Raw genomic sequence first — 42,452 nt, 5'->3', positions numbered from 1 at the left:
AATTCACTCAGACAGAATCACGCCCTAGGGCCTTGATTTTTCGGGCATAATGGCGGAGAGGGTGGGATTCGAACCCACGGTAGACTTGCATCTACTTCGGTTTTCGAGACCGACGCGATCGACCACTCTGCCACCTCTCCGCAGGCGGTGGCGCCCTATAATCACCCGAAGGACGGCGCGCAACCCGCCACGCCGTTGACTCTCGGCCCGGCAGCCCGCTATACGCTGCGCCCTCCGGCCACCCAGGTGCCAACAGCCTGGGGATGCTGGCGGTCAGTCATGGCCGAATAACCAACATTGTCCGGGCGAACCCGCCCAGCAGCACCGGACCTCCGAAAGCCCGAGCGCGAACATGACCTATGCAGTGATCCGCACCGGCGGCAAGCAGTACCGCGTCACTCCCGATGCCGTGCTGACCGTCGAGAAGCTCGAGGCCGAGCCCGGCGCCACCATCACCTTCCACGACGTCCTGGCCCTCGGCTCGGATGATGGCCTCACCCTCGGCGCGCCGACCGTGCCGGGTGCGACCGTTACCGCGGTGGTCGAAGGCCAGACGCGCGGCGACAAGGTGATCATCTTCAAGAAGCGCCGCCGGAAGAACAGCCGCCGCAAGAACGGGCATCGCCAGATGCAGACCGTTCTCCGCATCTCCGCGATCGCCGCGGCCTGATCAACTAGCGACAGAAAGGGACCCCCACCATGGCACACAAAAAGGCCGGCGGTTCGTCGCGCAACGGTCGCGACTCGGCTGGCAAGCGGCTTGGCGTCAAGCGCTCGGATGGCCAGTTCGTCCAGGCCGGCAACATCCTCGTCACCCAGCGTGGCACCAAGATGCGCGCCGGCTCGAACGTCCTGGTCGGTCGCACGCATTCCCTGCATGCGCTCGTCACCGGGCACGTGAAGTTCGAGCGCAAGGCCGAGGGCCGCGTTCAGGTCTCCATCACGCCCATGGCCGTCGCGGCCGAATAGGCCGAGACCTCCTGGCGAGCGTTTGGACGGGGGCCTCCAGGCCCCCGTTCGCGTTTCCGGGTATCGGACACACCCTCATGAAATTCCTCGACGAAGCCAAGGTGCATGTGAAGGCGGGTGACGGCGGAGACGGCGTCATCGCCTTCCGGCGTGAGAAGTTCATCGAATACGGCGGCCCCGATGGCGGCAATGGCGGCAAGGGCGGCGATGTGATCATCGAAGCCGTGGACGGCCTGAACACGCTGATCGACTACCGCTATGCGCAGCACTTTAAGTCCCGCAAGGGCGGCAACGGCGCCGGCCAGGACCGTACAGGCGCCGGCTCCGACGACGTCATCATGAAGGTGCCCGTCGGCACGCAGATCCTGGACGATGACAAGGAAACGCTGCTGGCGGACCTGACCGAGGTCGGCCAGCGCGTCGTCATCGCCAAGGGCGGCGACGGCGGGCATGGCAATGCCACCTTCAAGACCTCCACCAACCGCGCCCCGCGCCGCGCCGACAAGGGCTGGCCGGGGGAGGAACGCTCCATCTGGCTGCGGCTGAAGCTGATCGCCGATAGCGGGCTGCTCGGGCTGCCCAATGCCGGGAAGTCCACCTTCCTCGCCGCCGTCTCCGCGGCCCGGCCGAAGGTGGCGGATTATCCCTTCACCACGCTGCACCCGCAGCTCGGTGTGGTGCGGCTGAACCCGGATGGCACGCCGACGCGCGACGGTTCGCTGGAATTCGTGCTCGCCGACATCCCCGGCCTGATCGAGGGGGCGCATGAAGGCGCCGGCCTCGGCACGCGGTTCCTGGGCCATGTCGAACGATGCGCGGTGCTGCTGCACCTGGTGGACGGCACCGCCGCCGACCCGGCCGCCGCCTACCGCACCATCCGCGAGGAACTCGCCGGCTATGGCGGTGGGCTGGCGGACAAGCCAGAGGTGGTGGCGCTGAACAAGTCGGATGCCATGACCCCGCAGGCCACCGCATCCCGCCTCAAGGCGCTGTCCAAGGCCGCGGGGCGCCCGGCGCTTCTGGTCTCGGGCGCCACCGGGGCCGGGGTGAAGCAGGTGCTTTACGCGCTGTACCAGCAGATCCTGGCGGATCGCCAAGGCTGAGACGCGCGTGATGTTGCCCTCCCTCGCCACCGCCCGCCGCATCGTCGTGAAGATCGGCTCCGCCCTTGTCGTGGACAACGCCACCGCCGCGCCGCGTGCCGCCTGGCTGGCGGGCGTGGCGCAGGATGTGGCGGCGCTGCGGGCGCGGGGGGCGGAGGTGATCCTGGTCTCCTCCGGCGCCATCGCGCTGGCCCGCCATGCGCTCGGCCTGACGCGGAAGAAGACGCTGCGGCTGGAGGAGAAGCAGGCTGCCGCCGCCGTCGGCCAGATTCGCCTGGCCGGCGCCTGGGCCGATGCGCTGTCCGCCGTGCAGCTCAACGCCGCCCAACTTCTGCTGACGCTCGAGGATAGCGAGGATCGCCGCCGCTACCTGAACGCGCGGGCCACGCTGAACACGCTGCTGGCGCTCGGCTGCATCCCCGTCATCAATGAGAACGACACCGTCGCCACCGCTGAGATCCGCTTCGGCGACAATGACCGCCTGGCCGCCCGTGTGGCGGAGATGGTGGAGGCGGATGCGCTGGTGCTGCTGTCGGATATCGACGGCCTCTACACCGCCGACCCCCGCCGCGACCCCGCCGCCGCCCATATCCCCATTGTGGAGCATATCACGGGGGAGATCATGGCGATGGGGGGCGAGCCGCCGCCCGGCTATTCCTCCGGCGGCATGCGCACCAAGCTGATCGCCGCGCGCATCGCCACAGGCGCCGGCTGCGCCATGGCGATCGCCCTCGGCGCGCAGGACCGGCCCCTGCAGGCGATGCAGCAGGGCGCGCCCTGCACCTGGTTCCTGCCCGAGCGTGAGGGCCGTTCCGCCCGCAAGCGCTGGATCGCAGGCAGCCTGGCGCCGCTCGGCGCGCTGGTGGTGGATGCGGGCGCGGCGCGGGCCCTGGCGCGCGGATCATCCCTGCTGCCCGCCGGCGTGCGCGCGGTGGAAGGCCGCTTCGAGCGCGGCGACCCAGTCAGCGTGCGGGACGAGTCCGGCCGGGTGCTGGCGCGTGGCCTGGTCGCCTATGATTCCGCCGACGCCACCCGCATCGCCGGCCATCGCAGCGAGGAGTTGGAACAGATCCTCGGCTGGCGTGGGCGGGACGAGATCATCCATCGCGACGACCTGGTGCTGCTCGCGCTGGCGGGCTGACTTGCCGGGTGGGGCGTGCTGCCGCAGCATCGCGCATCAGCAAGGATCTTGCCCATGCGCCGCGTCCTTCCCCTCGCCGCCCTGTTGCTCCTCGCGCAGCCTGCCTTGGCCCAGACCACGCTCCGCATCGGCATCGGCGCCGACCCCGCCGTGCTCGACCCCGCGCAATCCGGCAGCTTCGTCGAACGCGTCGTCTTCGCCGCCATGTGCGACAAGCTGGTCGATGTCGGCCCGGATTTGCAATTCCGGCCGGAACTCGCCACCGCCTGGGAATGGGCGCCGGACGGCCTCGCCCTGACACTCACGCTGCGCGAAGGCGCGCGCTTCCAGGATGGCGCGCCGATCGATGCGGCGGCGGTGAAGGCCAATCTGGACCGCTACCGCACCGCCCGCGAAAGCCGCCGCCGCACCGAATTGCAGCAGGTCTCGGCGGTGGAGACGCCGGATGCGCGCACAGTCCGCCTGGTGCTGTCCGAGCCCTTCGCGCCGCTGCTGTCCGTGCTGTCCGACCGCGCCGGCATGATGCTGTCTCCCGCCGTGCTGCCGATGGCAGAACGGGTGGGCGAGAACCCGGTGTGCTCCGGTCCCTTCCGGCTGACGCGCCGCGTGGCGCAGGACCGCATCGAGATGGAGAAATTCGCCGGCTACTGGAACGCCGCGAACATCCATGCCGACCGCCTGGTCTTCCAACCGATCCCCGACAACAATGTCCGCCTGCTGAACCTGCGCGCCGGGCAGCTCGACCTGATCGAGCGCGTGGCACCGGTGAACCTGCCCTCCGTCGAGCGCGACCAGCGGCTGCGGCTGGTGGCGGGCGATTCCATCGCCTACCAGACGCTCAGCATCAATGTCGGCAACGGCCCGTTGGCGCAGCGCCCGCTCGGCGCCGATCCGCGCGTGCGGGAGGCCTTCGAGCGCAGCATCGACCGCGCCATCATCAACCAGGTGGCGCTGGAGGGCCGCTTCGCCGCCAACAACCAGCCGGAGGCGCCCGGCACCGCCTATCATTTCGCCGACCTCGCCCCGCCGCCACGCGACCCGGCCCGCGCCCGCGCGCTGCTGCGGGCGGCGGGGCATGAGCGGGTGGCCTTCACGCTGAAGGTGCCGAACCAGCCCGTGGAATCGCAGGTGGCGCAGATCATCCAGTCCATGGCGGCGGAAGGCGGCTTCGACATCAGCATCGAGACGCTGGAATCCGGTGCCATGGTCGCGGCAACCCGGCGCGGGGATTATGAGGCCGCCATCGCCATCTGGTCCGGCCGCCCGGACCCGGATGGCAATATCAGCTTCTGGCTGGCCTCCAACGGCTTCCTGAACTGGGGGAAATACGCCAACCCGCGCGTTGATGCGCTGTTCGCCGAGGCCCGCCAGGTGACAGACACGGCTCGCCGCCAGGCACTGTACCGGGAGGCGGCGACCATCTGGCTGGCCGACCGCCCGCATCTGATGCTGTACCATCACCGCTGGTTCTGGGCGATGCGCAGCGGCGTGGAGGGTTTCGTGCCGAGCCCGGATGGCATCATCCGGTTCGCCGGGCTGCGCCTCGGCCGCTGAAACGGCGAAAACCCCCACCCGCGTCAGCGGGTGGGGGCCGGGTCCGGAAAGGCTTTGCGGTTCAGCCGCGGAAGCCGGTATCCGCGCGGCGGGTCGCGTCCGCAGACGGCACCCAGACGGTGCGCTCACTCTCACCGGAGCCGACCGTCACGGCGCGCAGGCCCTCACGGCCCTGCTGCACGAAGCTGCTGTCCGTGTGGCGGATATGAACGCTGCCATTCGGCTCCTCCGTCACCGAGACGGCACCGCCGCCGACGATGTTCCGCGCCGGGCCCGGGCCGTACTCGACCTGGGAATTCTCGCCGGTGCCGACCACGCGGGGGAAGTAGCTGTTCTCCGCGATGGTCTGCGCGAAGGCGGGGCCGGACAGGGCCAGGGCGCCGGCCGCGAAAGCGGCGGCGGCGATGCGATGGATGCGGGTCATGTCGATTATCCTTTTTTCTTTATGTGGCCGGCGGCGCGGGGGCGCCCGCCTGGCCTGAAGGCGTGGCGTGGCGGTTCAGCCGCCGACGGGGCCGAAGCCACCGGCCAAGCCGGTTGCGGTCGCGTCCGCGGTCGGTACCCAGGCCGTGGTAACGTTCTCACCGGACCCGGTGGTCACCGGCACCAGCCCACGCCGCGGCGTTTGGGCAAAGCGCGGCTCGAGGTGGCGGATCTGCACGTCGTTGCCGGTGGCCTCGGAGGTGGTCACGGCGCCGCCGCCGAGAATGTTCCGAGAATCGCGCGGGGCGTATTGCACGGAAGCATTCTCACCAGTCCCGACCACGCGAGGGTAAGTAACGTCGAGCGCCAGGGCAGGCACGGCGAAGCTCAGGGCTCCGGCGGCAAGCAACGCGGTGGCGATGCGATTGAAGGGGTTCATCTGCGTATCCTTGATTCGTCTCTGCCGTACATCCGACTTCGCTGTGGTCGGCCTCGGCGTTACGCAGCAGATGATGCCCGTGGCGGGTTTCCTCCAATCGGCATGACGCATCGTCGCCATAAGTCCGTATGATGACACGCTGGCGTGACACGCCTTGCGCCGGCCCTGGTTACAACCACCTGCGCGCGCAGGCTGTGTGTTGCTTCCCTCCCCGCCAGCCGCGCGCTACCTCTCGGGCGAGGAGACCCCGCCATGACCGTCCTCGCCGACGAGGTTGCCCGCCTGCTCGACACCGCCGCCCGCGCTGCCCGCGACGCGGCGCGGGTGCTGGCCACGGCGCCACGAGCGCAGCGGGATGCGGCCCTGATGCACGCCGCCGCCGCCCTGCGCGCGCGGGCAGATGTGGTGCTGGCCGCCAATGCGGAGGACCTCGCCGCCGCCCCGGATCTCTCCCCCGCCTTCCGCGACCGCCTGGCGCTGACGCCGGCGCGGGTGGAGGCGATGGCCTGCGCGGTGGAGGAAGTGGCGGCGCTGCCCGACCCGGTGGGCCGCGTGCTGAGCGAATGGGCGCGGCCGAACGGCCTGGTGATCCGCCGCGTGGCGCAGCCGCTCGGCGTGATCGGCATGATCTATGAGAGCCGCCCGAATGTCGGCGCCGATGCCGCGGCGCTGTGCCTGAAGGCTGGCAGCGCGGTGATCCTGCGCGGCGGCAAGGAATCCCTGCGCAGTGCGGGGGCGATCCATTCCTGCATGGTGGAAGGCTTGCGTGCGGCCGGGCTGCCGGAGGCCGCGGTGCAGGTGGCCCCCACCGCCGACCGCGCCTTCGTCGCCGCCATGCTGCGCGCCGCCGGGCTGATCGACCTGATCATCCCGCGCGGCGGCAAGGGCCTGGTGCAGCGGGTGCAGGAGGAAGCGCGCGTGCCGGTGCTGGCCCATGCGGAGGGCCTCTGCCACACCTACATCCACGAAGCGGCAGACCCCGCCATGGCGCGCAGCATCCTCGCCAATGCCAAGATGCGCCGCACCGGCGTCTGCGGTGCGACGGAGACGCTGCTGATCGACGCGGCCATCGCCCCCACCCTGCTACCGCTGCTGGTGGCCGATTTGCGGGCGCTGGGCTGCGACTTCCGCGCCAATGACCGCGCACGCGCCATCCTGCCGGAGCTGCCCGCCGCCACGGAGGCCGACTTCGCCACCGAATGGCTGGATGCCGTGCTGTCCGTGAAGGTGGTGGATGGCCCCGATGCCGCGCTGGACCACATCGCCCGCTTCGGCAGCGAGCATACCGAGGCGATCATCACGCAGGATGATGCCGTGGCCGCGGATTTCCTGGCGCGCCTGTCCTCCGCCGTCGGCATCCACAACGCCTCCACCCAATTCTGCGACGGCGGCGAGTTCGGCTTCGGCGCGGAGATCGGCATCGCCACCGGCCGGCTGCATGCGCGCGGCCCGGTCGGGCCGGAACAGCTTTGCACCTTCCGCTACCAGGTAATGGGAAGCGGGCAGACCCGCCCGTGAGGTGAGGGAACCTAGCGCCATGAAAGCCAAAGTCGCCATTGCCGCCGCCGCCCTGGCCGCGCTCGCCACCCCCGCCGCCGCCGCCTGCCCGGAGGTGCCGGAGGTGGCGCGCCTGGCGGCGGCCATCCTGGACCGCCGCGCGGCACCGCCACCGCCGCCCGGCATGTCCCTGGCCGATGCCGTCTGTGCGCGGGATCGGCTGGTGGCGGCGCTGGCGCAGCCCTGGGGCGACCGGGTCGGCTGGAAGGTGGGGCTGACCAATGCGGCGGCGCAGGCCCGCTTCGGCGTGCCGCATCCGGTGGCCGGCGCGATCTTCCACGGCACCATCCGCGCCCGGTCCGGCGCCGAGATCCCGGCCGGCTTCGGCATCGTCCCCGTGGTGGAAAGCGATCTGCTGGTGCGGGTGCGGGATGAGGGGGTGAACGAGGCGGGCGCCGACCCGATCGCGCTGCTGCGCCACCTGGATGTGGTGATCCCCTTCATCGAATTGCCCGATCTGGTGCATGGCGCCGGCACGGCCTGGTCCGGCCCGCTGCTGGTCTCGATCAATGTCGGCGCCAGGCTGGGCGTGCTGGGGGAGGAGATTCCCGTGCAGGCGACAGCGGATTTCGCCGCCCGCCTGGCGTCCATGGAGGTTTCGCTGACCGATGATGGGCGGGAGGTGGCGCGCGCTCCGGGCCGCGCCCTGCTCGGCCACCCGCTGGCGGCACTCGCCTGGCTGGTGGAGGATCTGCGCGCCCAGGGGCGGCGGCTGCGGGCGGGGGAGTATGTCTCGCTCGGCGGCTTCTTCCCGGCGCTGCCAGTGCAGGCGGGGCATGACTATACGGCGACCTATACGGGCCTTCTCCCGGCGCCGGTCTCGGTGACCGTGCGCATCAGATGACGCTGAACGAGCGGGGCGATCGTCGCCTTCGGCGCATCGGCCTGCTCGGCGGCAGCTTCAACCCGGCCCATGCGGGGCATCGCCATGTGGCGGAACAGGTGCGCCGCGCGCTGCGGCTGCATGAGGTCTGGCTGATGGTCTCGCCAGGCAATCCGCTGAAGCCGCGGCGCGGCATGGCTGATTTCGCAACACGGCTGGCCTCGGCGCGCGCCATCGCCGATGGCCGGCGCATCCGCGCCACAGGGATCGAGGCGGCGCTCGGCACACGCTACACCGCGCATACGCTGGCGGCGCTGCGGCAACGTTTTCCGCGGGCGCGCTTCGTGCTGGTGATCGGCGCCGATAATCTGTGGCAGTTGCCGCGCTGGAAATCCTGGGCCGCCCTCGCCGCCGGCACGCCGATCGCGGTGCTGCCGCGCCCGGGCTGGACGCGCCGAGCGCTGGCCGGAAAGGCGGCGCACCGCCTGGCACGGCACCGCCGGCGGCCTGCCGCGTTGCTGTCCGGCGGTGGACTCGCGCATGCGCCCTGGTGCTTCGTGCCGGCGGCGGAGCATGCGGCCTCCGCCACGGCAATCAGGGCCGCGATGCAGGCGGCGTGACGCCGCGCGTTGTGCTACAGCCTTACGCAATGCATTCGTGAAGAGGAGGCGGCCATCGCCCGCAAGCCGAAAACCCCTGAGACGCCGGAACCGGAAGCCGTGACGCCGAAGCCGCGTGCTCTCGCCGCGCGCGCGACCACGGCAACGCGTACGGCCAAGCCGAAGGCCGCTGCCAAGACCGCCGCCAAGCCGAAGGCTGCCGCCAAGACCGCCGCAAAGCCGAAGGCCGTCGCCAAGCCCGCCGCAAAGCCGAAGGCCGCTGCCAAGCCCGCCGCAAAGCCGAAGGCTGCCGCCAAGACCGCCGCGAAGCCGAAGGCCGCTGCCAAGCCCGCCGCAAAGCCGAAGGCCGTTGCCAAGCCCGCCGCAAAGCCGAAGGCTGCCGCCAAGCCCACCGCAAAGCCGAAGGCGGCTGCCAAGCCCGCCGCGAAGCCGAAGGCCGCTGCCAAGCCCGCCGCAAAGCCGAAGGCCGTTGCCAAGCCCGCCGCAAAGCCGAAGGCGGCTGCCAAGCCCACCGCAAAGCCGAAGGCGGCTGCCAAGCCCGCCGCGAAGCCGAAGGCCGCTGCCAAGCCCGCCGCAAAGCCGAAGGCCGTCGCCAAGCCCGCCGCAAAGCCGAAGGCTGCCGCCAAGACCGCCGCGAAGCCGAAGGCCGCTGCCAAGCCCGCCGCAAAACCGAAGGCCGCTGCCAAGCCCACCGCGAAGCCGAAGGCCGCTGCCAAGCCCGCCGCTAAGCCGAAGGCCTCCGCCAAGCACACCGCAGCGCCGAAGGCCGCTGCCAAGCCGCGCGCCAGCCGCAAGGCGGAGCCGTTGGTGCCGATCCCGCCGGAGCCGGCACCCGTGAAGGAACGGCGCGCGCGCAAGCCCGCACCGGCGATCACGCCGGATGCGGCCGAGGCGGCGCCGATGCCGAGCGCGGCCGCACCGCCGGCAAAGCGTCGCGCGACCCGCAAGGCCGAGGTTCCGGCCGAGCCTGCCGTGGATGCCCCGCCCGAGGCGGAGGCAGCACCGCCCGCCAAGCGCCGCGCCACGCGCAAGCCCAAGGCGAATGCGGACGCCCTGCCCGACAGCAAGGCCGAGGCAGTCCTCGCCGAGTCCCGGGGCACCGCGCCGCGTCCGCGCCGTGCCGATCGCCAGAAGGTTGAACCGGCGCTTCTGGACCGGCTTGTCGCCGCCGCGCAGGCCAGCCTGGATGCGGACAAGGCCGAGGACATCATCGTCCTCGATGTCACCGGCCGCGCCGACTATGCGGACTACCTGGTGATCGCAACCGCGCTCGCCGACCGGCAGATGCAGGCCATGGCCTCCCACCTGGAGGACGCCTTCGAGGCGGAGGGGCTCAAGCTGCGCCGCGATGCCACCCAGGCCTCCCCGGACTGGGTGCTGATCGATGCCGGTGACCTGGTGGTGCATCTGTTCAAGCCGGAAGCCCGCACCCTGTACGGGCTGGAGCGGATGTGGGGCCCCGACAGCCCCGCCGCGCGCGCCGAGGAGGAGTCGGAGGACGACCGCACCCCGTTGCCCGATGACGGCTCCGTGCCCGAGCCGGGCATCGAGGATGACGACGACGAGTAGGGGCCCTCGCCTCATCGCCATCGGCCGGATGAAGCCGGGGCCGGAACGCGCGCTGTTCGAACAGCACGCCGCCCGGCTCCGGCCCGCCTTGGCGGTGACCGAGGTGCCGGAGGCGCAAGGCGCCAACCCGGCGGAAATCCGAAGGCGGGAAGGTGCCGCGCTGCTCGCCGCGCTACCCGATGCCGCCTTCGTCGTCGCGCTCGACCTCGGCGGCGCCGCGCCGACGACGGAGGCGCTGGCCGCGCTCGTCACCCGCTGGGACGAGGCCGCCCGCCCGGTCTGCTACCTGATCGGCGGGACTGAGGGGCTGGACCAGGCGGTGCTGGACCGCGCCGATCATCGCCTGTCGCTCGGCAGCCTGACCTGGCCACATTTCCTGGTGCGCGGCCTGCTGGCCGAACAATTGTTCCGCGTTCAGGCGATCCGCACGAACCACCCCTACCATCGGGCGTGGCGCCCTGCTTGAGTGCGCTGTCCATCGCCGGAGTGCCACGCCATGACCCTGCTGATTCTCGCCGCCCTGCTGTGGGTGGGTGTCCATGTCGGCATTTCCGGCACCGCCCTGCGGGGCCGCGTGATCGCGGCTGTGGGGGAGAAGTCCTTCATGATCGGCTTCTCGCTGGCCTCCGTCGTCTCCATCACGCTGCTGGTGCTGGCCTGGCAGAACGCGCCGACGACGCCGCTGTGGTCCGCCGGCCCCGGGCTGCGCTGGGTGCTGGCGGTGCTGATGCTGTCCACGCTGGTGCTGTTCATGACCAGCCACAAGCGCAACCCCACCGCCGTCGGCAACAAGGGGCTGGGGGAGGAACCGCGCGGCATCCAGCGCGTCACGCGCCACCCCATGCTGTGGTCCTTCGCGCTGTGGGCCGGCATTCATATGGTCGGCAATGGCGACACCGCCTCCCTGGTTTTCTTTGGCGCCTTCCTGGTGACGGCGCTGGCCGGCATGCCCTCGATCGACGCCAAGTTGGCGGCGCGGCATACGGCAAGCTGGCCAGCCTTTGCCGCGCGCACCTCCATCATCCCCTTCGCCGCCATTGCCGCCGGGCGGAACCGCCTCGCGCTCCGCGAGATCGGGCTGATGCCGCCGCTGGTGGGGCTGCTGCTGTGGGCGGCGCTGCTGCATTTCCACCGCCACATCTTCGGCGTGCCGGCGATCCTCATGTAACCAATCTGGGGGCTTGAACGCGGCGACGGGAAACGCCATTCCCTGCCGCGCCTCCAGGGAATCTCCGATTGATGCAGGAAGTGATTACACCGGCCGATGCCGGCGATTCGCCGCGCGCGCGCGCCGCCCGGCTGGTCCTCACGCCGCTGTTCCAGCGGGTGGTGATCGGGCTGATCATCCTGAACGCCATCACGCTGGGGCTCGAAACCTCCGCCAGCATCATGGCCGAATGGGGTGGGCTGCTGCATGTGGTGGACCGCACATTGCTGTGGATCTTCACCGCCGAGATCGCCTTCCGCATCTACGCCTTCCGCGGCCGCTTCTTCCGCGACCCCTGGGGGCTGTTCGACATCATCGTGGTCGCCATCGCGTGGATGCCGGCCACCGGCCCGCTGTCCGTGCTGCGCGCCCTGCGGGTGCTGCGCGCGCTGCGGCTGATCTCCGCCGTGCCGTCCATGCGCCATGTGGTGGAGGCGATGCTGGCCGCCCTGCCCGGCATGGGCAGCATCGTGCTGCTGATGGGGCTGATCTTCTACGTCTTCGGCGTGATGGCGACGAAGCTGTATGGCGACATCCTGCCGGAGCGTTTCGGCTCGCTCGGCCTCACGCTCTATACCCTGTTCCAGATGATGACGCTGGAAAGCTGGTCCGAGGCCAATGTGCGGCCGATCCTGGCGGTGCAGCCGCTGGCCTGGATGTTCTTCGTGCCCTTCATCCTGATCGCGACCTTCGTGGTGCTGAACCTGTTCATCGGCGTGATCGTGGACAGCATCCAGACGCTGCGCGCCCAGCGCGAAAGCGCCGATGTCGCCGCCGGCCAGGCGGCGGTGGATGCGGCGCGCAGCGAGGCGCATCTGGACAGCCAGATGCTGCTGGCCGAGATCCGGGCACTGCGGGCGGAGATGGCGGAGCTGCGCGCGCAGCGCTGACCCGCCGGCGGCCAGGGCCGTTCAATTCCCGCCGGGCTTGCTGTAGAGCCTGCGCGACCATCGCACAGGATGCCGCCCGATGCCCGCACCCGCCCACCGCCCCGTCATGCTCGCGATCCTGGATGGCTGGGGCTGGCGTGAGGAGGCGGCGGATAATGCGGTGCTGCAGGCAAGGACGCCGGTCTTCGATGCGCTGTGGCAGGCCGGGCCGCGCGCCTTCCTGCGCACCTCCGGCCGCGATGTCGGGTTGCCGGATGGGCAGATGGGCAATTCGGAGGTCGGCCACCTGAACATCGGCGCCGGCCGCGTGGTGATGCAGGACCTTGTCCGCATCGACGCCGCCTGCGCCGATGGAACGATCTCCACCCTGCCCGCCTTCACCAGCCTGGTGGCGCGCACCAAGGCCGCCGGCGGCGTGCTGCACCTGATGGGGCTGCTCTCCGAAGGCGGCGTGCACAGCCACCAGGACCATGCGCTGGCGCTGGCCCGTGCCGCGGTGGCCGCAGGGCTTCAGGTGCGCGTGCATGGCTGGACCGATGGCCGCGACACCGCCCCCAGCTCCGCCCCCGCCTTCATCGCGAAATTCGAGGCGGCGCTGCCGGATGGCGCGCGCATCGCCACCATCTGTGGCCGCTACTTCGCCATGGACCGCGACAATCGCTGGGACCGCGTGCGCCAGGCGCATGATGTGATGGTGCTGGCCAAGGGCACCCGCTTCGCCACGGCGCAGGAAGCCATCGCCGCCGGCCATGCGGCGGGCAAGACGGATGAGTTCCTGCCGCCCAGCCCGATCGGCGACTATACCTGCATGAATCACGGCGACGGGCTGCTGTGCTTCAACTACCGCGCCGACCGGGTGCGGGAGATCATGGCATCCCTGGTCGAACCCGCCTTCGCCGGCTTCGAGGCCGACCCCACCATCCGCTTTGCCGCCACGGCGAGCATGACGGAATACAGCAGCGTGCTGGCCCCCTTCCTGCCGGCGCTGTTTCCGCCGCAATCAATGGCGGACATCCTCGGCGCCGTCGTCTCCTCAGCCGGGCTCACCCAGTTGCACATGGCGGAGACGGAAAAGTATCCGCATGTCACCTACTTCCTGAATGGCGGGGAGGAGACGCCTTATCCCAGGGAGGACCGCATCATGGTCGCCTCCCCCAAGGTCGCGACCTATGACCTTCAGCCGGAGATGTCGGCGCCGGAATTGACGGACAAATGCGTCGCCGCCATCGAATCCGGCCAATACGATTTGATCGTGCTGAACTTCGCCAATGCCGACATGGTCGGCCATAGCGGCAAGCTGGCCGCCGCCATCCAGGCGTGCGAGGCGGTGGATGCCGGCCTCGGTCGCATCGCGCAGGCCATCCGCGCCGCCGGCGGCCGCCTGCTGGTCACCGCGGACCATGGCAATGCGGAGCTGATGCGGGACCCGGTGACGGGCGGGCCGCATACGGCACACACCACCAATCCGGTGCCGGTGCTGCTGCTGAACGCGCCGGCGGGGGCGACGCTGGCGGATGGCAGGCTGGCGGATATCGCGCCGACGCTGCTGGCCCTGCTCGGCGTGGCCCAGCCGGCGGCAATGACGGGGCAGTCGCTGCTGCGGTAGCGGGGGTCGGGGGCCCCCGCGCCCGACCCTCTCCCCCGTTGGGGCGAGAGGGCTTTTCGGGGCGGCTAGGCGGCGCCGATCTGGCGGCGCAGGGCGTAGATCTGGTCCAGCAGGGACAGCACCAGGGCCAGCGCCTCCTCCTCCAGCGCCAGGGTTTCGCGCAGTTCCAGGATGAGAGCGACGCGCGCCACGTCGATCTCCTGGAACACCAGCGCCTCACCTTCCGGATCGGCGCGGACGTAGCCGGCGGCGACCCAGCCGCGCAGATCCTCCGGCGCCAGGCCCTGGAAACGGGCGCAGACCACCTCGAGCGTCATCATGGCGCGGCCTCCCCCATCGCCTCCCGCGGGTCCTGTGGGTGTTCCGGCTGCCAGTCGCGCAGGAACGCCTCCAGCGCGGCATCGGGCTTGCCCACCATCACCCGCAACGTCAGCAACAGGTCACCGGCCGGGCGGTTGCCTTCCGCCGCCACGCCCTTGCCGCGCAGCCGCACCACCCGGCCGGTATCGCTGCCGGCGGGCAGGGTGACGCGCAGCGGGCCGGTCGGCGCGGGCACCGTCACGGCGCCGCCCAGCACGGCCTCCCGCAACGTCACCGGCAGGTCCAGGTGCAGGTCCATTCCGTCCCGCCGGTACAGCGGATGGTCCGCCACCTCCAGCTCGATCACCGCATTGCCGGCCGGCCCACCATTGCGCCCTGGCCCGCCCTGCCCGCGCAACCGCAGCGACTGGCCGCTGACCACCCCGGGCGGGATCCGCACGCTGAGCTGGCGGCCATCCGGCAGCACGAGTTGCTCGGTCGCGCCCAGCACCGCAGACAGGAAGGGCACGCGAAGGTGATAGGCCATGTCCCGCCCCGGCCGCGGCGCGGATTCCGCCGCCTGCTGCCGGGCGAACAGGTCGGCGAAGACATCGCCGAGATCGCCTAAATCCCCATGTGGCTCATAGCGCCCGCCCGCCGCGGCCTCCGCATGGCGCCGCCAGCCGCCGGCGGGGCGTGGCGGTGCCCTTTCCTGGCCCTCGGCATCGATCTCGCCGCGGTCGAAGCGCGCCCGGCGATCGGGGTCCGACAGCAGATCATGCGCGGAGGCGGCGGCCTTGAAGCGCGCCTCCGCCTCCGGCTTGCCGGGGTGGAGGTCCGGGTGGTTCTGCCGCGCCAGCTTGCGGTAGGCCTTCTTGATCGACTCCGGTGTCGCGTCGCGGGCGACGCCCAGGACCTGGTAGGGATCCTCTGCCATGCGGCCCTCTCGCGGGGCGAGGATGCCCCATCAGCTTAAATGGAAACGAGCACCCCCTACGCCAAGCGGCCCGCGCTTGTCCCGGCGCAGGGCAGGGGTCTATGCAGCACGGGGGTGCAGGGCTTGAAGGTTTCAAAGCGTATCATAGCCCGGGTGGGCAGATGGGGTGCGGCGTGGCGGCTCGTTCTGCTGCTGTCCCTGCCGCTGGCCCTGCTCGCCGCGCCGGCCCAGGCGCAGCCCACCGCGCGGGACCTGCGGGCCGCCGAACAGGCCGCCGAACAACGCCGCCAGGACGCCGAGAACGCCGCCGCCCGCGCCCGCGCCTTGGCGGAGGAGGAGGTGGCGCTGGCCGCCCGCCGGGTGGAGCTGGCCGCGCTGGCCCAGGCGGCGGAGGCGGAGGTGGCGGATGTCTCCGAACGTCTGGAAGCCGCCCGCGCCGGCGGCGCCCGCGCCGCGCGCCAGATCGCGGACCGCGCCAACGCCATGCGCCCGCTGCTGCCGGTGATGCTGCGCCTGTCGCTGTATCCGGCGGAAACCGTGCTGGCGATTCCGGGGGAGCCGGAGGATGCGCTGCGTGGCGCCCTGGTGCTGCGCGGCCTGATCCGCCGGCTGGAGGAGGAAGCCACCGCCCTGCGTGAGGCGCAGGTAGCCGCGCAGGAAGCCGAATGGCTGGCCGCACGGGAAGCGCTGGCGCTGGAAGCCGCCGAACGCGGCGCGCGGGAAGCGGTGGCGGGGCTGGAGGCGGAGCTGGCCGTGGCCCGCACCCGCCGCGGTGATGCCGAAGCCGCGGAGGAACGCGCCGCCACCCAGGCCGCCGCCGCCGCCGCCCGGGCCAGCGACCTGGCCGATGTGCTGGCGCGGCTGCAACGGGACCGTCAGCGGCGGGAGGCCGACGCCCGCGCCAATGCCGCCGCCCGCCAGGCCGAACAGGCCCGCCAGGCGGCCGAAGCGGAACGGGAGCAGAGGCTGGCGGAGCAGGCCGCCAGTGCTGCGCCACATGCCGCGCCACGCGCCGCGGCGCAGCGCCAGGCCGCCGTGCCGGTGCCCTCCGGCGGCCGCGCCCTGCCGGTGGCCGGGCGCATCGCCACCGCCTGGGGCCAGGCCGCGCCGGGCGGGCCGCATCGCGGGCTGACCTATGCGGCTTCGGGTGGCGCGCGGGTGGTCTCACCCTGCAATGGCCGGGCCGTGTATGCTGCGCCGTTCCGCTCCTTCGGGCTGTTGTTGATTGTGGATTGCGGAGGGGGATACCATTTCGTGCTGGCAGGGCTGGAGCGGCTCGACGCCTCGGCTGGGCAGCGGCTTCTGGCGGGGGAACCGATCGGCATTCTCGGCGGCACTGGCGCTTCGGGCGGTTCCCTTTATGTGGAGTTGCGCCGCAACGGGCAGCCGGTGGACCCGCGACCGTGGTTTGCGGCGCGGGGGTAACCTTCGGGTCATCTCCCGAGGGCATATTTGGTCAGGTCGGCGGCTAGCGGGGCCGCGACCCAAGGATCGGGTGGTCGCATGAGCGACGTGTCTGGGCGCAAGGATGATAACCGGGACGGCAGGATGCCGAGCCGGGGGTCCGTAACAGGGCCGGTGGCGACGCGTGCGCCGGCGACAAGACGCCGGCGGCTGGGCATGGTGGGCGCCGTCAGTGCCGCCTTCCTGGCCGGCGCGGTGGTCGGCCCCATGCTGGCGGTGCCTGGCATCCAGGCCTGGGCGCAGGAGGGTGGCCGGGCGGAGACCTACCGGCTGCTGAACCTGTTCGGCGATGTGTTTGAGCGGGTCCGCGCGGAATATGTCGAGCCGGTCACCGACCGCGACGTGATCGAGAATGCCATCAACGGCATGCTCCAGGGCCTCGACCCGCATTCCTCCTACATGAACCCGCGCAGCTTCCGGGACATGCAGGTGCAGACCCGCGGCGAGTTCGGCGGCCTCGGCATCGAGGTGACGCAGGAAAACGGCTTCGTGAAGGTGATCAGCCCGATCGATGAGACGCCGGCCTTCCGCGCCGGCATCAAGCCGGGCGACCTCATCACCCATCTGAACGGCCAATCCACCCAGGGCCTGTCCTTGCAGGATGCGGTGGAGCAGATGCGCGGCGAGCGCGGCAGCACCATCCGCCTGACCATCCGGCGTGAGGGCGAGGCAAGGCCGCTGGAGATCTCCCTGACCCGGGACGTGATCCGCCCGCAGGTGGCGCGCTTCCGGCTGGAGGGCAACGACATCGCCTATATCCGCCTGTCGTCGTTCAATGAGCGCACCGAGGGCGCGCTGCGCCAGGCCATGACCACCATGCGGAACCAGGCTGGCAGCAACCTGCGCGGCCTGGTGCTGGACCTGCGAAACAATCCGGGCGGGCTGCTGGACCAGGCGGTGCAGGTGACCGACGACTTCCTCGACCAGGGCGAGATCGTCTCCACCCGCGCCCGCCGGCCGGAGGATGCCCAGCGCTGGAATGCGCGGCCGGGTGACCTCGCCCAGGGGTTGCCGATTGTGGTGCTGATCAATTCCGGCTCCGCCAGCGCGTCCGAGATCGTCGCCGGCGCGCTGCAGGACCATCGCCGGGCCGTGGTGATGGGCGTGAAGTCCTTCGGCAAGGGCAGCGTGCAGACCGTCATGCCGATTCCGGGCAATGGCGCCATGCGGCTGACCACGGCGCGCTACTACACGCCCTCTGGCCGCTCCATCCAGGCGACCGGCATCCAGCCGGATATCGAGGTGCTGGCCGCCCGCGCCGACCCAAACGCCGCGACGCGCGAACGGGACCGGGAGGCTGATCTGCGCCGGTCGCTTCGTAACGGCACCACGGAGGCGGTACCGCCTCCGCCGGCGCTGCCGGCTTTGAACCTGCCGGCCGGGGTGGTGGATCGGGTGGTGCGGGAACCGGCGGAGGGCGCAGCCGCCTTCGACCCGACCAAGCCGGAGACCGACCACCAGCTGCAACAGGCCCTGCAATTGCTGCGGGCCGTTGCAGCCGCACCACCCGCCCAGCGGCGTGCCCAGCGATGAGCAGCCGGTGACACTGGGCCGGCGTCGCGACAGCGCGGATGAGGGCGTGGCGCAGCGGGCCGCGCCGCAAAGTCGGTGAGCCGTGCCCTCTCCCGGCGCCGGCTGGGACTGTTCTGGGCCGTGCTGGTGCTCTGCCTCGGTGCCGGTGCGGCCACGCTGCATTGGCTCGGCCCACCGGCCGGGCCGGACATGGCGGGCCTCGATCCGGCGCCGATGGCGGCCGAGCCGGAGATTGCGCGGGGGCCTGAGCCGGTGCGCGAGGCCGCCGCGGCCGATCCGCCGGCCCAGACCCCGACCCCGCAAGCCCCCCCCATCGCCGCCACACCGGCCAGCCTGCCGGTCGCCGCGCCCACTGCGCCGGTACCGGCTGCAGCCGCCGCCGCAGGCGCGGAGCCGCCGGCCGTGCCCGTGTCCGTGTCCGTGTCCGTGTCCGTGCCGGCCATGTCCGTGCCGGCCATGATGCCTGCCGAGGCCGCCCCCGCCGCACCGCCCCCGCCACCGCTCGCCACGCCGGCAGCCGCCGCGCCCGGCGCCGCCCCTGCCACGGCGCGCGCCGCGGCACCGGACCCGGTGATCCCGCCGCCCGACCCGCAGATGCTGGAACGGTCCCGCCATGGCATGGTGCCGAAGCTGGGGCCCGACGGCCGCACCTCGATCCGTACCTATGCCCGCAGCTTCGACCGGGAGGCGGACCGGCGCCCGCGCATCGGACTGGTGATCGGCAATGTCGGCCTGTTCGCCCAGCATTCCGAGGAAGCCATCGCCCGCCTGCCCGGCGCCGTCACCCTCGCCTTCAGCCCCTATGCGCTGCGCCCGGAGCCGCTGCTGGACCGGGCGCGGGCGCGCGGGATGGAGGTGCTGGTGGCCCTGCCGCTGGAGCCCGCCGGCTTCGGCCAGGATGCCGACCCGGGCGACCGCGCCTTGCTCACCAGCCTTTCGGCGGAGGAGAATCTGGAGCGGCTGGATTGGGCGCTGTCCCGCATCCAGGGCCAGGTCGGCGCCATCGGCGCGCTCGGTCGGCTGCGCGGGGAACGCTTCGCGGCGAATGCGGACCTGCTGGGCACCATCCAGGCGGCGCTGACCACGCGCGGCCTGCTGTACGTGGACCCGCGCCCCAGCGCCCCCACCCCGGCCCGCGCCTTTGGCCGCACCGTGGACCTGGTACTGGACGACCCTTCCGAAACCCGCAGCGAGGTGGAGCGGCGGCTGGTGGAGCTGGAGGCGCTGGCCAAGCGCAACGGCGCCGCCCTCGGCCTGCTCGGCAACCCCGCCCCCTTCTTCATCGCCGCCATCCTCGCCTGGTCGGCGGGGCTGGAGGAACGCGGCGCGGTGCTGGTGCCGGTCACCGTGCTGCTGCGCCGGCCCGGGTCCCAGGCCGCGTTGCCGCAGGGTTCCCAGGCGACGCGCTAGGCCGTTACAAGGCGCCCATGACCCTGCTCCCTTACCGCGCCAATGTGGGCGCGCTGCTGTTCAACCCCGCCGGCCAGGTGCTGGTGGCCCGCCGCGCCGATATGCCCAATGCCGAGGGCGCTGCCGGTGGCTGGCAATTGCCGCAGGGCGGCATCGACGATGGCGAGGATCTGCGCCGCGCCGTGCTGCGGGAACTCGCCGAGGAAATCGGCACCGACCGCGCCGAGATCCTGGCCGAGCACCCGGAATGGCTGAGCTACGACTTCCCGCCGGAATTGCAGGCCATGCGGATTGCCCGGAAATACCGCGGCCAGCGCCAGAAATGGTTCGCGCTGCGATTCACCGGCAGGGATGCCGATATCCGCCTGGATGCCGACCCGCATCCGGAATTCGATGCCTGGCGCTGGGCCAGGCTGGTGGAGTTGCCGGGCCTCGCGGTCAGCTTCAAGCGGGCGATCTACGAGGATCTGGTCCGCGAATTCGCCCGTTTCGGCGGGTAGCGTTCAGCCCGCGCTTTGGCCCAGGAAGGCGCGCGCCAGGGCGCGCCACATCTGCTTGCGGTTCAGTTCCCAGTCATAGGGCAGGCCGCGATGCACATCACCGGGGTCCAGCGCCACCGTCTGTTCCCGGTGCAGCCAGGACCAGCGATCGCTGATGCCCCAGGTCAGCAGGGTGCGGGCGCCGCCCTCGAAGGCGGCGCTGGCGAATTCGTGCACGCGCCGCGCCACGGCCGCATCGCGGGCGACGAAATCGCCGACCGGCGGCCGCACCTCCCGCACATCCAGCTCCGTGATCAGCACCTGCAGGCCGAGCGCCCGGATATCCTGCACGAAGGCGCGGAAGATCGCGGGGCTGAAGGCCTCCCGCATCTGCAGATGGCCCTGGATGCCGACGGCATCGAGCGGCACGTTGCGATCGCGCAGGGACCGCAGCAGGCGCAGCAGGCGGCGGCGCTTTTCCTCGGCCGAGGGGCTGTCCGCCTCCACGCCGTAATCATTCAGGGTCAGCCGCAGCGTTCGGTCCCGCTGGCGTGCGGCGCGCAGCGCGGTCGCCACGTAATCCGGGCCGAGGCCGCGCAGCCAGGGGCTGTCACGCAGGTCGCCGCTGTTCCCCGCAGGTTCCGGCACATCGCTGCCAGGGGGGTTGGCGATCGGTTCATTCACCACATCCCAGTCACGGATGCGGGCGCTGGTATGGGCCAGCACATGGTCGAAATGTGCCTCCATCACGGCTTGGGCGCGGGCGGGGCTTTCCGTCACGGCGGGCGCCACCCAAGCCGGCAGGGCGTTGTGCCAAACCAGTGCGTGGCCGCGCACCGGTTTGCGGAAATGCTCCGCCCAGCGGAGCAGGGCGTCCAGCGGCGCGGTGTCGAAGCGGCCCTGCTCGGGTTGCAGGGTGTCGAACTTCGCCTCGTATTCCGGCACCACCAGCCCGGCTTCCTGCGCCACCAGGGCAGCGAATTCCGGCTCATCCGCCAGCAGCCGCGCGGTGACGGCGCAGCCATAGGTGAAGCCGCGGCTCTGCGCGATCTGCGTCAGCGGCTGGTTCGGCGCGCTGGCCGGCGTGAAGCTCTGCGCGCGCGCGGTGACCGGCGCCAGCAACAGCGGGCCGAGCGCCCGGCGGGACAGAGGCAAGCTCAGGCCGCCACGGGCCGGCTGGCGGCGGGCGCCAGGGGTTTGCGGGCAAGCTGCGCCGCGTAGCGATTGCGGCGCCAGGTCAGCAGCCGCCAGGCGCCGCGGGCGGTAAGGGCGGATAGCCGGCCGCGCGGGTCCAGCCCCACCGACTTGAAGACCATGCCCATGCCCCGCTCGATGTGCCGGAAGCGATAGTAATGCATGGCGCGGCCCATGTAGCCGGCGATGCAACGGTCGTGGTCGTAGGGGGTGCTGACGTCCTCGTTACCACAATGGAAGGCGAAGGCGAGCTCGTCATCCTCACTCTCGCCAATGCGGCCGGCGGCGACACGCAGGCGCTTCGGGAAGGACAGTTTCTCCCGCGCCAAGTACCGCTTCATGTGGTCGTAGAACAGCTTGAAGTGCCGGTATTCATCGGCCGCGATCAGGCGGCAGACCTCCTTCAGCACCGGCTCCTCCGTCGCCTCGCCCAGCGCGGTGTAGTAGCTGCTGGTGCCGGTCTCCACCATGCAACGGGCGATCAGCTCCCCGGTGCGGGACCCGCGGATGGAGGCGTCGGCCTTGATGTCGATCTTGTAGCCGGCGCGATAGCGGGCGAAGGCCTGTTCGAAATCCCAGGCCGGATCGGCCAGCATGGCCCATTTGCCCAGCGCATCGCCGTGCTGGACCTCCTCCTCCGCCCAATGGCTGGCGGCCTGGTGGAAATCCGGGTCGTCATGGAAGACGGATTGCAGATACAGCGCATAGTCGTCGCCGTTCCGCTCGACCATGGCTGCGGCCTTGACCAGCGGTATGATCTCGGGGTCGAGCCGGCCTGGGTCGAAGGCGTCCCACTTAACCTGCTCGATACGCCAGTGCTTCATCCTGTATCCCGCCTAGCCTTGAGCGCACGCCACCGCGGAGTATGTGCCAGGCGGCGGCTGAGGCCAGATGTTTCGTGGCGGGGTGCCGAATTCAAGCCGTCAGGCGGCCTCTGCCGCCAGAACCATGGCACGCGCGGTCAGCAGACGGGTCATGGTCGCCTCGCGCTTCTCGGGCGTGTCCATCGCCGCAGCGGCATAGGCGGCCTCGGCCTCCCGCACCCGGGTTTCGGCGGCGGCCTTGGAAAGCTGGCCGACCGGGGTGGCTTCATCGGCCAGCACGGTGCAGCGGCCGGGCGTGACCTCGGCGAAGCCGCCCGCGACGAACAGGCGTTCCGTCACCTGGCCGCCTTCCGTCACGGCGATGACGCCGCCGCGGAGCGTGATGATCATCGGCGCATGGCCGGGCAGCACGCCCATCTCGCCTTCGGCGGCGGGCAGCACGGCCATCTCCACCGCGCGGCTGAGCAGCAGCTTCTCGGGGGAGACAAGTTCGAGCTGGAAGGTGGCCATGGCGCTACCTCATCAAATCCAACAAAGGCGGCCCGCTGTCAGCGGGCCGAGGCCGCGAATGCGGCCCGGCGCCTGAGGGCCGAAAAATCAGATCAAGGCTGCCGCTTATGCGGCGGCCTTGAGCGTTTCGCCCTTCTTCACGGCGTCTTCGATCGTGCCAACCATGTAGAAGGCGGCTTCCGGCAGGTGGTCGTATTCGCCGGCGCAGATCGCGGCGAAGGAACGCACCGTGTCCTCAAGCTTCACGAACACGCCCGGCGTGCCGGTGAAGACTTCCGCGACGTGGAAGGGCTGCGACAGGAAGCGCTGCAGCTTGCGGGCGCGGGCGACGACCAGCTTGTCCTCCTCGGACAGCTCATCCATGCCCAGGATCGCGATGATGTCCTGCAGCGACTTGTAGGTCTGCAGGATGCGCTGCACTTCGCGCGCCACGCGGTAATGCTCCTCACCCACCACGCGGGGGTCCATGGCGCGGCTGGTGCTGTCCAGCGGGTCGACCGCCGGGAAGATGCCCAACTCGGCAATGGAGCGGTTCAGCGTGGTGGTGGCGTCCAGGTGGGCGAAGGAGGTGGCCGGCGCCGGGTCGGTCAGGTCGTCCGCCGGCACGTAGATGGCCTGCACCGAGGTGATGGAGCCCTTCTTCGTGGAGGTGATGCGTTCCTGCAGCGCGCCCATGTCGGTCGCCAGCGTCGGCTGATAACCCACGGCGGACGGAATGCGCCCGAGCAGCGCGGAGACTTCCGCGCCCGCCTGGGTGAAGCGGAAAATGTTGTCGATGAAGAACAGCACGTCCTGGCCCTGCTCGTCGCGGAAATACTCCGCGATGGACAGGCCGGACAGCGCCACGCGCGCACGCGCGCCCGGCGGCTCGTTCATCTGGCCATACACCAGCGCCACCTTGGAGCCTTCGGTGTTGCCATCGTTCAGCTTGATGACGCCCGCATCGACCATCTCGTGGTACAGGTCGTTGCCCTCGCGGGTGCGCTCACCCACGCCAGCGAAGACGGACACGCCGCCATGGCCCTTGGCGATGTTGTTGATCAGTTCCTGGATGGTGACGGTCTTGCCGACGCCGGCGCCGCCGAACAGGCCGATCTTGCCGCCCTTGATGTAGGGGGCGAGCAGGTCGATGACCTTGATGCCCGTCACCAGAATTTCCGCCGAGGTCGCCTGGTCCTCGAAGGACGGCGCCGCGCGGTGGATGGTGTAGGTCTTGGTGGCGTTCACCGGGCCGCGCTCGTCGATCGGCTCGCCGATGACGTTCAGGATGCGGCCCAGCGTCTCATTGCCCACGGGCACGGAAATGCCGGCGCCGGTGTCCACCACCTCGGTGCCGCGGACCAGGCCGTCCGTGGTGTCCATGGCGATGGTGCGGACGGTGCGCTCACCCAGATGCTGCGCGACCTCGAGGACCAGCGTGCGGTCCTCGATCTTCAGGGTCAGCGCGTTCAGGATGGCAGGCAGCTCGGCGGGGAACTGCACGTCCACGACGGCGCCCAGAACCTGCGTGACCTTGCCGACATTGTTCTTCATCGTGCGGATTCCTGCTCAGACAGCTTCAGCACCGGAGATGATCTCGATCAGCTCCCGGGTGATGTTGGCCTGTCGCGTGCGGTTGTAGTTCAGCGTGAGCTTGTTGATCATCTCGCCGGCATTGCGCGTGGCGTTGTCCATGGCGGTCATCTGGCTGCCGAAGAAACCGGCGGAGTTTTCCAGAAGCGCACGATAGACCTGGATCGCCAGGTTCTGCGGCAGCAGTGCGGCGAGGATTTCCTCCTCGCTCGGCTCATATTCATACAGCGCCTGCGCGCCGGAGGCCGGCGCTTCCGCCGTCTTGTCCTCGGGCAGCAGGGTCGGGATCATCTGCTGTGCGGTCGGCACCTGGCTGATGACGCTGCGGAAGCGGTTGTAGACCAGCGAGCAGACGTCGAACTCACCGGCCTCCAGCATGGCGACGATGCGCGTGGCGATATCCTGCGCATCGACGAATTCCACGCGCTTCTTGCCGGCCAGCGAAATCTCGCCGGTGATGCGGCTGGCGAATTCGCGCTTGAGGTAGGCCGCGCCCTTGCGGCCCACCGCCAGCACCTTCACCGTCTTGCCCGCCGCCTCCAGCTCCCGGATGCGGGCGCGCGCGAAGCGGCCGACATTAGTGTTGAAGGCGCCGGCCAGGCCGCGATCGCCGGTGACCACCACCAGCAGATGCACCTGGTCCGCCCCGCTGCCGACCAGCAGCTTCGGCGCATCCGGGCTGCCGGCGACGGAGGCGCCGAGCGAGGCCAGCATACGCTCCATGCGTTCCGCATAGGGGCGCGCGGCCTCGGCCTGCGTCTGGGCGCGGCGCAGCTTCGCGGCCGCGACCATCTTCATCGCCTGCGTGATCTTGCGCGTGCTCTTCACCGAAGTGATGCGCGCGCGAAGTGCCTTGAGGCTGGCCATGGCGCTCTATCTCAGCCGAAGGACTTGGCGAAGCTGTCGAGGAAGGCGACCAGCTTCGCCTCGGTGTCCTTCTTGATCTCGCGATCGGTGCGGATCGAGGCCAGGACCTCCGGCGACTGCGCCTTCAGGCCGGACAGCAGCTGACGCTCGAACTCGCCCACCTTGTTCAGCGGCACCTTGTCCAGGTAGCCGCGAGTGCCGGCGAAGATGGCGACGACCTGCTCCTCAACCGGAACCGGCTTGTACTGCGGCTGCTTCAGCAGCTCCGTCAGTCGCGCGCCGCGGGCCAGCAGGGCCTGGGTGGTGGCATCGAGGTCGGAGGCGAACTGCGCGAAGGCCGCCATTTCGCGGTACTGCGCCAGGTCCAGCTTGATCTTGCCGGCCACCTGCTTCATCGCCTTGATCTGCGCGGCGGAACCGACGCGGGACACGCTGAGGCCGACGTTCACGGCGGGGCGGATGCCCTTGAAGAACAGCTCCGTCTCCAGGAAGATCTGCCCGTCCGTGATCGAAATCACATTGGTCGGGATGTAGGCGGAGACGTCGCCGGCCTGCGTCTCGATCACCGGCAGCGCGGTCAGCGAACCGGCGCCGAAATCGTCGTTCATCTTCGCGGCCCGCTCCAGCAGGCGGCTGTGCAGGTAGAACACGTCGCCCGGGTAGGCTTCGCGGCCCGGCGGGCGGCGCAGCAGCAGCGACATCTGGCGATAGGCGACGGCCTGCTTCGACAGGTCATCGTAGAAGATGACCGCGTGCATGGCGTTGTCGCGGAAATATTCGCCCAGCGTGCAGCCGGTGTAGGGCGCCAGGAACTGCATCGGCGCCGGGTCGGAGGCCGTGGCGGCGACGATGATGGAGTATTCCATCGCGCCATTCTCTTCCAGCGTCTTCACCAGCTGGGCGACGGTGGAGCGCTTCTGGCCGATGGCGACGTAGATGCAGAACAGCTTCTTGCTGTCATCATCGCCGGCGGCATCATTGGCCACCTTCTGGTTGATGATGGTGTCCAGGATGACGGCGGTCTTGCCGGTCTGGCGGTCACCGATGATCAGCTCGCGCTGGCCACGGCCAATCGGGATCAGGGCGTCGATCGCCTTGATGCCGGTCTGCATCGGCTCATGCACCGACTTCCGCGGGATGATGCCCGGGGCCTTCACCTCGACGCGCATGCGCTTCTCGATGGCGATCGGGCCCTTGCCGTCGATCGGGTTGCCCAGCGCGTCCACGACGCGGCCCAGGAAGCCCTTGCCGACGCCGACGTCCACGATCTCACCGGTGCGGGAGACGGTGTCGCCTTCCTTCACGCCCTTGTCGTCGCCGAAGAGGACGACGCCGACATTGTCGGTCTCAAGGTTCAGCGCCATGCCCTTGATGCCGGCGCCGGGGAATTCCACCAGCTCACCGGCCATGACATTCTGCAGGCCGAAGACGCGGGCAATGCCGTCGCCCACGGTCAGCACGGTGCCGACCTCGGCAACATTGGCTTCGGAGTCGAAACCGGAGATCTGAGCCTTCAGGATCTCCGAGATTTCGGCAGGACGGATATCCATCAGGCGGCCCCCTTCATGGCGTACTGCAGGCGCTGCAGCTTGGACTTGAGAGAATTGTCATAGAGGCGCGAGCCGATGCGGACGACGAGACCACCCAGCAGGGTCGGGTCCACGCTTTCCTTGAGCTGCACGCCCGAATATCCGGCCTCCGTCAGCCGCGCGACGATCTGCGCGCGCTGCGTATCGGTCAGGCCATGGGCGGTGGAGACGGCGGCAATCTGCTGGCCACGCCGGGCCGAGAGCAGCGCGCCGAAGCTGGCGGCAACCTCCGGCAGCGCCGCGAGGCGCCGGTTGACGATCATCACGCCCAGCAGGTTGCGAATTTCAGTGCCGATGCCGACACGCTCCAGCACCGCGAAGACCGCGCGCTTCTGTTCCGTGCTGTCGTAGCGGGGATCCGCCACGAAGGACCGGAAGCCGGCATCGTCCTGCCAGAGGCGGAACAGCCGGTCGAGATCCGCCGCAATACGGTCGGCAGCGCCGGGCTCCGTCGCATGCAGATCGTCCACGATACCAAGCAGCGCGAGCGCATAGCGCTCGGACAGCCCGGTGGGGTTCGGGGCCTGGATGGAGGCCGAGGTAACGGTGGTCGCTTCGGAGGCCAAGGGGATCCCGGTCCTGTCTCTGGTCGGAGCGTGAAATGCGGCACGCGGGCCCCGGGGCAGGTGTGACCACCCCGTTTATGCGGCCGCGGCGCCTTAGCATGCGTATTGCGTTGCGGCAACCTATCTCCGGCGTCCCCGACCCGCTTCCACGGCCTTCTGCGCCCGTTCGCAGGCCCCGGCGCTGTCTCAGCCGAGCCGGGCCACCAGCGCCTCGGCGAGGTGACGCTTTGGGAAATTGCCCTGTGCCAGGGCGCGATGGAGCAGCACGCGCGCTTCCTCTGGCTGCCCCTGGGCGCTGCGGAGCGCCGCCATATGGTAGAGCGTGGTCGGGTCATCCGGTGACAACTGCGCCGCCTTCTCCAGCGCCTGCGCGGCGCCCACCAGCTCGCCGCGCTGCAGCAGGATCCAGCCCAGCGTGCTTCTGGCCCAGCCTGCCTCAGGTGCCAATGCCACCGCCTGTTCCGCCAGGCGCTGCGCCGCCGGAAGCTCCGCCCGGTCGGCCCGGATGTTGGCCAGGTTGTTCAGCGCCGGGGCGAAGGCCCGCGGGCGGCTGCTGCGACGGTAGTCACCTTCCGCGCCAGGCAGGTCGCCCGCCTCATGCCGCAGTGAGCCGAGCAGGAAGTGGTCCGCAGGGCCCGGGGACGGCAACAGGGTCAGCATCCGGACGGCATGGCGAACGGCAAGCTGCGGCTGCCCGACACGGGACGCCGCCAGGGCCTGGGCGCGGGCAATGTCAGCCCGGCGCGAATCCAGTGCCGCGGCGCGCTCCAGCACCGGCAGCGCCGCCTGGTAGTTGGTGCGGGATGCAAGGAAGGTGCCCAGCCGGAATTGTGCGCCGGCGTCATTGGGGAAGCGCTGGGTCATGCGGCGGAACACCGCTTCGGCCCGGTCCAACTCCCCGGTCATCAGCAGCCTGTTGCCGACGATGTCGAAGGTGGCGAGGGTGGCGGCCGGGCTCGGCAGCACCAGATCCTCGAAGGTGAGCGCTGCACCGGCGGGGCCGAGCGCGGCGCGGCGTGCATTGGCGAATGCCTGCAGCACGGCAGGTTCGGCAGGCTGCAGCGCCAGCGCCTGCTCGGCCGCCGCCTGCGCCCGCGGCGCATCCCCGGCGCCCAGATGGGCGGCGCCCAGCAGCAGCCAGCCTGTCACGTCGAAGCCAGCCTGGCCGGTCAGGTCGGACAGCAGGGCGATACTGTGGGCGAAGCGCTGCTCCGCATTGTAAAGCGTGGCGAGATCGAGCTTGACGCCGACATAGCCCGGCGGCGTGCCAAGGATACCGCGCTCCAGATGACCGATCGCGGCCGCCACGTCACCGCGCCGCTTGGCGATCAGGCCCAGTCTCTGGTGAATGCGCCGATCCTCTGGCGTCAGCGCCAATGCGCGTGCCAAATTCTCCACCGCCGCCGTTTCATCGCCGCGCGCCAATTGGACATCGGCCAGTTTGGCGAAGGCGCCGGCCTGGCGCGGATCCAGGGCGATGGCGCGCCGCAGCGCTGCTTCGGCCGCCGGGATCTCACCACTCAGGGCGAGGGCGGCGCCGAGCAGTTCCAAGGCGGGCGCAGATTCGCCAAGCCTCGCGATGGCGGCGCGGATTTGCGCCACGGCCTCCTCATGCCGGCCGGCATTCAGCGTCCGTAGGGCCTGTGCCAGCGGGTCGGGGCGCGCACCGGGCATGGGGCTTTGCATCCAGGATTCGGCCCGTTCCAACTCGGGGTGCAGCGCCACGGCGGCCATGCCTGAGGCGGTTGGGATGAGGACAAGGCTCGCGAGCAGAAGGAAACGGTGCATCGGAGTGTCTCCGCAGGATTGGGGCTTTGGGGGCGGGCCGGGTCTGAAGGCCCCGGCCCGCCGGCGCGAAAAGCTGGCCGCGCCCCCTTTGCGTCAGGCCCTGAGGCGGCGCGCACCGGCGAGGCCGGCCAGGCCGACCATCAGCAGCGCCAGCGTGCCGGGCTCCGGCACCGGCACCGGGCCGTCGCCGGTCACCGTGATGAAGTCCTTTTCCACCGCGCCGGCCAGGCCGACGACGAAGGTGTCGAACTCATAGACGCCCGGGCTGGTGCCGGTGATGTCCATGCGGAAGGTGCGGCTCGACCCGGGCGTGACGCCGGTGCAGCCGGCCGCGTCGGTGCAGGTGAAGGCGATGTTGAGCCCCGACGTATCGCCCGAGGTCCCGAGTTGCAGGTCGATGGTCGCGATCGCGTCGGACACCGCGGCGAGGATCGACTCGATCGTCGCGTCCAGGTTGCCGCCCGTCACGCCGTTGGTCAGAGAGCCGCCGGTGGCGCTGGTGATCGCGCTGGCCTGGCCGGAGGCGTCGATGCCGGTATTGGCACTCCGCGTATTGATGCCGACCACGGTCACGCCATTGGCCTGCAGGGCGGCGATTGCCTCAGCCTGATCCACGGTCGTGGTATGGGAGATGGCGTCGCCGAACCAGACCACCACCTTGCCGGCGCCGCTGCGCCAGCCGGTATCCGCACCGGTGCTGAGGCCGCCAGCCACGTCGGTGGAGCCGAGGCCATCCGTCGGCCCGCCCGAGGTTGCCACCTGGTGCAGCCCGAAGAAGTTGGCTTCCGGGGCATCGCCGCCGCCACTGGCAAACCAGCCATTGATCGCCGTCTGTGCGGAGGCCTGGGAGGTCGTGATGCTCCGCTGCAGCTGGTAGGCGTTGTTGGCACGCTGTGCCGGCGTTCCCCCGAATTCGCGCGGATCGCCCAGGTAGCGACCGACGCCGAAGCCGACATCGATGCCGGCGAACCGCGAATCGCCACCGGAGATCGCGGTGAGAATCTGGTTCGCTCCGCTTTTGACCGAATTGAGGATGCCGCCCATCGAGCCGGTGTTGTCAGCCAGAAAGAAGACGTCGACGCGGCTGGTGGCGGGCCCCGTCTCCGACAGGGTCACGGTCTTGTTGACGCTGACAGTTTCGCCAACACCGATCGTCGCGCTGAAGGTTGCCGGCGTCAGCGTGTTCGCCATGACGCCGGCGGGTAGGCAGAGCATCGCAACGGCGCCAAGCCGTGCTAAGGACCTTAGCATTGGTCGTTCTCCATTCGGTTTCGCGCCACGCCATGCGGCGCCTTCTTCGGCATTCTCCATCGCAGCACGCCAAGCCGCGCCCAGGGTGCGTGCTTGACAGGCGCACTCGGGAGGCAAGGCCCGTGCCAAGAAAGTTCCCCGATAGAAATCAAACACCTGTGGGCCAAGGTGCGGAAGCACGTTGCCTGGCTGTAAAGACCGGCGACGGGCCTGCTGCGTCGTGCCCGGATAGGCGGGACGGGATGGGTGGTGCCGTTGGCGGGCGCACCTTTCCCGGCATGGGGCAGGCCAGGCGCAGGCGCCGGCGCAAGGGCTCCCTCAGACGGTCGTCCGAAGGCACGTCTGCGGCGTGACGCGCAAACTTCCGGTTTTCTTTGACTTCGCGCCTGCGCGGCCTTGGATCTGTCAGCAGACCGTTCTGCCGTGATCATGCCTGCTTGCGGTCGATCAACCCCTTGCGGATCTTGCGGCCGCGCTGGATGCGGTTTTCGATGAAGCCCGCCTCCCCCTTACGCAGGGGGCGGCCCAGCGCCTGCGAATCCTCGGTGAAGCGCGCACCATTTCCAACAGCGCCTCCCGGTTGTTCAGGAACACGTCGCGCCACCTGGTGGGGTCGGAGAGCGCGATGCGGGTGAAGTCGCGGAAGCCGGAGGCGTGGGAACGGTTTCCCGGACCCGGCGCGCGCCAGACCTTCAGCGGCGCGCCCGGCGTTTCGGCGGAGGCTCCGGCGCCTGGGCCGGCGGGGTGTGGGCGCGCAGGCCCCGGCGCACCAGGGCAGCCCAGCCCTCCTCCGGCTCATCCACCACCTCGAACAGGTCGAGATCCGCCTTGGCGATCATGCCGTGCCGGGCCATCGCCTCGAAATTCACCACCTCGGTCCAATAGGCGCGGCCGAACAGCACGATGGGCAGCGGGCTGGCCTTGCGGGACTGCACCAGGGTCAGCAGTTCGAACAGCTCGTCGAAGGTGCCGAAACCGCCGGGGAACACCGCCAGCGCATTGGCGCGCATCGCCAGGTGCATCTTCCGCATGGCGAAATAATGGAAGCGAAAGGTCAGCGCCGGGGTGGAGAAGTCGTTCGGCGCCTGTTCATGCGGCAGGGTGATGTTGAAGCCGATGGAGGGCGCGCCGACATCCGCCGCGCCGCGATTGGCCGCCTCCATGATCCCCGGGCCGCCGCCGGTGGCGATCACATTGTCCCGCGCCGCACCGCTTTCCGCCAGCGCCCCACCGCGCAGACTGACGATGCGGGCGAAGGCGCGGGCCTTGTCGTAATGCTCGGCGAAGGCCAGGCGCTCCTGCGCCAGGCGGCGTGCCTCCGGCTGGCGGGTGGCGCGCAGGGTGCGCTGGGCGTCCTCCGGGCTTTGCACCCGGGCACTGCCGAAAACGACGACCGTGGAGCGCACGCCCCAATCCCGCAGCGCCAGCTCCGCCTTCAGATATTCCATGCCGAAGCGCGAGGCACGCATCTCGTCCCGCAGCAGGAATTCCGTATCCTCCACCGCCAGCAGGGTGCTGCGGTTGGGTTTTGGCGGGGCGGGCTGGGCCATGCTGTCGTCCTCAGGCTTGCTTGCGGTCGATCAACCCTTTGCGGATCTTGCGGCCGCGCTGGATGCGGTCCTCGATGAAGCCCGCCTCCCCCCAACGCACGGCGCGGCCCAGCGCCTGCGAATCCTCGGTGAAGCGCGCCAACATTTCCAGCAGCGCCTCCCGGTTGTTCAGGAACACGTCGCGCCACATGGTGGGGTCGGAGGACGCGATGCGGGTGAAGTCGCGGAAGCCGGAGGCGGCGAATTTCAGCACCTGCTCCTTGGTTTCCTCCGCCAGATCGTCGGCGGTGGAGCAGATGGTGAAGGCCAGCAGATGCGGCAGGTGGCTGACGATGGCCACCACCTTGTCATGCGTCGCCGGGTCCATGCATTCGATCATGCTGCCGGCGCGGCGCCAGAACTCCCGCACCGTCTCCACCGCCGCCGGGTCGGTTTCCGCTACCGGGGTGACGATGACGTAGCGGCCCTGGAACAGCTCGGCGAAGCCGGCATCGGGGCCGGAGAATTCGGTGCCCGCCATCGGGTGCGCCGGCACCAAGTGCACGCCCTTCGGTGTCAGGGGCGCCAAGTCCCGGTACACGCTCATCTTGGTGGAGCCGACATCGGTGACGATGGCGCCGGGCTTCAGATGCGGCGCGACCTGCGCCATCACCCCGGCATAGGCGCCGACCGGCACGCAGAACACCACGCAATCGGCGCCTTGCACCGCCTTCGCCGCATCGGGTTCCACCACATCGGCGATGCCCAATTCCCGCACCCGGTCCAGGGTTGCCGGCGTCTTGGCATGCGCCACCACGGTGCGGGCGATGTCGCCGCGCTCACGGGCGACGCGGGCGATCGAGGACCCGATCAGGCCGACGCCGAGCAGGCACAGCCTTTCGAACAGGGGTTCAGCCATTCCGGGTAAATTCGGTCAGCGCCTCGATCACCATCTGGCATTCCTCGGCTGTACCGATGGTGATGCGCAGGCAGGGCGCCAGGCCGTAGGAGCCCATCGCCCGCACGATCAGCCCGCGCCCGCGCAGATGCGCATCCGCCGCCTTCGCGCGTTCCGCCGCGCCGAAATCGGCGAGGATGAAGTTGCCTTCACTCGGCCAGACCTTGAGGCCGGCGACTTCCAGCGCCGCCGCCACCTTGCCGCGCCATTCCGTGTTGTGCGCGACCGAGGCCTCGATCCAGCCCGGCTCCGCCAGCGCCGCGATGCCGGCGACCATGGCGGCGCCCGAGACGTTGAACGGCCCGCGCACCCGCCCAAGCACATCCACCACATTGGCCGGCGCATAGCACCAGCCCAGCCGCATGCCGCCGAGCCCAAAAATCTTGGAGAAGGTGCGCGTCATCACCGTGTTGTCGCCGGCATCGACCAGCGCCTGGCCCGGGTCGTAATCCGGCGTCGTCACATATTCCGCGTACGCCGAATCCAGGACCAGCAGCACATCCCCCGGCAGCCCCCGGCGCAGCCGCACCAGTTCGGATTGCGGCAGGATGCTGCCGGTGGGGTTGTTCGGATTGGCCAGGAACAGCAGCTTCGTGCGCGGCCCCACCGCGGCCAGCAGGCCATCCACATCGGCCCGCAGATCCTTCTCCGGCACCTTGATGACGCGGCAGCCGGCCCAGCGGCCGGCCAGGTCGTACATCAGGAAGCCATGGGCGGACATGACGATCTCCGTCCCTTCCCCGCCATAGGCCAGGATCAGCAGGGTCAGGATCTCGTCCGAGCCGTTGCCGCAGACGATGCGGGCCGGGTCTAGCCCGAAGCGCGCGCCAATCGCCTCCCGCAGCGCCTTGGCGCCACCATCCGGGTAGCGATGCGCCTCCTTCGCCGCATGGGTGATGGCAGCGATCGCGCCGGGCGGAGGGCCGAAGGCGCCCTCGTTGGAGGACAGCTTGATGATGCGGTTGACCCCCGGCACTTTCGATTCGCCGCCGACATAAGGCTCGACCGAGAGGATGGACGGGCGCGGCATGACGGTCATGGGGCTGATCCGGCTGGAAGAGGGGCGCCCTGCATAGACGCCGTGCGTGCCGGCGCCAAGCGGCCCCCAGCCCCGCCACACGCCGTGGTTGCCGCCGGGGGTCCGCGGCCCTATTTCTGGCCGGCGCCGAAACCACCCCCGGGACCCATGACCGAGGCCCTCGCCCAGACCCCGCAAAACCAGACGCCACCAAGCCAGACGCCGCTGGTCGACCACCAGCGGGCCGTCTTCCCGGCCGGGCTTGCGCTGGATTCGGGCGCGGTCATCGCGCCGGTCACCGTCGCCTATCGCACCTACGGCACGCTGAACGCCCAGCGCAGCAACGCCGTGCTGGTCTGCCATGCGCTGACCGGGGACCAATATGTCGCCGAACGCCACCCCATCACCGGCAAGCCCGGCTGGTGGGAAGCCGTGGTCGGGCCGGGCAAGGCCGTGGATACGGACCGCTACTTCGTCATCTGCGCCAATGTGCTCGGCGGCTGCATGGGGTCCTCCGGCCCCGCCGAGCTGATGCCACCCCAGGCGGAGCCGACGCTTGGCGCCAGCCGGCCCTACGGCACGGATTTCCCCTCCATCACCATCCGGGACATGGTCCGCGCCCAGAAACTGCTGGTGGACCATTTCGGCATCGCCCGGCTGCTGGCCGTGGTCGGCGGGTCCATGGGCGGGATGCAGGTGCTGGAATGGGCCGCGACCTACCCCGAGATGGTCATCGCCGCCGCGCCCATCGCCTGCGCCGCCTACCACTCCGCCCAGAACATCGCCTTCCACGAGGTCGGCCGCGCCGCCATCCATGGCGACCCGGATTGGGTCGGCGGCCGCTACTGGGAAGACGGGCGCATCCCCGCCAAGGGCCTGTCCGTCGCCCGCATGGTGGCGCACATCACCTATCTTTCCGAAGCAGCGCTCGGCCGGAAATTCGGCCGCCGTCTGCGCGGCGCCTCCGCACTCACCTTCCTGGAAGACGTGTTCGAGGTGGAAAGCTACCTGCGCCACCAGGGCAGCACCTTCGTCACCCGCTTCGACGCCAACAGCTACCTGACCATCACCCGCGCCATGGATTATTTCGACATGGCCCTGGAACATGGCGGCGACCTGCCGGCAGCCTTCCGCAACACCACCACCCGATTCCTCGTCGCCTCCTTCAGCAGCGACTGGCTGTTCCCCACCGAGGAATCCCGCGCCCTGGTCCGCGCCCTGAACGCGGCCGCGGCCAACACCTCCTTCATCGAAATCTCGACCGACAAAGGCCACGACGCCTTCCTGCTCGACGAACCCGTCTTCCACCGCGCCCTCGGCGGCTTCCTGCGCGGCGCGGCGGAACGGGTGGGGGTCTGACGGGAGGCTGATTACGCTGGTTGCTTGCAGGGGGACGCTGTCCCCCTGCACCCCCTGCCAGGGGCCCGGCCCCTGGACCGCGGGAACTTTAAGCGGAGAAGCGGAGGGGGCCGACGCGGCCGTTTGTCCGGCAGATGCTCAAGCCCCCTCCGCTTCTCCGCTTATGAGTCATGGGTTCAAAGGGCCAAAGCCCTTTGCAGGTGGGGTGCGGGGAGGACAGCGTCCTCCCCGCGGACAACCCGCGCCACCCACCCCCGTCAGGCCCCGCGTCGCCGGACTAACGCGCGATCGTCATCGGGGTGCAGTCGGTTTGCCGCAGGGTGCGCGGCGAATGGGATGAGGATTGTGACGCATGGCGCCGATTCGGCTGGTGCATGTGGCGGATACGCATTTGTCTGCCACCCACGGCTATTTCGCCGAGAACTGGGTGGCTTTCCGGGCCGCGATGGCGGCGGCGCGGCCGGATTTTCTGGTGCATGGTGGTGACCTGACCTTCAACGGCCCGGTGGCGGAGGGGGACATCGCTTTCGGCGCGGCGGAGCTGGCGCGGTTGGGCGTGCCGTGGCGGGCCATTGCCGGCAACCATGATGTGGGGGAGGCGCCGCCCTTTTCGCGGCTGGACCAGCCGGTGAATGCGGTTCGGCTGGCGGCTTGGCACCGGCATGTGGGGCCGAGCTGGTGGATGCAGGATCTGGGCGAGTGGCGGCTGGTTGGCCTGGATACCGCGCTGATGGGCAGCGGCCTGGCGGAGGGGGCGGGGTGAAGGTGATCGCCTGCGGGCATCTGCATGTGTATCGGCGCTTGCGGCATCGCGGCATGGAGATTGTCTGGGCGCCGCCGACGGCCATGGTGGATGTGCGCCGGCAGCTGGCGCGGCGGCGTTTCCGCGGCCGGGCTATGTGGAATGGGTGCTGGAGGGACAGCGCGCGACGCATCGGCTGGTGGAGCCGCCGCGCATGTTCGTGCTGGATTTATCGGGCTGGACCAGCGTGAATGGCGGCACGACGACCGGCTTGCCGCCGACTGGCACGGATGGTGCGCCGCCGCCCGAGGGCTGAACTGGCTGCGGCACGGCGCTTGCTGGACGTTCCCGCGCGCCGCGCGGCCCGCGGCACCCGACCGGAGGTTGCCCAAGATGCACGCAGTCACTCGCCGGAATGTCCTGACAACTGCCCTCTCCCTGCCCATGCTGGCCCCGGCCATGCTGGCGGCGCCGGCCCTGGCGCAGGGCGCGCGCCGGCCCGTGAAGTTCTGCCTCGACTGGGCCTGGCAGTCCGCCCATTCCGCCTGGACCCTGGCGGCGGATCGCGGCTTCTTCGCCGAAGCCGGGCTGGATGTGCAGATCGACCGCGGCTTCGGCTCCGGCGACACGCTGACCAAGGTGGCCGCCGGCACCTATGATATCGGCTTCGCCGACACCAACCTGGCGCTGAAGTTCAACCACGAGAATCCGGGCAGCCAGGTCACCTCCGTCTTCGTGCTGTATGATGCCTCGCCCAATGCGGCGATCTTTCTGAAATCCTCCGGCATCACCAAGCCGAAGGACCTGGAGGGGCGCAGCGTTTCCGTCTCCCCGGGTGAGGGAACGCACCTGCTGTTCCCGATTTTCGCGCGCGCGAACCAGCTCGATATCTCGAAGATCAACTTGATGTCGGTCACGGCGCAGTTGCGCGATACCATGGTGATCCAGCGCCGCGCCGATGCGACGCTGGGCTTCCTGACCACGACGGCGCTGAACATGGTGGGCACCGGCATTCCCCTGCGCGACATCGGCTGGCTGCAATACAACCAGTGGGGCGTGCAACTTTATTCCTCCGGCCTGGTGGTGCGGAAGGCTTTCGCCGAGCAGAATCCGGCTGTGGTGCGCGGCTTCATCCAGGCCACCATACGCGGCTTGCGGACCATGCTGGCGGAACCCGCCGCCGCCATGGAATCGCTGAAGCGGCGGGAGCCGCTGATCGACACGGCGGTGGAGATCGCGCGCAACGAGTTGCTGAACGAGGTGGCGCTGCTGACGCCACATGTGCGCGCCCATGGCGTGTCCTCGGTGGTGAAGGAGCGTTTCGAAACCTCCGCCCGCCAGGTGGCCGAGGCCTTCGGCATTCCGGTGCAGCCGAGCATGGATTTCACCTACACCGACCGCTTCCTGCCGGAAGATCGCAAGATCGTTTGAGTTCGATCTCAGGCCATTCGGCCGCTCGGCCCGCAGGCCGCTGCGCTATGCCAAACGTGCCGCGATTCCCGCCGGCACGCGCCCCAGCCGCCGCGCCTCGTCCCAGACGCGGCGGATCGCGGCGGCGCCGCGGCGCACCACCGCCGCCTCATCCACCCCCTGCACCGCGCGGTCGCGGATCAACGGCACGCCATCCACCAGCATCGTGTGCAAATCCGCCGCCACGCCATTGGTCAGCAGCGCCTGCAACGGGTTCCACACCGGCTGGTAGCGGGCACCAGACAGGTCGAACAGCAGCAGGTCCGCCGTCGCCCCCACCGCCAGCGTACCGAGGTCGTCCCGCCCGATCGCCGCCGCGCCTCCGGTGGTGGCGGCGCGCAGCATCGCCTCCCCGCTCGCGATACCGCCGCGCCCGGCCTGCACCTTGGCCAGCAGCGCCGCCGCGCGCAGTTCCGCCACCATGTCGAGGCCGACGCCATCCGTGCCGACGCCGAGCCTGATACCCGCATCGAGGAACCGCGCGAAGGGCACCGCGACGCCGAAGCGGGCGAAGGCGTAGGGGCAGGAGGCCACCGCCGCGCCATGGTCGCGGATCATCGCCAGCTCCGCATCCGCCGCCAGTACGCAATGCGCCAGCACCGTGCCGGGCCGCAGCAGGCCGAGGTCGCGGATATGCTCGATGGGGGATTTGCCGTAGCGGGCACGCACGATCTCGAGCTCCACCTGGCTCTGCGCTGCATGGATGGTCAGCGGGCAGCCGATCTCGTCCACCGTGTCGCGGATGCGCGTCAGCAGTTCCGGCGTGCAGGTATCCAGCCCATGCGGGCCGAAGCCGATGCGGGTGCGGCCGCGCGGGCCTTCATCATGTTCGGCGAACAGCGCCATCACCCGGTCGAAGCCGGTATCCGCGGCCTCCGGCGCCGTCACGGGCTTGCCATCCGGCCCCATATCCATTTTCGGGGTGGAGAACAGGTAAGGGCAGGAATAGGTCCGCAGGCCGAGCCGCCGGCCGCGCCCGATGAACGGCGCCTGCTGCAACCGCCACACATCCATGATGGTGGTGGAGCCGCCCTTCATCGTCTCCAGCAGCGCCATTTCCGCCACGTCGCCGATGGCGTCCTCGTCAAGCACCTCCGCCGCGATGTCGCCGAGCGGCATCAGCAGGGAATAGACGATGTCGCCGGGCAGCTCGCCCTCGCCGATGTCATCGGCCAGGCCGCGGAACAGCGGCGCGCTGAAGGCGTGGTTGTGCAGGTTCACGAAGCCGGGCAGCAGCAGCCCTTCTGGCAGGGCGATGCGCGGTGCATCCAGCGTCGGGCGCTGCATCACGACATCGGCAATGCGCCCGTCCTGCACCACCACGCAGGCGTCGCGCCGCAGGCCGCCGGCGGCATCCCAGATCCAGCCGGCCTCGAGGATCAGCGTGTCCAACCCAGCCTCCATCCTGTCCCGTCCCATCATGGCATGGCCGGCGCAGTCCGGACCCGGCGCATGGAACATGCCCCGGCACGATGTCACAACAAAATCTCCCTGCCCCACCCTCGCGGGCTTCCTCGGCGCAGCGGCCTTGCGGCGCGGCGAGCGAGAAGGCATGGGAAGGTTTCCTGCGAGCAGAGGCGCCAGTCTCGCCGGCTCGCCCCTGCCGCCGCGCCCGTTCCACGCCGGAGACCGCTTGTTGGATACAGCCGCGCCGCAGCCCCCCAGGCCGGACCAGACCCGTGAAGCTCGCCGCCCGGCGGGACACCCGGCTGGACACCCGGCTGGGCAACCGGTCGGCCGCCCGGTCCGGCGGCATCTCGCGCTGTTCGCGGCCGCGCTGGCGCTGCCCATCGTGGTCTTTGTCGCCACGCTATCGCATCGTTTCGCGGAAGCCCAGCGCAGCCGGCTGGAGGATGAGGCGCTGAACACGGCCCGCGCCGTGGCCCTGGCGGTGGACCGGGAACTGACCGGCCTGGCCGCCACCCTGAACCTGCTGGCGCTGTCGCCGCAGCTTCGCACGGGGGAACTGGAGGGCTTCCACCAGCAGGCGGTGGAAGTGCGCTTGCGCCTCGGCATGGCCACGGTGCTGCGCGATGTCACCGGCCGGCAGCGGTTGAACGCCTGGCTGCCGCCCGGCGCCCCCCTGCCCGAATCCTCCCCGCTGCCGCCGCCGAGGCCGGGCGGCCGGCTGACGGTAAGCGACCTGTTCCAGGGCGCCGCCTACCAGGTGCCGATGTTCGCGGTCGAGGTACCGGTCGCCGTATCGTTCCCTGGCCAGCCCGGCGGCGGCTTCCTGAGCCTGAACACGCCGGCGCAGCGCATCCGCCAGGTGCTGGAGGATCGCCAGGCACCGGAAGGCTGGACGCTTGCCGTGGTGGATGGCCAGGGCCGGATCCTGGCGCGCAACCGACGGCACGACGAATTCGTCGGCACGACGGCCACCGAGGATCTGCGCCGGAACGCCACCGGCTGGGAAGGCACCTGGCGCGGCTTCACGGCGGATGGCACGCCGGTGCTTGGCAGCTACGCCAAGACCGCGATGGCCGATTGGCGCATCGCGGTGGGCGTGCCCGAGGCCACGCTGAACGCGCCGCTGCACCGAACCCTGCTGCTGCTCGGCGCCGTCGGCGTGGCGCTGGCGGCGCTGTCGCTGGTGCTGGCGCTGATCCTCGGCAACCGCATCGCCGAACCGCTGCGCCGCCTGGCCGCCCAGGCCGCGGCGCTGGGCCGGGGCCAGGCGGTGGAGGCGGTGCCGAGCGGCATCCGGGAAGTCTCGGAAACCGCCGCGGCCCTGGCCGAAGCCTCCCGCACCCTGCTGGGGCGGGAGGAGGATCTGCGCCGCATGAACGAGGCCCTGGAGACACGGGTGGGGGAACGCACCCGAGACCTGGCCGAGACCAACGCCCGGCTGATCGCCGCCGCCAATGGCCGGGAACGGGCGGAAGCGCAGCTGCGGCAATCGCAGAAGATGGAGGCGGTGGGCCGGCTGACCGGCGGCGTCGCGCATGATTTCAACAATCTGCTGACCGTGGTGCTCGGCAATCTGGCGCTCGCCCGGCGCCGGCTGGCGGAGCTGGAGGAGCAGTCCCCGACAACGGCGCGGATCGGCCGCGGCATCGACAACGCCACCGAAGGCGCCAACCGCGCCGCCATCCTGACCCAGCGGCTGCTCGCCTTCTCCCGCCAGCAGCCTTTGGCGCCGGAGGCGGTGGACGCCAACAAGCTGGTGGCCGGCATGTCCGACCTGCTGCGGCGGACGCTGGGCGAGGATGTGGAGATCGAGACGGTGCTTTCGGGCGGGCTGTGGCGGGCGCATGTGGACCCGAACCAGCTTGAATCCTCGCTGCTGAACCTGGCGGTGAATGCGCGCGACGCCATGCCGAATGGCGGCAAGCTGACCATCGAGACCGCCAACGCCCATCTGGATGAGGGCTATGCGGTGGGGCGGGAGGATGTGGAGGCCGGGCAGTATGTGCTGATCTGCGTCTCCGACACCGGCGCCGGCATGTCCGCCGAGGTGGTGGCCCGCGCCTTCGAGCCCTTCTTCACCACCAAGCCCACCGGCAAGGGCACGGGCCTCGGGCTCAGCCAGGTCTATGGCTTCGCCCGGCAGTCCGGCGGCCACGCGGCGATCTACAGCGAGGCCGGCCAGGGCAGCACGGTGAAGCTGTACCTGCCGCGGCTGCGCGACCAGGATCTGCCGCCCGCCCCCATCGCCCCCATCGCCCCCCCGACCCAGCCCGCCTCGCCCGGCACCCTGCCGGAAAGCGCCCCCGGCGCGCTGGTGCTGGTGGTGGAGGATGAGGAGATGGTGCGGGAATTTGCGGTGACGGCGCTGGAGGAAGCCGGCTGCCGCACGATCGCGGCCGGCGATGGCCCCGCCGCGCTGGCCTTGCTGGACGCGCATCCGGAGGTAGCGCTGCTGTTCACCGATGTGGTGCTGGCCGGACCGATGAATGGCCGCGAACTGGCCGCCGCGGCGCTGGCCAGGCGACCGCGGCTGCGCGTGCTGTTCACCACCGGGTACACCCGCAACGCCATCATCCACCATGGAAGGCTGGATGAGGGGGTGAACTTCCTCGGCAAGCCCTACACCGCGGCGGCGCTGCTGGAACGGATCGGCCGCCTGCTGGAATAGCGAGCCTTCAGCGCAGCACGCGCGAAAGCCCGGCCAGCAGCGCGGTCGCGGCGCCATCCCAATCCGCGGCCGCGGCGCCGGCGCGCGCCGCTTCCTGCCGCAGCGCGGAAAGCCGCGCGGGGTCCATCAGGACGGCCAGGGCCTCGGCCAGCGCCGGGGCGGTGACGGCGGACGCCAGGATTCCGCCCGCGCCGGGGCGCACCTGCTCGGTCAGGCCACCCACGGGGGTAGCGACCACCGGCACGCCCATGGCCAGCGCCTGGGGCGCCACGCCGGATTGGCTGGCCTCCCGATACGGCAGCACCACGGCATCCGCCTCCGCCAGCAGGGCGGGGATGTCCGCCTCCGCCACCCAGCGGCGTTCCAGCCGCACGCCGGGCAGCGCGGCAAGCCCCGGGGCGCAGGCTTCCGGATCACCCTCACCGACCACGCGCAGGCTGGCGCCGGGATGGGACTGGTGCAGCAGGCGGAAGGCATCGCGCAGCAGGTCGAGGCCCTTGTAAGCGCGGAGGCGGCCGAAAAACAGCAGCCGCAGCGCGCCTTGCTCGGCCACCCGCTGCGGAAGCGCCGCGGGCGGCACGGTGAACAGGGCGGGCAGGGGCGCGCGGATCAGCGGCAGCGCCGGGGCGCGAGCCGCCAGCGCCGCCGCCACCTGGTCGGACAGCGCCACCGCCGCGCGCGCCGCGCCCAGTTCCCGCCCCAGGCGCCAATTCCAGGCCCAGCTAAAATCACCCGGATGGGGCGTGGCGTCATGCACCACCGGCACGAAGGCGACCCCGGCCCGGGCCAGAGCGGGCGCCACCAGCGGCGTCCAGACATGGGTCATGCCGGAAACCACGACATCCGCCTGCCGTGCCCGTGCGACAATCTGCCGCGTCAGGGCTGGCAGGCGCAGCAGGCCGGTGGCGAAGCCGGAAAGATCGCGGTAGGTGTCCACAATGTCTGTCGGTACGTTCAAATTACGAAACCGGTCCCGAAATTCGCCCTGTGCCGAGATCGACAGGCTGAGCTCTACGCCCGGCCGTCCCGCCAGCGCCTCGGCCAGGCCAAGCGTATATTGTGCGCCGCCGCCGCGACGCCCCCAGTACCACAGCAGGATCCGCATGGGTTCGG

At 70.4% G+C, this 42,452-nt stretch carries 41 protein-coding genes, 1 tRNA gene and 1 pseudogene; 22 read left to right on the top strand and 21 right to left on the bottom strand.

The genetic code is table 11. The features are described 5' to 3' along the window. Nucleotides 1–50: 50 nt before the first annotated feature. A tRNA-Ser gene (locus tag ACFHNC_RS22820) sits at nt 51–140 on the bottom strand. Between the two features lie 212 nt (nt 141–352). Between ACFHNC_RS22820 and rplU the strand changes: the two genes are divergently transcribed. The 5 genes from rplU to ACFHNC_RS22795 all read left to right on the top strand — a co-directional run bounded on the left by rplU (nt 353) and on the right by ACFHNC_RS22795 (nt 4,767). Beyond that, nucleotides 353–670: a 50S ribosomal protein L21 gene (gene rplU, locus ACFHNC_RS22815; RefSeq protein WP_437171548.1), complete on the top strand. Its 318-nt coding sequence runs from the start codon at nt 353–355 to the stop codon at nt 668–670. Nucleotides 671–699: 29 nt separating this feature from the next. Continuing rightward, the gene (gene rpmA / locus ACFHNC_RS22810) at nt 700–969 is read left to right on the top strand and encodes a 50S ribosomal protein L27 (protein WP_304812667.1); all 270 of its coding nucleotides are present in this window, start codon (nt 700–702) and stop codon (nt 967–969) included. Between the two features lie 77 nt (nt 970–1,046). Then, a complete protein-coding gene (gene obgE, locus ACFHNC_RS22805) occupies nt 1,047–2,072 on the top strand; it encodes a GTPase ObgE (protein ID WP_437171547.1) in 1,026 nt (341 codons plus the stop codon). A gap of 10 nt (nt 2,073–2,082) precedes the next feature. After that, a complete protein-coding gene (gene proB / locus ACFHNC_RS22800) occupies nt 2,083–3,213 on the top strand; it encodes a glutamate 5-kinase (RefSeq protein WP_437171546.1) in 1,131 nt (376 codons plus the stop codon). Nucleotides 3,214–3,267: 54 nt separating this feature from the next. Next, the gene (locus ACFHNC_RS22795) at nt 3,268–4,767 is read left to right on the top strand and encodes an ABC transporter substrate-binding protein (RefSeq protein ID WP_437171545.1); all 1,500 of its coding nucleotides are present in this window, start codon (nt 3,268–3,270) and stop codon (nt 4,765–4,767) included. 61 nt (nt 4,768–4,828) lie between these two features. On the opposite strand, the gene ACFHNC_RS22790 is transcribed toward ACFHNC_RS22795, so the two are convergent. Continuing rightward, the gene (locus tag ACFHNC_RS22790) at nt 4,829–5,191 is read right to left on the bottom strand and encodes a hypothetical protein (RefSeq protein ID WP_437171544.1); all 363 of its coding nucleotides are present in this window, start codon (nt 5,189–5,191) and stop codon (nt 4,829–4,831) included. Nucleotides 5,192–5,266: 75 nt separating this feature from the next. Continuing rightward, nucleotides 5,267–5,629 (bottom strand): hypothetical protein, encoded by a 363-nt coding sequence (locus tag ACFHNC_RS22785; RefSeq protein WP_437171543.1) that lies wholly within the window; start codon nt 5,627–5,629, stop codon nt 5,267–5,269. Nucleotides 5,630–5,881: 252 nt separating this feature from the next. Here ACFHNC_RS22785 and ACFHNC_RS22780 point away from each other — a divergent pair, with 252 nt between their 5' ends. The 3 genes from ACFHNC_RS22780 to ACFHNC_RS22770 are packed head-to-tail and all read left to right on the top strand — an operon-like array spanning nt 5,882 to nt 8,629. Then, nucleotides 5,882–7,147: a glutamate-5-semialdehyde dehydrogenase gene (locus tag ACFHNC_RS22780; RefSeq protein ID WP_437171542.1), complete on the top strand. Its 1,266-nt coding sequence runs from the start codon at nt 5,882–5,884 to the stop codon at nt 7,145–7,147. 19 nt (nt 7,148–7,166) lie between these two features. Next, nucleotides 7,167–8,030: a 2-keto-4-pentenoate hydratase gene (locus ACFHNC_RS22775; protein WP_437171541.1), complete on the top strand. Its 864-nt coding sequence runs from the start codon at nt 7,167–7,169 to the stop codon at nt 8,028–8,030. Continuing rightward, nucleotides 8,027–8,629, top strand: a complete 603-nt coding sequence (locus ACFHNC_RS22770) for a nicotinate-nucleotide adenylyltransferase (protein WP_437171540.1) — start codon at nt 8,027–8,029, stop codon at nt 8,627–8,629. Before ACFHNC_RS22775 ends, ACFHNC_RS22770 begins: the two co-directional genes overlap by 4 nt. Nucleotides 8,630–8,643: 14 nt before the next feature. Here ACFHNC_RS22770 and ACFHNC_RS22765 read toward each other — a convergent pair whose 3' ends face one another. Further along, nucleotides 8,644–9,486 carry a hypothetical protein gene (locus tag ACFHNC_RS22765; RefSeq protein WP_437171539.1) on the bottom strand — a complete coding sequence of 281 codons (843 nt, stop codon included), beginning with the start codon at nt 9,484–9,486 and terminating at the stop codon, nt 8,644–8,646. On the opposite strand from ACFHNC_RS22765, the gene rsfS reads away from it, so the two are divergent. The 5 genes from rsfS to gpmI all read left to right on the top strand — a co-directional run bounded on the left by rsfS (nt 9,464) and on the right by gpmI (nt 13,901). After that, complete coding sequence (rsfS, locus tag ACFHNC_RS22760) at nt 9,464–10,198, top strand: ribosome silencing factor (RefSeq protein WP_437171538.1); 735 nt, start codon at nt 9,464–9,466, stop codon at nt 10,196–10,198. The genes ACFHNC_RS22765 and rsfS overlap by 23 nt on opposite strands. Beyond that, nucleotides 10,182–10,664 (top strand): 23S rRNA (pseudouridine(1915)-N(3))-methyltransferase RlmH, encoded by a 483-nt coding sequence (locus ACFHNC_RS22755; protein WP_437171537.1) that lies wholly within the window; start codon nt 10,182–10,184, stop codon nt 10,662–10,664. The genes rsfS and ACFHNC_RS22755 overlap by 17 nt, the downstream gene beginning before the upstream one ends. Before the next feature lie 30 nt (nt 10,665–10,694). Continuing rightward, nucleotides 10,695–11,366 (top strand): NnrU family protein, encoded by a 672-nt coding sequence (locus ACFHNC_RS22750; RefSeq protein WP_437171536.1) that lies wholly within the window; start codon nt 10,695–10,697, stop codon nt 11,364–11,366. A gap of 71 nt (nt 11,367–11,437) precedes the next feature. Continuing rightward, the gene (locus ACFHNC_RS22745) at nt 11,438–12,295 is read left to right on the top strand and encodes an ion transporter (RefSeq protein ID WP_437171535.1); all 858 of its coding nucleotides are present in this window, start codon (nt 11,438–11,440) and stop codon (nt 12,293–12,295) included. A 79-nt stretch (nt 12,296–12,374) separates the two neighbouring features. After that, nucleotides 12,375–13,901, top strand: a complete 1,527-nt coding sequence (gene gpmI, locus ACFHNC_RS22740; protein WP_437171534.1) for a 2,3-bisphosphoglycerate-independent phosphoglycerate mutase — start codon at nt 12,375–12,377, stop codon at nt 13,899–13,901. Between the two features lie 65 nt (nt 13,902–13,966). Here the strand turns inward: gpmI and ACFHNC_RS22735 are convergent, their stop codons facing one another. Both ACFHNC_RS22735 and ACFHNC_RS22730 read right to left on the bottom strand, forming a co-directional pair. Further along, nucleotides 13,967–14,221 (bottom strand): chaperone modulator CbpM, encoded by a 255-nt coding sequence (locus ACFHNC_RS22735; protein WP_437171533.1) that lies wholly within the window; start codon nt 14,219–14,221, stop codon nt 13,967–13,969. After that, nucleotides 14,218–15,138 carry a DnaJ C-terminal domain-containing protein gene (locus ACFHNC_RS22730; RefSeq protein WP_437171532.1) on the bottom strand — a complete coding sequence of 307 codons (921 nt, stop codon included), beginning with the start codon at nt 15,136–15,138 and terminating at the stop codon, nt 14,218–14,220. Before ACFHNC_RS22730 ends, ACFHNC_RS22735 begins: the two co-directional genes overlap by 4 nt. A 153-nt stretch (nt 15,139–15,291) precedes the next feature. On the opposite strand from ACFHNC_RS22730, the gene ACFHNC_RS22725 reads away from it, so the two are divergent. The 4 genes from ACFHNC_RS22725 (at nt 15,292) to ACFHNC_RS22710 (ending at nt 20,045) form a co-directional block, all read left to right on the top strand. Next, on the top strand, nt 15,292–16,563 hold the full coding sequence (locus ACFHNC_RS22725) for a murein hydrolase activator EnvC family protein (RefSeq protein WP_437171531.1): 1,272 nt from the start codon (nt 15,292–15,294) through the stop codon (nt 16,561–16,563). A gap of 195 nt (nt 16,564–16,758) precedes the next feature. Further along, nucleotides 16,759–18,135: a S41 family peptidase gene (locus ACFHNC_RS22720; RefSeq protein WP_437171530.1), complete on the top strand. Its 1,377-nt coding sequence runs from the start codon at nt 16,759–16,761 to the stop codon at nt 18,133–18,135. A 75-nt stretch (nt 18,136–18,210) separates the two neighbouring features. Then, nucleotides 18,211–19,545 carry a divergent polysaccharide deacetylase family protein gene (locus tag ACFHNC_RS22715; protein WP_437171529.1) on the top strand — a complete coding sequence of 445 codons (1,335 nt, stop codon included), beginning with the start codon at nt 18,211–18,213 and terminating at the stop codon, nt 19,543–19,545. Nucleotides 19,546–19,562: 17 nt separating this feature from the next. Further along, the gene (locus ACFHNC_RS22710; RefSeq protein ID WP_437171528.1) at nt 19,563–20,045 is read left to right on the top strand and encodes an RNA pyrophosphohydrolase; all 483 of its coding nucleotides are present in this window, start codon (nt 19,563–19,565) and stop codon (nt 20,043–20,045) included. A 3-nt stretch (nt 20,046–20,048) separates the two neighbouring features. Here ACFHNC_RS22710 and ACFHNC_RS22705 read toward each other — a convergent pair whose 3' ends face one another. The 13 genes and pseudogenes from ACFHNC_RS22705 to hisC form a co-directional block, all read right to left on the bottom strand. Next, nucleotides 20,049–21,179 carry an endo-1,4-beta-xylanase gene (locus ACFHNC_RS22705; protein ID WP_437171527.1) on the bottom strand — a complete coding sequence of 377 codons (1,131 nt, stop codon included), beginning with the start codon at nt 21,177–21,179 and terminating at the stop codon, nt 20,049–20,051. A gap of 2 nt (nt 21,180–21,181) precedes the next feature. Continuing rightward, the gene (locus ACFHNC_RS22700) at nt 21,182–22,042 is read right to left on the bottom strand and encodes a ferritin-like domain-containing protein (protein WP_437171526.1); all 861 of its coding nucleotides are present in this window, start codon (nt 22,040–22,042) and stop codon (nt 21,182–21,184) included. A 99-nt stretch (nt 22,043–22,141) separates the two neighbouring features. Continuing rightward, on the bottom strand, nt 22,142–22,552 hold the full coding sequence (atpC, locus tag ACFHNC_RS22695; RefSeq protein WP_437171525.1) for an ATP synthase F1 subunit epsilon: 411 nt from the start codon (nt 22,550–22,552) through the stop codon (nt 22,142–22,144). 105 nt (nt 22,553–22,657) lie between these two features. Further along, complete coding sequence (gene atpD / locus ACFHNC_RS22690) at nt 22,658–24,085, bottom strand: F0F1 ATP synthase subunit beta (protein WP_437171524.1); 1,428 nt, start codon at nt 24,083–24,085, stop codon at nt 22,658–22,660. 15 nt (nt 24,086–24,100) lie between these two features. Continuing rightward, on the bottom strand, nt 24,101–24,991 hold the full coding sequence (locus ACFHNC_RS22685) for a F0F1 ATP synthase subunit gamma (RefSeq protein WP_437171523.1): 891 nt from the start codon (nt 24,989–24,991) through the stop codon (nt 24,101–24,103). A gap of 11 nt (nt 24,992–25,002) precedes the next feature. Beyond that, nucleotides 25,003–26,541: a F0F1 ATP synthase subunit alpha gene (gene atpA, locus ACFHNC_RS22680; protein WP_437171522.1), complete on the bottom strand. Its 1,539-nt coding sequence runs from the start codon at nt 26,539–26,541 to the stop codon at nt 25,003–25,005. Continuing rightward, nucleotides 26,541–27,146, bottom strand: a complete 606-nt coding sequence (atpH, locus tag ACFHNC_RS22675; protein WP_437171521.1) for an ATP synthase F1 subunit delta — start codon at nt 27,144–27,146, stop codon at nt 26,541–26,543. The genes atpA and atpH overlap by 1 nt, the downstream gene beginning before the upstream one ends. A gap of 186 nt (nt 27,147–27,332) precedes the next feature. Next, nucleotides 27,333–28,934 (bottom strand): tetratricopeptide repeat protein, encoded by a 1,602-nt coding sequence (locus ACFHNC_RS22670; protein ID WP_437171520.1) that lies wholly within the window; start codon nt 28,932–28,934, stop codon nt 27,333–27,335. Nucleotides 28,935–29,027: 93 nt separating this feature from the next. Continuing rightward, entirely contained in the window at nt 29,028–30,125 is a 1,098-nt protein-coding gene (locus tag ACFHNC_RS22665) for a PEP-CTERM sorting domain-containing protein (protein WP_437171519.1), read from the bottom strand. Nucleotides 30,126–30,612: 487 nt separating this feature from the next. Beyond that, a pseudogene (locus ACFHNC_RS22660) lies at nt 30,613–30,839 on the bottom strand (prephenate dehydrogenase dimerization domain-containing protein); the annotation flags it as partial. A 38-nt stretch (nt 30,840–30,877) separates the two neighbouring features. Beyond that, nucleotides 30,878–31,735 (bottom strand): LOG family protein, encoded by an 858-nt coding sequence (locus ACFHNC_RS22655; RefSeq protein WP_437171518.1) that lies wholly within the window; start codon nt 31,733–31,735, stop codon nt 30,878–30,880. Nucleotides 31,736–31,745: 10 nt separating this feature from the next. Next, complete coding sequence (locus ACFHNC_RS22650) at nt 31,746–32,633, bottom strand: prephenate/arogenate dehydrogenase family protein (RefSeq protein WP_437171517.1); 888 nt, start codon at nt 32,631–32,633, stop codon at nt 31,746–31,748. After that, entirely contained in the window at nt 32,626–33,711 is a 1,086-nt protein-coding gene (gene hisC, locus ACFHNC_RS22645; RefSeq protein WP_437171516.1) for a histidinol-phosphate transaminase, read from the bottom strand. Before hisC ends, ACFHNC_RS22650 begins: the two co-directional genes overlap by 8 nt. Nucleotides 33,712–33,858: 147 nt before the next feature. Between hisC and metX the strand changes: the two genes are divergently transcribed. The 4 genes from metX (at nt 33,859) to ACFHNC_RS22625 (ending at nt 37,222) form a co-directional block, all read left to right on the top strand. Further along, complete coding sequence (gene metX / locus ACFHNC_RS22640; RefSeq protein WP_437171515.1) at nt 33,859–35,049, top strand: homoserine O-acetyltransferase MetX; 1,191 nt, start codon at nt 33,859–33,861, stop codon at nt 35,047–35,049. A 352-nt stretch (nt 35,050–35,401) separates the two neighbouring features. Further along, nucleotides 35,402–35,812, top strand: coding sequence for a metallophosphoesterase family protein (locus tag ACFHNC_RS22635; RefSeq protein WP_437171514.1), 411 nt, complete (start codon nt 35,402–35,404; stop codon nt 35,810–35,812). 136 nt (nt 35,813–35,948) lie between these two features. Next, entirely contained in the window at nt 35,949–36,107 is a 159-nt protein-coding gene (locus tag ACFHNC_RS22630) for a hypothetical protein (protein ID WP_437171513.1), read from the top strand. Nucleotides 36,108–36,184: 77 nt separating this feature from the next. Further along, nucleotides 36,185–37,222 carry an ABC transporter substrate-binding protein gene (locus ACFHNC_RS22625; protein WP_437171512.1) on the top strand — a complete coding sequence of 346 codons (1,038 nt, stop codon included), beginning with the start codon at nt 36,185–36,187 and terminating at the stop codon, nt 37,220–37,222. A gap of 45 nt (nt 37,223–37,267) precedes the next feature. Here the strand turns inward: ACFHNC_RS22625 and ACFHNC_RS22620 are convergent, their stop codons facing one another. Next, nucleotides 37,268–38,653 carry an amidohydrolase family protein gene (locus ACFHNC_RS22620; protein ID WP_437171511.1) on the bottom strand — a complete coding sequence of 462 codons (1,386 nt, stop codon included), beginning with the start codon at nt 38,651–38,653 and terminating at the stop codon, nt 37,268–37,270. A 241-nt stretch (nt 38,654–38,894) separates the two neighbouring features. On the opposite strand from ACFHNC_RS22620, the gene ACFHNC_RS22615 reads away from it, so the two are divergent. Then, nucleotides 38,895–41,339 carry an ATP-binding protein gene (locus tag ACFHNC_RS22615; protein WP_437171510.1) on the top strand — a complete coding sequence of 815 codons (2,445 nt, stop codon included), beginning with the start codon at nt 38,895–38,897 and terminating at the stop codon, nt 41,337–41,339. A gap of 7 nt (nt 41,340–41,346) precedes the next feature. Here the strand turns inward: ACFHNC_RS22615 and ACFHNC_RS22610 are convergent. Further along, a partial coding sequence (locus ACFHNC_RS22610) for a glycosyltransferase family 4 protein (RefSeq protein ID WP_437171509.1) occupies nt 41,347–42,452 on the bottom strand: 1,106 nt, incomplete at its 5' end.

Origin of the sequence: Falsiroseomonas sp. E2-1-a4, from assembly GCF_051433165.1 — a bacterium.
Lineage (GTDB): Bacteria > Pseudomonadota > Alphaproteobacteria > Acetobacterales > Acetobacteraceae > Falsiroseomonas.
Note: the sequence above shows the minus strand (reverse complement) of the source record. Positions and strands in the feature narration are given on the sequence as shown.

Coding starts and splice junctions, on each gene's coding strand:
- ACFHNC_RS22710 (WP_437171528.1), top strand. CDS start 19,563: ATGACCCTGCTCCCTTACCGCGCCAATGTGGGCGCGCTGCTGTTCAAC.
- ACFHNC_RS22650 (WP_437171517.1), bottom strand. CDS start 32,633: ATGGCTGAACCCCTGTTCGAAAGGCTGTGCCTGCTCGGCGTCGGCCTG.
- ACFHNC_RS22745 (WP_437171535.1), top strand. CDS start 11,438: ATGCAGGAAGTGATTACACCGGCCGATGCCGGCGATTCGCCGCGCGCG.
- atpA (WP_437171522.1), bottom strand. CDS start 26,541: ATGGATATCCGTCCTGCCGAAATCTCGGAGATCCTGAAGGCTCAGATC.
- gpmI (WP_437171534.1), top strand. CDS start 12,375: ATGCCCGCACCCGCCCACCGCCCCGTCATGCTCGCGATCCTGGATGGC.
- ACFHNC_RS22655 (WP_437171518.1), bottom strand. CDS start 31,735: ATGGCCCAGCCCGCCCCGCCAAAACCCAACCGCAGCACCCTGCTGGCG.
- ACFHNC_RS22665 (WP_437171519.1), bottom strand. CDS start 30,125: ATGGCGAACACGCTGACGCCGGCAACCTTCAGCGCGACGATCGGTGTT.
- rplU (WP_437171548.1), top strand. CDS start 353: ATGACCTATGCAGTGATCCGCACCGGCGGCAAGCAGTACCGCGTCACT.
- ACFHNC_RS22775 (WP_437171541.1), top strand. CDS start 7,167: ATGAAAGCCAAAGTCGCCATTGCCGCCGCCGCCCTGGCCGCGCTCGCC.
- ACFHNC_RS22785 (WP_437171543.1), bottom strand. CDS start 5,629: ATGAACCCCTTCAATCGCATCGCCACCGCGTTGCTTGCCGCCGGAGCC.
- ACFHNC_RS22720 (WP_437171530.1), top strand. CDS start 16,759: ATGGTGGGCGCCGTCAGTGCCGCCTTCCTGGCCGGCGCGGTGGTCGGC.
- ACFHNC_RS22770 (WP_437171540.1), top strand. CDS start 8,027: ATGACGCTGAACGAGCGGGGCGATCGTCGCCTTCGGCGCATCGGCCTG.
- ACFHNC_RS22635 (WP_437171514.1), top strand. CDS start 35,402: ATGGCGCCGATTCGGCTGGTGCATGTGGCGGATACGCATTTGTCTGCC.
- ACFHNC_RS22795 (WP_437171545.1), top strand. CDS start 3,268: ATGCGCCGCGTCCTTCCCCTCGCCGCCCTGTTGCTCCTCGCGCAGCCT.
- ACFHNC_RS22750 (WP_437171536.1), top strand. CDS start 10,695: ATGACCCTGCTGATTCTCGCCGCCCTGCTGTGGGTGGGTGTCCATGTC.
- hisC (WP_437171516.1), bottom strand. CDS start 33,711: ATGACCGTCATGCCGCGCCCGTCCATCCTCTCGGTCGAGCCTTATGTC.
- ACFHNC_RS22735 (WP_437171533.1), bottom strand. CDS start 14,221: ATGATGACGCTCGAGGTGGTCTGCGCCCGTTTCCAGGGCCTGGCGCCG.
- rpmA (WP_304812667.1), top strand. CDS start 700: ATGGCACACAAAAAGGCCGGCGGTTCGTCGCGCAACGGTCGCGACTCG.
- ACFHNC_RS22790 (WP_437171544.1), bottom strand. CDS start 5,191: ATGACCCGCATCCATCGCATCGCCGCCGCCGCTTTCGCGGCCGGCGCC.
- ACFHNC_RS22625 (WP_437171512.1), top strand. CDS start 36,185: ATGCACGCAGTCACTCGCCGGAATGTCCTGACAACTGCCCTCTCCCTG.
- ACFHNC_RS22780 (WP_437171542.1), top strand. CDS start 5,882: ATGACCGTCCTCGCCGACGAGGTTGCCCGCCTGCTCGACACCGCCGCC.
- ACFHNC_RS22670 (WP_437171520.1), bottom strand. CDS start 28,934: ATGCACCGTTTCCTTCTGCTCGCGAGCCTTGTCCTCATCCCAACCGCC.
- ACFHNC_RS22730 (WP_437171532.1), bottom strand. CDS start 15,138: ATGGCAGAGGATCCCTACCAGGTCCTGGGCGTCGCCCGCGACGCGACA.
- ACFHNC_RS22685 (WP_437171523.1), bottom strand. CDS start 24,991: ATGGCCAGCCTCAAGGCACTTCGCGCGCGCATCACTTCGGTGAAGAGC.
- metX (WP_437171515.1), top strand. CDS start 33,859: ATGACCGAGGCCCTCGCCCAGACCCCGCAAAACCAGACGCCACCAAGC.
- ACFHNC_RS22755 (WP_437171537.1), top strand. CDS start 10,182: ATGACGACGACGAGTAGGGGCCCTCGCCTCATCGCCATCGGCCGGATG.
- ACFHNC_RS22700 (WP_437171526.1), bottom strand. CDS start 22,042: ATGAAGCACTGGCGTATCGAGCAGGTTAAGTGGGACGCCTTCGACCCA.
- proB (WP_437171546.1), top strand. CDS start 2,083: ATGTTGCCCTCCCTCGCCACCGCCCGCCGCATCGTCGTGAAGATCGGC.
- atpC (WP_437171525.1), bottom strand. CDS start 22,552: ATGGCCACCTTCCAGCTCGAACTTGTCTCCCCCGAGAAGCTGCTGCTC.
- obgE (WP_437171547.1), top strand. CDS start 1,047: ATGAAATTCCTCGACGAAGCCAAGGTGCATGTGAAGGCGGGTGACGGC.
- atpD (WP_437171524.1), bottom strand. CDS start 24,085: ATGAAGAACAATGTCGGCAAGGTCACGCAGGTTCTGGGCGCCGTCGTG.